This is a genomic window from Micrococcus lacusdianchii, from assembly GCF_023155805.1.
Classification (GTDB): Bacteria; Actinomycetota; Actinomycetes; order Actinomycetales; family Micrococcaceae; genus Micrococcus; species Micrococcus lacusdianchii.
The window spans coordinates 1-54550 of sequence record NZ_JAKNUW010000001.1 but is presented as its reverse complement, the minus strand read 5'-3'; the positions used below and the strand labels follow the sequence as shown (position 1 = coordinate 54550).

Genomic DNA, 54550 nt, shown 5'->3' with positions numbered 1-54550 from the left:
CGGGCGCTCGGCGAGGGCGCCACCGGCAGCGATGTCGCCGCGTTCCAGCGCATGCTCGCCGCCACGGGAGCGAAGGTGGAGGTCACCGGCACCTGGGACGAGGCCACCGCTGTCGCCTGGAACGGCTGGCTCACCGAGCGCGACTACCCGGCCGCGGACACCGTGGAGCTGGGCCAGCTCGTGGTGCTGGAATCACTCCCCGCCGCGCTCAGCGTGGACGCGAAGGCCACGGCCGTCGGCGGCGCGCTCGCGGGAGGCGAGACCATCGTCGCCCGCCCCGGCGACGAGCCCACGTTCGCCATCGAGGTCAACCAGGACCAGGCCGCCATGATCCCGGCCGGCACCGCGGTGACCGTGCCCCACGGTGGGCACACATGGCAGGCCGTGGCCGGCGAGTCCACCGCGGACGACCAAGGGCTGATCCGCATCCCCCTGACCGCCCCCGACGGCGGCGCGGTGTGCGGCGCGGACTGCGACTCCCTGCCCGCCGAGGCCTCCACCTCCCTGCTCTCGAAGGTCAACGTGGTCCCGCCCGTCACCGGGCCCGTGGTCCCCGTGTCCGCGCTGCGCACCCAGCCTGACGGCGCCGCGAGGGTCACCGTGGTTCGCGACGGCGTCCAGGAGGAGCGCACCGTCACCGTCCGCGGCTCCGCGGACGGACTGGCCGTGGTGGACGGCGTGGACGCCGGGGAGACCGTGCGCGTGCTGAACGGCGCCCCGTGAACGCGGAGCTCTCCGTGGCGGACCTGCGCTTCGCGTACACGCGCGGCGCGGAGGAGCTGTTCGACGGCCTGACCCACCGCTTCACCCCTGGCGCCGTCACCGCGCTCACCGGCCCGTCCGGGCGCGGCAAGTCCACGCTGCTGTACGTGCTGGGGCTCATGCTCACGCCCTCGGCGGGCGTGGTGCGCCTGGGCGACGTCGACGCCTCCGCCCTCCCGGACCGGCGCCGGGCGCGGCTGCGGGCCACGTCCGTGGGGTTCGTGTTCCAGGACGCCGAGCTGGACCCGTCCCGGCCCATCCTGGACTCGGTGGTGGAGCCCGGCCTCTACGCCGGCCTGCCCCGCCGCGAGCTCGAAGGCCGGGCCAGGATCCTGCTGGAGCGGTTCGGCCTCGGGCACCGGGCCGAGCACCGGCCGGGCCAGGTCTCCGGCGGGCAGGCCCAGCGCGTGGCGGTCTGCCGGGCACTCGTGAACACCCCTGCGGTGGTGCTGGCCGACGAGCCCACGGGCAACCTCGACCCGGACAACGCCTCCCTCGTGCTCGACGCGCTGGCCGAGGCCGCGGGGGAGGGGCGCACCGTGGTGGTGGCCACGCACGACCCGGCCGTCGTCGCCCGTGCGGACGAGGTGGTGCGACTGTGAACCCGGAGGCCCGCCCGTGAACCTGAGGACCCTGCTGCGCGAGGCCCTCACCGCCGCCCGCACCGCGCCCGTGCCCTCCGCCCTCGTGCTGTTGGTGGTGGCCGCCATGTGCTTCGCGGCCGTCGCCACGGTGGGCCGTCAGGCGGCCACGGAGGCCGCCGTCGCCGCGGAGCTCTCCGGGCCCGCGGCGCGCGTGCTCACCGTGACGGACTCGGGTGGCACCGGCTTCCTCACCGGCGCCACCGTCGCCACCCTCGCCGGTCTCGACTCCGCCGAGGCCGCCCTGGCCCGCGACATGCCCGTGGACACGGTGAACGCCGCGATCGGTGCGGGCGGGACTCGCGTGGCGGTGACCCACGTGGTGGGCACCGTCGACCGCGGCGTCGAACTCACGCGCGGCCGCCTGCCGGGCCCCGGGGAGGTGGTGGTGCCCGAGGCGAAGCTGGCCGAGCTGGGCCTGGCCCAGCCCTCCGGAGCGCTCGAGTCCGGAGACGGACGCCAGTGGGCCGTGGTGGGCGCGTTCGAGGCGCTCACCCCGTTCGAGGACCTCGCGGACTACGCGATTGCCGTGCCCGCCGCGCCGGCCTCCCTCGTGGTCCAGCAGGTCCGTGTCCTGGCCCCGGACACCGCCGGCACCCGCGCCATGCAGGACTCGGCCCTGGCCGTGATCGACCCCGACCCTCGCTCCTCGCAGGTGCAGACCGCGCGGGCGCTGGCCGCCGGGAACGCGACGATCACCGGGGAGCTGGCCGGACTCGGCCGGTCCCTGCTGCTGCTCATCCTCGGGGCGGGCGCCTTCTTCGTGGCGATCGTGGTGCTCGCCGACGTGCTCATCCGTCGCCGCGACCTCGGCCGCCGCCGCACCCTGGGCATCGGCCGCGCGGACCTCGTGCTGCTCGTGGCGGTCCGCACCGCCGCGCCGGCGGTGCTCGGGGCGGTGGTGGGCGCGGGGACGGGCTACGCCGTCGTCGTGGGGCAGGGCGGGGCGCTGGGGCTGGACTTCGTGGCGGGGGTGGCCGTGCTCGCCGCGCTGACCGCCGTGGTGGCGAGCCTGCTCCCGGCGGCCTTCGCGGCCTTCCGGGACCCGGTGCGGGTGATGCGCACCGCCTGACCCCTTCCGCCCGCCGGCCGCGTTCTCGCCCGCCTCGATTCCCGCGCGTCGCCCGCCGCGCGTCGCCCGCCGCGCGTCGGCCGCCGCAGTGCGCGTGCCGCCGGATCAGAAGGTGTAGGGCACGCGCTCCCAGGTCAGCAGCGGCTGATCGGCGTGGCGGCCCCGGCCGGCGTTGTTCGGGGCCACGGAGAAGCGGGTCCACTCGTTGGACGTCGCGGCGCCCTCCACGGTGATGCGCTCGAGGTTCTCCACGGGCGCCACGCCGTACACGTCGAGCCACGGGGAGCCGGCGGTCAGCGGGGCGTCCGCGGTGTACTCGTGGGAGTCGCCGTTGATCAGGTACACCGGGCCGTCGAAGTCGCGGGAGAGCTCCGCGATGAGCTGCACGGTCTCCGTGTAGGCCTGCTGCTGCGCGGCGGCCTCGTCCGAGATCTGCCCGTCCACCACGGCGCCCGGGTAGAACATGTCGGCCTGCATCATCATGACCACGCCGCGGGCGTGCCGGCGCTCGGCGTCGGCGAACAGGTCGCGGATGAGGGCGTGGTTGGCGGCGTCGCGGGCCTCGACCTCGACCAGCTGCTCGGAGGTCGGCGCGGTCAGGCCCAGGCCGGTCCACGGCAGGGTGGAGTTCTCGGAGCCCTGGACGTTCACCACACCGAACTCCACGCGGCGCTCGGTGAACCGGGCGTTCTCCGGCAGGCCGATCTCGTCCTGCGCGTCCACCTTCCTGGGCTCACCCAGGGTGCGGTCCGCCACGGGGTAGAACACCTCCCGGAACGCGTCGAGGCGCTCGAGCGGGTTGTACGTGCCGTTGTTGGTGCGGTGGCAGTCGGTCCAGTCGTTGTCCCCGGGGGTCAGCACGAGCGGGTGCGCCAGGCGGTCGAACTCCCCGCGGATCATGGCGAAGTACTCGTCGGAGCACACGGCGGAACCGGCCTTGATGTCCCCGACGTGGGCCACGAAGGAGAGCTCGTCCTGCGCGGAGAGCTCGTCGATCATCCCGGGGAACGCGGCCACCTGCGCGGCGCCGTAGGGCACGTCGCCGATCACGCCGAAGGTGAAGGACTCCGCCGTCGTCCCCTTGCCGACGGCGGCGGTCGCCTGCTCGTGCGCGGCGGCGTGGGCGGGCGGGGCGGCGACGGCGGGGGCGGCCGCGCCGAGGGAGACGGTCAGGGCCGCAGCGGCGGCGAGGGAGAGGCGGGCGAAGCGGGCCATGGGGCACTCCTGGGGGAGGGGCGTCGGGGACGGCCCGACGCTAGGCCCCGGGGATGACCGCCAGGGCGCGCCCCGGTGACGCGTGGGGCCGACCCGGGTGACGGCGTCGTGAACGGGCCCCGTCCGCTCCGCCCGACCACACCCGGCCACCCCCCGGCGCTTTCGAGCGTGAATCAGGCCCTATTCCACGCTCGAAAACGCCAATTCGCCCGAATCTACGCTCGAAAGTAGCGGCGGCGTGGGCGGGCGGCGCCGGGCGGCTCAGGCCGCCATGAACTCCCACTGGTGGCCGTCCGGGTCGATCACCTGGCGGGAGAACACGCCGGAAGCGGACATGTCCTCCTGCAGGTCCTCCGGCAGCTCGACCTCGGTCCCGCCGGCCTCCACCGCCGCCGCCACCAGGCGGTCCACGGCCTGCCGGTCCGGCGCGGTGAGCTGCAGCAGGGCCGAGTTCGTGGTGAGGCAGTCGGCGATCTCACGCTCGCCGATGAAGTCCGTGTAGAACCCGGGGCTCAGGTACATCGCGAAGGTGGAGTCGGTGAGCGCCACGCACACGGAGTTCTCATCCGAGAAGTCCTCGTCGATCCCCGCTCCGACGGCGGTCCAGAAGGAGCGGATGCGCTCGGTGTCCGTGGTGGGGAGGTTGATGTACACCGGCTGGGAGAACAGGGCCATGCCGAGCACCGTAATCCAGCCGGGGCTCGCCGGGCGAACCGCGGGAGACTGTCGTGATCGGTGTCTCTCCGCGCCCTCATCCCGCCCTGGCGTGTCCGGGCCCGTTGGTAGCGTGAGCGCATGAGCCTTCCCCCCTCCGCGCCCGCCGACGGCACCGTCCCCGGGGCCGTCCCCGCCGGCTGGCCGCCGTCCGGCTGGCCGGACCGCTCACCTCGCCGCCGGGCCGACCCCGCGCGCTGGGCCCCCGGCCCGTTCCACTGGGGGGACGCGCTCGTCGTCCTGGCCTACGGCGGGATCATGGTGCTCGGCCTGGGATTCTTCCTGGCCGCGGCGCTGGGCCTGGTCCCGGCGGATCCCGCCGCCCTGTCCGTGCTGGACGGGTTCACGGTGAACCTGCTCTGCTACGCCATCCTCGTGACCCTCGTCCTGCTGGTGGCCTGGCGGCCGCTGGTCACCTCGCTGCGGGTCTTCGCCACCGGGACGTGGTGGAAGGTCCTGCTGCTGCCGGCGCTGTGGTTCACCACCATCCTGGTCAACGCCGTGCTGCTCTCCCTGATCGGGGACGCGCAGACCAGCGCCAACCAGGCCGCGCTCGAGGAGATGACCACGCAGGCCCCGCCGGTGCTCATGATCCTCATGACCGTGGTGGGCGCCCCGCTCGTGGAGGAGTACCTGTTCCGGCATCTGCTGGTGGGCAAGCTCTCCCGCTGGATCAACGTGTGGGTGTGCGCCGCGGTGTCCGTGCTGGCGTTCTCCTTCCTGCACTTCCTGGGCACCGGCGGCGACTTCCGCCTCGTGGAGGTGGTCCCGTACCTCACGCTCGCGGTGACCATCACGGTGACGTACATCCTCATGGGCCGCTCCTTCGGGTACGCGGTGCTGCTGCACATGGTGAACAACGGCATCGCGATCGCCATGCTCTACCTCGTGGCCCCGCTGCTGCCGGAGCTGCCGCAGCCGGTCACCCCCACCACGGCCCTGGCGCCCCTCCTGGCGCTGCTCGGCTGACATGGGGGCGACGGCCGCCCCGCCCCCGGAGTCCGGGCGCGGGCTCTCGCGGCGCATCCTGGGGCTGGCGGTCCCCGCGTTCGGCGCCCTGATCGCCGAGCCGCTGTTCCTGCTGGCGGACACCGCGATCGTCGGGCATCTGGGCACCGCCCAGCTGGCCGGCGTCGGGGTGGGGGCCACGGTGCTGCACACGGCCACGGGCCTGATGATCTTCCTCGCGTACGCCACCACGCCCGCGGTGGCGCGGATGATCGGCGCAGGGAACCTGCCCGGCGCGATGGCCCGCGGCCGGGACGGGATCTGGCTGGGGCTGCTGCTGGGCACGGTGCTGGCGATCGTCGGCTGGGCCGCCGCCCCGGACCTCACGGCGGGGCTCGGCGCGGCGGGGGACACCCACGCCCACGCCACGGCCTACCTGCGGTGGTCCCTGCCGGGGCTGCCCGCGCTGCTGGCGGTGCTGGCCGCCACGGGCGTGCTGCGCGGCCTGCAGGACACCGTCACCCCGCTGGTGGTGGCCGGCGGCGGGTTCGCCGGGAACATCGCCCTCAACGCGCTGCTGGTCTACGGCGCGGGGCTGGGCGTGGCCGGCTCCGCGATCGGCACCTCCGCGGTGCAGTGGGCCATGCTGGCCGTGTACCTGGCGGCCCTGGCGCCCCGGTTCCGCCTCGCCGGGACCGGCCTGGCCCCGCGGGCGTCCGGGATGCGCGCCACCGCGCAGGTGGGCTCATGGCTGCTGCTGCGCACGGCGAGCCTGCGCGCGGCCATCCTCATCACCGTCATGGCCGCCGCGGGGCTGGGCGACGTCACGCTCGCCGCCCACCAGCTCGTCTTCACGCTCTACTCCACGCTCGCGTTCGCGCTCGACGCCCTCGCCATCGCCGCCCAGGCGCTGATCGGCGCCGAGCTCGGGGCGTCCCGGCCGCGGCAGGCACGGCGCCTGACGGAGGTGATGGTGCGCTGGGGGCTGGGCTTCGGCGTCGTGACGGGCGTGCTCCTGGCCGCGCTCGCCTGGGCGCTGCCCCCGCTGTTCACCCCGGACCCGGCCGTGCAGGCCGCCGCCACCGCCGGCCTGCTGGTGCTCGCCCTGTCCCAGCCTGTGGCCGGGTACGTGTTCGTCCTGGACGGCGTGCTGATCGGCGCCGGCGACGCGCGGTACCTGGCGCTGGCCGGCGTCGTGAACCTGGCGGTGTACGCCCCTGCGCTGTGGCTGCTCGCCCAGGCCGCCGCGGGCGGGCTCGGCCCGGTCCTCGCGTCCGACGGCGCCGCCCAGGTCGCGCTGCTGTGGTGCGGGTTCGCGGGGGTGTACCTCGGGGCGCGGGCGCTGACCCTCGGCCATCGCGCGCGGCGGGACGCCTGGATGACCCTCGGCTGAGCCCGGCTCGGCCCGCCTCCCTAGACTGGGGAGGTGACCACGCAGAAGACCCCCCTCGTCATCTCGTCCGAGGTGTTCAAGCCCATCCTGATCCGCGCCGGCGTGGCGCTGTTCTTCGGGCTCTCCACCGTGTTCGTCCAGAACCCGGGGCTGACCTGGATGAAGGTGGCGTTCGCGCTGTTCCTCGTCTTCTCCGGCTCCGCCCTGTGGGAGTACCTGCGCCGGGACTGCGTGCCGGAGGCCATGCGCTCCCCGCTCTCCCTCGCGGCGGCCGCATGGATGCTCGGCACCGTGCTGCTGTTCTTCTTCGGCACCCCCGGCGGTGTAGGCCTGACGGCGGCCGCCGCGCTGATCCTCGGCGGCGTGGCCGAGCTCGTGGCCTGGGCGCGCTTCCGCCGGGCCTTCATCCCCGCCCGGGACCAGCTCTGGACCGGACTCGTCGGCGTGGCCTCCGGCGCGGCGCTCGCGGTGGGGGCCGTGCAGGGGCTGAACCCGCACGGCCAGCTGGGGATCGTGGGCGGCGGGGCCATCATCATCGGTGTGCTGCTGCTGATCTCGGGGCTGGGCTTCCACCACGAGGTCCGCCGGGACCGCGGCACCGCCCAGGGCCTCTGACCCGGCCCGCGGCCGGGTGTGCCGCCCGCGGCGAACGGCCCGGCGTCCGGAGTGACCCCGGCGTAGACTGGCCGGGCCCGACGCGCCCGCATCCCGCGGGCGTCGCCGACGCCCCCGACGTCCACCCGTAGGAGACCCGCTGTGAGCGCACAGTCCCCCCGCCCGTCCGACGACCGCACCCGCCGCGGTGCCGGCCGACCGGCACGCGGCGGCCTGCGCACCACCGTGAAGGGCCCGCTGGTCTTCTCCGCCGTGCTCGGTCTGGTGGGCGGTTCGATCGCCGCGCTCACCGCCTCCGGCGGCACGGACAACCCGCTGCGCATCGACATCGGGCTGATCGCGTTCGGCGTGTTCTTCATGACCTCCCTCGTGGTGGTGGCCATGCTGCAGCTGGCCTCCCGCGAGAATCCCGAGCGCCTCTCCCAGGGCTCCGGTGTCAACCGCTCCTCGGAGGAGGCGTTCCAGCGCCGCGCCGCCGAACGCCGGGCTAAGGCCGCCCGGGAGCGTCGGGCCGACCAGGCCGGTCAGGGACCCGCCACCGACGGCGACGCCCCCCGCGCCTGAGCGCCGGGGTCCCGCCCCGCCGCCCCTCCGGGCTCCGCAGTCAGAACCCGAACTGCGCCGCCACCGTGCGCAGGGTCTCCGCCGAGGCCGCCAGGCGCGCCCGCTCGTCCTCGTCCAGCTCGACCGGCAGCACCCGCTCCACCCCGGCGCGGCCCACCACGGACGGCAGAGACAGGGCCACGTCCGCCAGCCCCATCACCCCGTCCATGACGGTGGAGACCGGCAGGATCGCGTGCTGGTCCCGCAGGATCGCCTCGAGCAGCCGCGTCGTGGCCACGCCGATCGCGTAGTTCGTGGCGCCCTTGCCCTGGATCACCTCGTACGCGGCGTGCGTGACCTCGTGGGCGATCCCGTCGAGCTGTTCCCGCGCGAAGGCGGGGGCGGTGTCGTCGGGCCAGGCGAGCAGCGGCGTCGGGCCGATCCGCGCGGAGCTCCACACGGGGAACTCGGTGTCCCCGTGCTCGCCCAGGATCACGGCGTGCACCGAGGAGGGGTGCACCTGCACTCGGGAGGCCAGCTGCCAGCGCAGCCGTGAGGTGTCCAGGAGGGTGCCGGAGCCGATCACGCGGCCGGCCGGCAGGCCCGTGATGCGCTGCGCCGCGAGCGTGAGCACGTCCACGGGGTTGGAGACCAGCACGATCAGCGCGTCCGGGGCCACGGACTGCACCGTGGGCAGCAGTGTCCGCAGGATCCCGATGTTCGCCTCCGACAGGTCCAGACGGGTCTGGCCGGGCTTCTGCTTGGCGCCGGCGGTGATCACCACCACCTCGGCGTCGGCCAGCACGGCGGGGTCGTCTCCGCCGATCATCTGCGTGATGGAGGTGAAGGCCGTGCCGTGCGCGAGGTCCAGCACCTCGGCGCGCACCTTGGGGCCGTCGATGTCGTACAGGGCCACCTCGCGGGCCACGCCGCGGATCAGCGTGGCGTAGCAGATCGCGGTGCCGACGGCGCCGGCGCCGATCACGCCGACCTTCCGGTGGCGCAGGGTGGAGGAGGCGGGGCGGGCGTCGTCGAGGGGCGTGGGCACGGCGGCGTCGGGGAGGCTCATGCGGCCAGGCTAGGCGTCACCCGCGGGGCGGGGGAGCGGTCAGTCGCCCTTCTTCTTGCCCTTCTTCTTGCCCTTCTTCTTGGACTTCGTGGATTTCTTGCCGTCCTTGTCCTTCTTCTTCGCCTTCTTCTTCGGCTGCTCCTCCGCGACGACGTCGGCCGCCGCGTCCGCGGGCTCGTCCCTGGCCGCGGTGGCCGGCTCGACGGCGGGGGCCGCCGTCTCCTCGTCGGCCTCGGCCTGACGGGCCCGGTAGCTGCGCACGTGCGTGCGGTTGGCGCAGTTGGCGGCGTTGCAGAAGCGCTTGGAGCGGTTGCGGGAGGCGTCCACCAGCGTGTTCTCGCAGTCCTCGCCCGCGCACGTGCGCAGGCGGTCCAGCTCGCCCTCGAGGGCGGCCTCGGCGAGGGCCAGGGCGGCCATCGCGGTGAGGCGCTCGACGGCGTCGGCGGGGGTGGCGGCGGGGGCCAGGTCCACGGCGCCGTCCGCGTCGGCCACCAGGCGCAGGGGGCCGGTCTCGGCGAGCAGGGCGTTCACGGCCTCCAGGGCTGCGGCCTGGTCCTCCGCGGCGAGGGCCCACAGCTCGGTGAGGCGGGCGCGCAGGGCGTGGGCGCGGTCCCGGGTGGCGGCGGCCACCCGCAGGCGCACGTCCCCCTCCTGCAGCTCGGGCACCAGCGTGGGGAGCTGCGTGCCGGTGGTCAGGCGCTCCTCGGCGGGCTGACCCCCGCGCATCCCGGGGGCGGTGTCCAGGAACACGGTGATCGAGGTCAGGCGGCGCAGCGTGGGGGCGGAGAGCATGGGCCCAGCCTACGGCGGGTGGCCACTCGGTGCCGGGGAGTCAGACTGTGGGATGACATCCACTTGTCCGATAGCGCGGTCTGCCTGATTCAATCCAGCACCATTGTGCGGACTCCACCGTCCAGAGGTACCTGCTTAAACAAGACCCTTGCGGATCGCGACCCCCCCCCGCATGATCATGGTGGCCGGACGGGGGCGTTCCCCGCGCAGGCTGTCACCCATGCGCAGCGTCTTCGACGCGTTCGCCAGGAGGAATCCTCATGTCCATCTCCAGAAAGCTTTTCGCCGGTGTCCTGATCGCCGGCGCTCTCGGTGCGGGCGCCGCTCCCGCCTCTGCTGCGCTCTTTGAATGCCCCTCGAACAAGATGTGCCTGTTCAAGGACTCGAACTTCAACGGACTTCTGGGGTATCGCTCCGGTGGTCAGAACACGACGAACATCTCCTACAACAACAACGACGAGATGAGCTCGTGGTCGAACAAGTCCGGATACTTGGGCGCGTGGTACGAGGACGCGAACGGCCGCGGCAACTGCTATGCCATGAATTCTTACACCAACAATTCCTACGTGGGCTACTGGTTCAATGACAAGGCGTCGTCGTGGCGTACGAACGGAGGTTGCTGACCCGCGCCTTCGCGCACCATTCATCTAGTTGATCCGACCCTAAGGACCGCCATGCCCTCCCCTGCCATCGACACCCGTGGTGTCAGTCTCCACTTCACCAGCGGCCCCGATTCGGTGACGGCGCTCGAGGGGGTGACGGTGCTCTTCCGGCACGGGGAGCTTGTCGCGATCATGGGGGCCTCCGGCTCCGGCAAGACGTCGCTGCTGAACGTCGTCGCCGGGTTGGAGGCCCCCGATGAGGGGCAGGTGCTCATCGGCAGCACTGATCTGGCATCCCTCAGTGAGAACGCGCGGGCCGATGTCCGGCTCCAGGAGATCGGCCTGGTCTTCCAGGACGACAATCTGCTGCCCATGCTCACTGCCCGAGAGAACGTCGCCCTGCCGTTGCGCGCGCGTGGATGGACTTCCACAGATGCGGTTGCCGAAGCGGATGTCTGGTTGGACCGGGTGGGCCTGGCCGGGATGGAGGAGCGGCGCCCGGCTGAGATGTCCGGGGGCCAGCGCCAGCGCGTCGGCATCGCCCGCGCGGTGGCCGGCGACCGGCGCATCCTGCTGGCCGACGAGCCGACCGGCGCACTGGACTCCGCCACCACTCGGGACGTGCTCGCGCTCCTGCGCGAGATGGCCGACGGCGGCGTGTGCGTCGTGGTGGTCAGCCATGACGATGTGGTCCGTGACTATGCCGACCGGGTGTGGACGATGAGGGACGGCGTCCTGACGGACTCCACCGCCGTGCGGCACCGCACCGGACGACACGCGGTGCAGGCATGAGGGAGAGCAAGCGTCAGGGCCGCCCGGATGCCGCCGGACTGGGTCCGCTTCTGCCGGTCTTCGCCCGGACCCGGGGCTCATGGTGGACGGGGGGTGCCGCAGGACTTGCGGCGCTCGTGATCGTCCTTCTCCACGCGCTCACGCAGGGCCTCACGCTCAGCGCCGCGCAGCAGACGCGGGGCTATTTCGGGGACTTCGAGGCGGCCCGCACGAGCGCCGCGCAGTACGGGCTCGGATCCGGTCCAGACCGAGAGGCCATCCGGGGCGCCCTCACCCGCGCCGGGGCCACGGACGCGGGCGTGCGGCTCTACGTGATCGACCTCGGCCGCGAGTCCGGAGCGGACCGCGGCGAGATGCGCTACGAGGAGCAGGACCTGGCCGCCACTCCCGCCGGAGCGGTGCGACTCGAATCAGGGCGCGTCCCCGTGAGTGCCGGCGAGGCGTGCCTGTCACCGGCGCTGGCGGAGCGTCTCGACTCGCCGACGTCGGTGTCGTTCTTCGATGACGCGCTGTCCCTGGCCATCACGTGCGTGGCCGTGGACGACCAGGCGCGTGACGCCTCCGCCGTCTACGCCGCTCCGGGCACCTGGGCGGCCGCGGGTGCGGGGCTGAGTCAGGACTCTCTCCGCCGGTGGGGCGTCGAGGCGACGGCGAACGTCTACTGGAGCGGAGGAGACCCCTCCAAGGTGTCCGCGGCCCTCGACGCCGTCGTCCCGCGCGCGGACGGCGGGGACCTCGACGCGGGCATCGGCAGCGCCGAGACCGCAGCGGACATGGCTGCGCGACCGCGGGGTGTGAACGCGGTCGGCAACGTCTGGGTGTTCCTCGTCCCGCTGTTTCTCGTTCCCCTGCTGACCACGGCGGTCGCCTCCTGGGGAGGTGCCCGGCTGATGGTGAGGTCCGCGGACACGCTGTTCGCCCTCGGCCTGCGGCGGCCGCTGACCCGGAGACTGACCGTCCTGCTCCCCGTGGCCCTGAGTCTTGCAGGCGCCGTCTCCGGGCTTGTCGTGGGAGCTGTCGGTGGTCTCGTGCTGCGCTGGCTGCTCGGCATGGTCCTGCCCAGGCCGGTCGGTCCGTGGGTCGACCTCCCCCTGGTGGCGCTCGCCGTGCTCGGCATGAGCGTTCTGGGCGTCCTCCTCGGAAGCGGCCTGGCGCTCCTCCGGCTCTCTCCGCGTGTCCGTGCCGACCTGGCCTGGGCGCGCCGGCGCCGGCTCCCGTGGCCGTCGACGCCTGTCCTGTTGGGCCTCATGGCCCTGTGCGGGATACTCGCCGTCCTGACCGCCGCTGACGCCACCAGCACGAGCCGCCGCGTGGCCGGCGTCGGGCTGATCGGTCTGGCGGTCGTTCTGGCGGTCCCACTGGTCGTCGGTCTGCGGGCCCGGCGCGGGGTGGAGCAGACGCCGTCCGGGCTGCTGCGCTCCCGGATGGTCGTCTCGGCGGGAGGTGCGTGGTTGATCATGCTGCTCTTCGGTGCTCAGGCGGTCCTGACCACGGGTACCGCGACGACGGTGACCAGCGCCGTCCAGACCTTCAACTCATCCCTCGTCTCCTCCGTGCCGGAGGACCAGGCGCGCCTCGACCTGCTGAATGCCGGCGATGCCGGCGTCGCGGAGGGGCTCGTGGTCGAGGTCCGCCAGGCGCTGCAGGCCGAGGGCGACTTTGCCTTCCGGTACCTCCAGACCTCGACCCGCGCCGCGGATGGCCCCGTGGCCGTGGTGGACACCCCCCGCCAGGCGGCGGATGTGCTGGGGCTGCCGACCGTGCCCCGGGAGATGGAGGCCGCACTCGGGGCCGGAGCAGCCGTGCGCGGCGGAGGCCGGTCCGTCGAGCGACTCGTCCTCGTGGACGACACCGAGGCTGACCCTGCGCTCCCCTCTGCGGAGATCGCGGCTCTGCCCGTGGTCACGGTGGAGGGCGCGAGAGGAATGCTCGCCACCGGGGGTGCCGTCGTGCTGTCCTCGACGGCGGCGACGCTGCCCGTGCCGGTGGACCGGGATGTCGCCCACGTGTTCCCCCGCCTCTCGCCGGAGCGACGCGCAACGGCGGCCGAGCTGCCGGAACGCCTCCACTTCAACCCGGACTGGATGGACCTGCCGAAGCCCCCGGACACCATGCCGATCCCGGAGTCGGTGACCTGGGGTGCGGCGGTCCTCTCAGCGATCAGCGTGGTCCTCGCACTGGTCCACGGCCTTCAAGCCGGGGCGGCCGGGCGGCGCGTGCTCGCGGGCGCCCGGGCGATGGGCCTGCGCCAGTCGTGGGTGCGCTCCGTGCTGGCCGGGCAGATCGCCTGGGTCGTGCTCGCGCCCACGGCGGCCGGCGTCGTCGGCAGCGCGCTGGGTGTGCTCGCCGTGACGACGCTGCAGGGCATGCCCATGGACCTCCACATCCCCTGGGCGATCGTGGGGACCATGGCCGCCGGAACTCTGCTCGCCTTCGTCGGGGCCGTCTGGCTCGCCCTGCGCAATCTGACGGTCCGCGAGCGCCTCGGCTGACCCGCCGTCACCGGCGGCACTTCACAGCCCGAGACACAGGTGTCCGGGCTCTGCCCGGTCCGTTACCCTCACTCAGAATCCCGGTGCCATCCATCACGGGGAGATCAGCCGATGGGGGCGCGGGTGCGTCCTCCACACCCAGCACACCAGGAGCCCTCCATGTCGCAGACCTCCGAGGCGGCCGACCGTCTCTCCGCCGGCCACGTGATCGTCAAGACCCTCGAGGCTCACGGGGTCAAGCGCATCTACTCCGTGCCGGGGGAGTCCTACCTGGACGTCCTGGACGGCCTGCACGATTCGCAGATCGAGAACGTGGTGTGCCGCCACGAGGGCGGGGCCACCTACATGGCCGAGGCGGACGGCAAGATGAACCCGGTGCCCGGCGTCGCCATGGTGACCCGTGGCCCCGGTGCGGCGAACGCGCATGTGGGACTGCACACCGCGTGGCAGGACTCCACGGCCATGGTGCTGTTCGTGGGCCTGATCCCGTTCGAGCATCGGGACCGTGAGGCCTTCCAGGAGTTCGACCCGCACGCCTGGTTCGACTCCGGCGCCAAGCGCGTCATGGTCCTGGACCACCCCGAGCGCGCGTCCGAGATCGTGGCCGAGGCCATGTTCGCCGCCGCGTCCGGGCGCCCGGGTCCCGTCGTCGTCGGTCTGCCGGAGGACGTCATCCGCGTGGAGGTGGAGGCCGAGCTGCACCCGCAGATCCCCGTGGCCCCCGGCGGCATGACCGTGGAGGACTGGAAGGCGCTGCACGCCGCGCTCAAGGAGTCCACGAAGCCGCTGTTCATCACCGGCGGCAACGACTGGACGGACGAGGGCGCACAGAACCTCACCTCCTGGCTGGAGGACCACAAGATCCCGGCCGCCGCCGAGTGGCGCACCGAGGGCACCGTGCCGTTCTCCTCCCCGTCCTATGTGGGCCCGATCGGCTACGGCCGACCCAAGCCCACCCACGACCTGCTCGAGGAGACGGACTTGATCGTCTTCGTGGGCACCGTGCCGGGCGACGTCGTCACGGACGGCTTCACCATCCGCCAGAACTGGGAGAAGAAGAACTTCCTCGTCACCATCGACCCCTCCCTGCGCGGCCGTTCCGGCCCCGTCTCCCACCAGATCGTGGCCAAGCCGGACGTGTTCGTCCGGGACCTCGTCCGCATGGACCTCGAGGTCAAGCCGGAGTGGGAGGAGTGGACCTCTCGCATGCGCGGCCAGCAGGAGGAGTTCGCGGCGCTGCCGGCGGCCGAGCCCTCCGAGGGCCAGGCGAGGATGTCCACCCTCATGGCGAACCTCGTGCCGAAGCTGCCGAAGGACTCGATGATCTCCCTCGGCGCCGGTGAGCACACCAACTGGGCACACCGCTACTTCCCCACCGAGGGCTACCGTGCCATGATCTCCGCCCGCAACGGCTCCATGGGCTACTCCGTGCCCGGCGCCGTGGCCGCGTCCCTGAACTTCCCGGACCGGGTGGTCGTCACCATCGCCGGCGACGGCGAGTTCCTGATGAACGGCCAGGAGATGGCCACCGCCGCGCAGTACGGGGCCACGCCCCTGATCGTGGTCATGGACAACCAGGAGTACGGCACCATCCGCACCCACCAGGAGAAGCAGTACCCCGAGCGCGTCTCCGGCACGCAGCTGAAGAACCCGGACTTCGCGAAGATGGCCGAGGCGTTCGGCGGCTTCGGGGTGCGCGTGGAGCGGGACGAGGACGTCCCGGCCGCCGTGGAGCGTGCGCTGAAGGCTGTACAGGAGGAGGGCACCTTCGCACTGCTCCACCTGATCGTGGAGCAGCGCGTCAAGGCGTACTGAGTCGCGAGGTCCCGGGGCCGCCCTCGTCGTCCTCTTCCTCGTCCTCCCCTCTTCTCCTCCGGGCCCCCATCCGGACGTTCGGACCGGAATGCGGGGCGAATTCCTGTCCGAAGGTCCGGATGGCGGCGCGCGTGGTGGAGGGGCGCCGGGTGAGCGGCCGGCAGGGCCCCGATAGGGTGTTCGGGTCCCGAGGAGCGGAGGTCACGGTGAGCAGCCCGGTGATGATGAAGATCGGCGAGGTCGCCGAGGCCACGGGCCTGTCCCTGCGGTCCATCCGCCACTACGACGACGTCGGCCTCGTGCCGCCCTCGGGCCGCAGCGAGGGCGGGTTCCGGCTCTACACCGAGGCCGACGTCCAACGCCTGCTGCGCATCATGCGCATCACCCCGCTCGGGTTCAGCCTCGACGAGACCGCCCGTCTGCTCGAGATCCTGGAGGGACCGGCGGACGAGGCCCCCGCGGACGACGTCGACGCGTTCCTCGAGCGTGCCCGGAAGGGGCGGTCCACGCTGGCCCGCAAGCTGCGCCAGGCGGACGAGCTGCTCGCCGAGCTCGAGGCGCTCGAGCCCTGACGGGCCCGGGGCGGACACGACCGGAACCCGCGCGACGCCGGCTTCCCCGCCGGGCTACGCGGTGATCTTCGCCACCCGGATCCGGCCGCTCGGCAACCCTACCCTCACGTGAGGTTAGGGTTGGGGCATGTCCTCCGCCGTACCCTCCTCCACGCCCGCCGCGGCGTCCCGGCCCGCCGCCGAGCCGACGCCCGAGCGGCTCCAGTCCGTCCGCCGGGCCCTGCGCTCGCCCGGCCGTCTCAAGACCGAGGTCCTCGCGGGCCTCGTGGTGGGGCTCGCCCTGATCCCCGAGGCCATCGCCTTCGCGCTGATCGCCGGCGTGGACCCGCAGGTGGGCCTGTTCGCCGCGGGCACCATGGCCATGACCATCGCGTTCGTGGGCGGCCGACCCGCCATGATCTCGGCGGCCACCGCCGCCACGGCCCTCGTCGTCGCGCCCCTGGTGGCCTCCCACGGGCTGGACCACCTCCTGGCGGCCGTGATCCTGGCCGGCCTGATCCAGGTGGTGCTGGGCCTGCTCGGTGTCGCCCGGCTGATGCGGTTCGTGCCGCGCTCCGTGATGGTGGGCTTCGTCAACGCCCTGGCCATCCTGATCTTCACGGCCCAGCTGCCGGACCTGATGGGCGTGCCGTGGCTCGTCTATCCGCTCACCGCGCTCGGCCTGGCCATCATCCTGCTGCTGCCCCGCCTCACCACGGCCGTCCCGGCCCCGCTCGTGGCCATCGTCGTCGTCACGGCGATCGTGCTGCTGGCCGGCGCGGACGTGCCCACCGTGGGGGACAAGGGCCGGCTGCCGGAGGCCCTGCCCGCGCTGCTGGTCCCGGACGTCCCGTTCACCCTCGAGACGCTGCAGGTGATCGCGCCCTACGCGCTGGCCATGGCCGTCGTCGGGCTGCTGGAGTCCCTCATGACCGCCAAGCTCGTGGACGACATCACGGACACCCGCTCCTCGAAGACCCGCGAGTCCTGGGGCCAGGGCGTGGCCAACGTGGTCAGCGGGTTCTTCGGGGGCATGGGCGGCTGCGCGATGATCGGCCAGACCATGATCAACGTGAAGGCCTCCGGGGCCCGCACCCGCATCTCGACCTTCATGGCGGGCGTGTTCGTGCTCCTGCTCTCCGTGACCCTGGGGGACGTGGTGGCGCTCGTGCCCATGGCCGCGCTCGTGGCCGTCATGGTCTTCGTGTCCCTCGCGACCTTCGACTGGCACTCGATCCAGCCGTCCACGCTGGCGTTCATGCCCAAGTCGGAGACGTTCGTGATGCTCGTGACCGTGGCGGCCACCGTGCTCACCCACAACCTCGCGATCGGTGTGGGCCTCGGCGTGCTCGCCGCCATGGTGATGTTCGCCCAGCGGGTCTCCCGCCTGGCCATGGTGACCCGCACCCTCGAGGGGGAGGGGGCCGACGCCGTCGCGCGCTACCGCGTGCAGGGCGAGCTGTTCTTCGCCTCCTCCAACGACCTCTACACCCAGTTCGACTACGCCGGGGATCCGGCGCGGGTGGAGATCGACTTCCGTGAGGCACACCTGTGGGACGCGTCCACGATCGCGGCGCTCGATGCGATCGAGGAGAAGTACCGCCGGCACGGGGCAACGGTGGAGATCACCGGGCTCAACGTGGCCAGCCGGGCGATGCGCGCCCGGATGTCCGGCCGCCTCGGCGGAGGGCACTGACGGGGGCGGGCCCCCGCCTCCCAGGCTGGCCCCGCGTGTCATCGCGCGTGTTCCTTGGGGGTCGACGTTCTTTCGCGGGGTCGCCCTGAACCGGGGCGACCCCGCGAAAGAACGTCGACCCGAGCGCTGGGCCGCGAGTGGGCACTCCCATCCGTGACTCAGATCACATTGGCGGTCTAGGGTGGGCCGCATGGACACCCCCGCCGGCACCGCCCTCGAAGCTCGCCCCGAGATCGCGGGGGAGGCCGTGTCCCGCGTGGCCATGACGGCCGAAGCGCTGGCGCTCGTCCAGCGACTGCGCGGAATCCACGGGGAGCTGATGTTCCACCAGTCCGGCGGCTGCTGCGACGGCTCCGCGCCCATGTGCTATCCCGCCGGCGACTTCACGACCGGCGCCGCCGACGTCCTGCTGGGCACCTTCGCGCTGCCGGCCGTGGGGGACCAGGCCGCCGGGGAGATCCCGTTCTGGATGTCCGCCGCCCAGTTCGAGTACTGGAAGCACACCCACCTCACCCTGGACGTGGTGGACGGGCGCGGCTCCGGCTTCTCCGTCGAGGCGCCCGAGGGCAAGCGGTTCCTGATCCGTTCGCGGTTGATGGCCGGCTCGGGATGAGCTCGACCCTCGCCACGGGCGCCTACCGACGCGCCGTGGACCGGGCCCACGAGGCCCTCGCCTCGGTCCGCCTGTCGCTCGCGCCGTCGTCGGCCACCGCTCCGACCGGCGCGGACCAGGGCCTGCGCGCCGCCCTCCAGGGGCTGCGGCGAGAGGTCCGCGAGTCCTGGCTGCGCTCCCTCGGCGCCCTCACCCCCGCGGTGCCCGGCCAGACCGACCCGGCCACCCTCGCCGCCGACGACCTCGCCGCCGCCCGCCGCGAGCAGCGCCTCGCCGTGGCCCTGCCGGTGGTCCGCCGCATGCTCATCCAGCCCGCGGCCGAGGCCGGGATGCTCGCCGCGATCGGCAACGCGCGCGGCCACCTGCTGTGGGTCGAGGGCGACCGGACCGCGGTGCGCCACGCCGAGGCCATGGGCTTCGTGGCCGGCGCCGACTGGTCCGAGGCGTCCATGGGCACCTCCGCCCCCGGCATCGTCCTCGCGACCGGCGCCCCCACGCAGGTCAGCCGCGGCGAGCACCTGAGCCCGCGCGTGCACCCGTGGAGCTGTTCGGCCGTCCCGCTCACGGACCCGGCCACCGGGCGGCTCGTCGGGGTCCTGGACCTCACGGGCGGCGAGGACGCCGTCAGCCACCTCGCCCTGCCGCTGCTCCAGGCCACCGTGGACGCCGTGCACGCCGCCTGGCGGGACCTGCCCGCCCCGCCCCGGGGCCGTCTCCGCGGCATCGTCCCGACGCCGGGCCCCTCGGTCCCGCCGTCCGCCTCGCCGGAGCCGGGCCCCGCCGCCGCGCCGCACCGCCACGACGCCGCCGCGGGCCTGCTGCGCGTCACCGGCCACCTGCCGCCAACGCTGGACGGGGTCGAGCTCACCGGCCGGCACGCCGAGATCCTCACCCTCCTCGCGTGGCACGGCCCGGGTCTGACCGGCGCCGAGCTCGAGGTCGCGCTGTATCCGGAGGAGACCGCCGGGCACCGGCCCGCGCCGGGCGACACCCCCGCCCGCGCCATCTCGCTGCGCGCCGAGGTGCATCGACTCCGCCGGGCGCTGCAGGACGTGGGGGCGCCGGTGGAGCTGCTGTCCCGGCCGTACCGGCTCGTGGGGGAGGTGCACGCGGACCTGCTGTGCGCGCGGGAGGCGCTGCGCGCCGGGGATCTGGACCGTGCGCTGCACGCGGCGGCCGGGCCGGTGCTGCCGCGGTCGGTGTCCCCCGGTGTTGCCTCGATCCGGGCGGAGCTGGGGGAGGCGCTGCGCGAGGCCGTCGCCCAGGACGCGGATGTCGAACAGCTCTGGGCCTACCTGGGCCGCCCCGAGGCCCGCGACGACGTCGAGCTCTGGGGCGCCGCCCTGCGACTGCTGCCGACGGACTCGCCGCGACGCGCGCTCGCCGTGGCCACGCTCGAGCGGATCGAGCGGGACCTGGCCTGACCCGGCCCGCCCCTCACCCGCGCCCGGCCGCAACCTTCGTGCAACCTCCTTGTGACTAGCGTCACAGCCACGGCAGGGCGCCACCCGGCGCCGAGGCAACCGCAGGCAAAGGAGCCAGCACCATGACCGTCTACGCATTCCCGGGCACCGAGGGAGCCAAGGTCGAGTTCAAGTCCCGCTACGAGCACTTCATCGGCGGAGAGTGGGCGCCCCCGGTCAAGGGCCAGTACTTCGAGAACGTCACGCCCGTGACGGGCAAGGTGTTCTGCGAGGTCGCCCGCGGCACGGCCGAGGACATCGATGCCGCTCTCGACGCCGCCTGGAAGGCCGCCCCGGCCTGGGGCGCCACCTCGGCGGCCGAGCGGGCGCTCGTGCTGCACCGCATCGCGGACCGCATGGAGGAGAACCTCGAGATGCTGGCGGTCGCGGAGACGTGGGACAACGGCAAGGCCGTCCGGGAGACCCTCAACGCGGACGTCCCGCTGGCCATCGACCACTTCCGGTACTTCGCCGGTGCGATCCGCGCGCAGGAGGGCGGCCTGTCCCAGGTGGACGAGGACACCGTCGCCTACCACTTCCACGAGCCGCTCGGCGTGGTCGGCCAGATCATCCCCTGGAACTTCCCGCTGCTGATGGGGGTGTGGAAGCTGGCACCCGCGCTGGCCGCGGGCAACGCCGTCGTGATCAAGCCCGCCGAGCAGACCCCGGCCTCGATCATGGTGTTCATCGAGCTGATCGCGGACCTGCTGCCGCCCGGCGTCGTCAACGTGGTCAACGGCTTCGGCCTCGAGGCCGGCAAGCCGCTTGCGCAGTCGCCGCGCATCCGCAAGATCGCGTTCACGGGCGAGACGACGACGGGCCGGCTGATCATGCAGTACGCCTCGGAGAACATCATCCCGGTGACCCTGGAGCTGGGCGGCAAGTCGCCCAACGTCTTCTTCGAGGACGTCATGGCGAACGACGACGCCTACTGGGACAAGGCACAGGAGGGCTTCACCCTGTTCGCGCTGAACCAGGGTGAGATCTGCACGTGCCCGTCGCGTGCGCTCGTGCAGGAGTCGATCGCGGAGAAGTTCCTCGACGCCGTCGTGGAGCGGACCTCGCGCATCGTCACCGGCAACCCCCTGGACACGGACGTGATGATGGGCGCCCAGGCCTCCAACGACCAGCTCGAGAAGATCACGTCCTATCTGGACATCGGCCGTCAGGAGGGCGCCGAGGTGCTGATCGGCGGCGCCCGCGCCGAGATGGAGGGCGAGCTGGCCGGCGGCTACTACGTGCAGCCCACGATCTTCCGCGGGGACAACTCGATGCGCATCTTCCAGGAGGAGATCTTCGGGCCGGTGGTCTCGACGACCACGTTCACCGACTTCGACGACGCCATGCGGATCGCCAACGACACGCTCTACGGGCTCGGCGCCGGCGTGTGGTCCCGGAACGGCAACACCGCCTACCGCGCGGGCCGGGCGATCCAGGCCGGCCGCGTGTGGGTGAACAACTACCACGCCTACCCGGCCCACGCCGCGTTCGGCGGGTACAAGTCCTCCGGCATCGGCCGCGAGAACCACCTGATGATGCTCGACCACTACCAGCAGACCAAGAACCTGCTCGTCTCCTACTCCGAGGACAAGCTCGGGTTCTTCTGAGCCGACGCCGGCACCGCACGACCCCCTCCCCATCCCACGAAAGGTGATCCCCCATGACCACGATGAAGGCAGCCGTCGTCACCCAGTTCGGCACAGAGGCCGACGTCCAGGAGGTCGAGCGCCCGACGCCCGGCCAGCACCAAGCGCTCGTGAAGCTCATCTCCTCGGGCGTCTGCCACACGGACCTGCACGCGATGGAGGGCGACTGGCCGGTGAAGCCGACCCCGCCGTTCATCCCGGGCCACGAGGGCGTGGGCATCGTCGAGGAGGTCGGACCCGACGTCGAGAACCTCAAGGTCGGGGACATGGTCGGCAACGCGTGGCTGTGGGGCGCGTGCGGCCACTGCCAGTACTGCCGCACCGGGTGGGAGACCCTGTGCGAGGAGCAGATCAACGGCGGCTATTCCATGAACGGATCCTTCGGCGAGTACATGCTCGTGGACGTCCGCTACGCGCCCCTGATCCCCGAGGGCGCGGACCCGATGGAGGTCGGCCCGATCCTGTGCGCCGGCGTCACGGTGTACAAGGGGCTGAAGCAGACCGAGGTGCGGCCCGGGCAGTGGGTCGTGATCTCCGGCATCGGCGGCCTGGGGCACATCGCGGTGCAGTACGCCGTGGCGATGGGCATGCGCGTGGTGGCCGTGGACGTCGCGGACGACAAGCTGGCGCTCGCCTCCCGGCACGGCGCGGAGCTGACCGTGAACGCGAACGTCGCGGACCCCTCCGTGGAGATCCAGGAGAAGATCGGCGGCGCCCACGGCGTGCTCGTCACGGCCGTGCACCCGCAGGCGTTCGGCCAGGCCATCGCGATGACCCGCCGCGGCGGCACCATCGTGTTCAACGGCCTGCCCCCGGGCGACTTCCCCGCGCCGATCTTCGACATCGTCCTCAAGGGCCTGACCATCCGCGGCTCGATCGTGGGCACCCGGCAGGACATGGTCGAGGCGCTCGAGTTCTATGCGGCCGGGAAGATCCACCCGACGTTCCACACCCGCCCGCTCACCGAGATCAACGACGTGTTCGACGAGATGCGCCACGGCAAGATCGAGGGCCGCGTCGTCATCGACTACGCGATGCAGGACTGACGTGTCGCCTGGGCGTCGGCTGGGCGCGGGGTAGTGATCGACACATCACGCGCACCAGTGCGACGGCGGTCGTCCCGCCCGGAGATCCGGGTCGGGGCGGCCGCCGTCGTCGTCGTGGGGACGGGGCGGGCCGCATCGCGTCCGGGGCGCGAGCCTCAGCGGGCCGCGGCCGGGGCGACGCCGTCGCGCAGCCACTCCAGCGTGGCCGGCCAGAAGGTCGACGCGAACCGCGCGTGGAACAGCCCGAAGTGCCCGATCTGCCCGACACCGAGCTCCTCCGGCCGCACCCGCCAGCGCACCGTCCGCCGGCCCGGCGAGTAGGCGTCCGCGCGGTCGAGGGCGGCGTCGGTGCCGAAGTCGTCGTCGACGGGCGCCACGATCAGCGCGTCCGCCGTGAACGCGGCCAGACGACGGCGCAGCTCGTCCCGGCCGGCGGCGGCGCGGGCGCTCGCGGTGAAGTCGCGCCGACTGCGCGCCCAGTCCAGGGCGACCCCGCGCGGCAGGTTCTCGAGCCAGCCGAGCCGCCGCCCCGGGAAGTGACCGCGGGCCAGCGTGACCACCGGCATCGCCGCGTGCCACCGCGCCCACATCCGCGCCCGCCCCGGCCGCGCCCGGTAGTCCCGCCAGTACGCGTGCTGCCCGCCCACGGCCATGTGCCGGGCCACGTGACGCGCCTCGTCCGCGAGCCCGACGCCGAACCCGCCGAAGCTGTGGCCCACCGTCAGCAGGGGGCCGGGCAGGCGCGTCCGGGCCCAGCCGAGCACGGCGTCCGCGTCGAGGGCGCCCCAGTCCGCCCACCGCGCCCGCCGCGCCACGGCGAACGGCTCACGTGACTCCCCGACGCCCCGGTAGTCGAACGTGACCGCGTGGAACCCGTGGCTGGCCAGGAACTCGGCGTAGCGCCGGTAGTACGTGGCCTTCACCCCGGTCGCCGAGGCGATCACCACGGTGCCGGCAGGCGAGGCCGGGGGCGTCGTCGTCGTGGGGGCGAAGTGGCGGGCCGCGAGCACGAAGCCGTCGCGGGCGCGGAGGCGCACGGGGGTGGAGGTGGTCTGCGTCACGCCGCCACCCTAGGTGCGGGGCGGAGCGGCCTGCGACACAATGGGCCCATGACTGAGACCCTCCAGAGCTCGTCCGGCCAGAGCCGGGACGAGATCCTCGCCCGCCTCGAGGAGATCTACGCGAACGACCCCGCGGTGCGCGAGCACGGCGTCACCCTCGGCGAGGTGGCCGAGGGGCGCGTGGTGCTGCACCGCGACGTCACCGCGGACATGGTGAACTCCCACGAGATCTGCCACGGCGGCTTCCTGTTCCACCTCGCGGACTCGGCGCTGGCGTACTGCGTGGCGACCTTCGGCGCCGCGCCCGTCACCCGGCGCGCCGAGATCACCTACGTGGCGCCCGCCAGGCTCGGCACGCACCTCGTGGCGACCGCCCGCCAGTCGGTGGAGTTCGGCCGAGACCGCATGATCGAGGTCGGCATCGAGGCGGACGGCCAGCTCGTCGCCTGGTTCACCGGCCACTCCACGAGCCCGCGGGTGCACGCGTGAGCGCCGGGGAGGACGCGACGACGGCCGGGCCGGTCGTCGAGTCGGTGGAGCTGCACGTGGCCGCGGGGGCGGAGGCGGCGTTCGAGGCCGCCATCGCCGAGGCCGAGCCGCTGTTCCGGGACGGGGGCGCGACGTCCTTCGCGCTGTCCCGTCAGGTGGAGGACCCGGCGCACTACCGGCTGCTGATCGGCTGGCGCACGCTCGAGGACCACACCGTGGCCTTCCGCGAGTCCGACTCGTTCCTCGCGTGGCGGGCGCTCGTCACCCCGCACCTGGCGCAGCTGCCGGCCGCGACCCACTGGTCCGCCGTCTGACCCCCGCGCCCCCCGCTTTCGTTCGGGAAACGGCGCGAGGGCTGACCGTTACCCGCACGAAAGTGCGCCGACACGCCGCCGTTTCCCGAACGAAAGTGCCGACGGAGGCGCGGTCTGCTCAGAGGTGGCGGCCCGCCAGTCGCGTGAGGCTCGACTGGATGCCCCGCCCGTTGTCCGCCGGCACCCGCAGCAGCTCGTACGCGCGGCGCACGGCCGGCCGGGCCCACGAGTAGTCGAAGGTCTCGGTCACCTCGGTGACGCCCTCGCCGGCGTCGAGGAACTCCCAGCGCCAGCGGTGCCCGGCCGGGTGGCGCCACTCGATCACGCGGCTCGCCTCAGCCTCGGTCACCGTGTTCGTCATCCGGTACGGGACGCCGAACTTCCGCATCGCCACCGTGAACCGGTCGCCCGCGGCCAGCCGGTGGGGACCGACCACCGTCGCCTGCACCGTCCCGGAGCCGTCCACCTCGTGGTGGCGGTGCGGATCGGCCAGCATCGCCCAGAGCTCCTCGGCGGGCGCGGCCACCGTGTGCCGGTAGGCCACGCGGTGCGGACCGGCGTCCACGCGCTCCGGCCAGCCGGCCTGGACGGCGGCGGACGGGCGGACGGCGGCGGGGTCGGAGGGGTGGCGGGCGTCGTCGACGGGGGAGGCGGAGGAGGGGATGTCCATGGGCTCACCCTAGGACTAGCCTCGGCGGTGCGGCACCCCGACGGTGCGCCCGCCCGCGTCCTCCCCGACCGTCTCCTCCTCCAGCCCCTCCCCGCGAAGGAGCTCCATGGCCGCGACACTTTCCGACCGGTCCGCCTCCCGCCCCGCCGATGCCGACGCCGGCCTCCGCTGCGCAGCGGACGCGCCCCGCCGGTCCTGGCAGCTGTCCCTGGACCGCTACGTCCTCACGCCGCCGTCGGTCGTGTGGGACGTCCTCACGGACCTCGAGGGCACCACGGCGCACCTGCCGGGCGTGGTCGCCGCCGAGCGCCGCGCCGCCGTCGGCTGACCGCACCCGATCGGTCCCGCCTCCGCTGGTGCGCCCTGCCGTGGGGCGGGTCTAGGGTGAGGCCATGAGCGCATGGGGAATCCACGTCTTCGAGAACGACGACGCTCAGGACCTGGTGGACCAGATCCTGGATGGGACCTTCCGGCTGGAGGAGCGCCGCGGCACGTTCCGCTCCGAGGAGGACGGCTACATCGACGCGGCCTCGGGCGCGGAGCTGATCGCCCTCGGCGCCGTGGTGCGCGTGGCGCAGGACGCCGCCTCCCCGGCCGCCCCGGCTCTCCACGAGATCGCCGGCACGGACGAGCTGGACCTGGAGGACTTCCTGGCGCAGTTCACGGACGAGGATTTGCAGGCCCTGCGGGAGCTGATCGGGGTGACCGTGCACGACCCGGCCGCCTCCGAGCTCTACGGCCTGTGGAACGAGGCCGGCGAGCGCGAGGAGTGGGCCCGGGTCTCCCAGGAGGAGGGCCTGCCGGGCTGACCGCGCAGGCCGCGGGCGCTCCTCAGCGCGCGTAGCGCGTGAGCCGCAGCGAGTTCAGCACCACGAGCACGGAGGAGGCGGCCATGGCGCCGCCGGCGATCATCGGGTTGAGCAGGCCGGCGGCCGCCACCGGGATGCCGAGCGTGTTGTACGCGAACGCCCAGAACAGGTTCGTGCGGATGATGTGCAGGGTCCGCCGGGACAGGTCGAGCGCCTGCACCACCTGGTCCAGGTCCGAGCCCAGCACGGTGATCTGCGCGGCCTCCCGGGCCACGTCCGTGCCCGAGCCCATCGCGATCCCCACGTCGGCCGCGGCCAGCGCGGGGGCGTCGTTGACGCCGTCGCCCACCATGGCGACGACGGCGCCCTCGCCCTGGAGCCGGCGCACCACGTCCACCTTGTCCTCGGGGCGCACACCGGCGATCACGTCCTCGGGGGCGATCCCGACGGCGGCGCCCACCTGGGCGGCCACCGCGGCGTTGTCCCCGGTCACCAGCAGCGGGCGCAGCCCGAGCTCGCGCAGCCGGGCGATCGCCGCCGCGGAGGAGGGCTTCACGGTGTCCTGCACCGCCAAGATCCCGGCCGGGCGGCCGTCGACGGCCACCCACACGGCGGTGGCGCCGGCGGCCTCGGCGTCCGCGAGGGCGGCGCGGTGGGCGGCCGTCAGGGCGTCGGCGCCGAGCTCGGCCTCCAGGAAGGAGGTCCGCCCGACGGCCACGCGGTGGGCGGCCGGGCCGTCGGTCAGCGCCACCGTGCCGCGCACGCCGCCGCCGGCCGTGGAGGAGAAGGCCTGCACCGCGGGAACGTCGAGCTCGCGCTCGCGGGCGGCGTCCACGACGGCCCTGCCGATCGGGTGCTCCGAGCCCGACTCCACCGCCGCGGCGAGCGCGAGGAGGGCGTCCTCGGGAAGGTGCGGGGCGTCGTCGTCGGCGGAGACCGGGGCGGGCGCCGTCTCCCGCGTGGAAGCGTCCGACGCGCCGGCCGTTCCCCGAACGAAAGCGAGGGGGGTGGCGGCGGCGAGGCGCATCCGGCCCTCGGTGACGGTGCCGGTCTTGTCCAGCACGATCGTGTCCACGGTGCGGGAGTCCTCGAGCACCTCGGGGCCGCGGATGAGGATGCCCAGCTGAGAGGCCCGCCCGGTCCCGGCCAGCAGCCCGACCGGCGTCGCCAGGCCCAGCGCGCACGGGCACGCGATCACCAGGACGGCGACGCCGGCGCGCAGCGCCGTGGGCAAGTCCCCGCCGGTGGCCAGCAGCCACCCGGCGAAGGTGAGCACCGCGATGACGAGGACGATCGGCACGAACACCGCGGAGATTCGGTCCGCGAGGCGGGCCACCCGGGCCTTGCCGGTCTGGGCGTCGGCCACGAGGCGGCCCATCTGCGCGAGCGTGGTGTCCGAGCCCACCCGGGTCGCCCGCGCGATCAGCCGCCCCGAGGTGTTCAGCGTCGCCCCAGTCAGCGCGTCCCCGGGCCCCACGTCCTCCGGGACGGACTCGCCCGTGAGCAGGGAGACGTCCACGGCGGAGCGGCCCTCGAGGACCTCGGCGTCCGTGGGGACCTTCTCGCCGGGGCGGATCACGACGACGTCGCCCACCTGCAACGACGCGGCGGGCACCGTCCGCTCGGCGCGGGTGGCGGGGTCGTGGAGGGTGGCCTGCGCGGCGCCGAGGTCCAGCAGGGCGCGCAGCGCGGCGCCCGCCTCCCGCTTGGCGCGGGCCTCCAGGAAGCGGCCGAGCAGCAGGAACGTGGTGATCACCGCGGCCGTCTCGAAGTACAGGCTGTGCTGCGCCATGCCGGCCATGCCGGCCATGCCGTCGCCCACGTGGGCGGTCATGCCGGGGTCCAGCACCAGCTCGACGGCCGAGTACAGGTACGCCACCAGCACGCCCACGGACACGAGCGTGTCCATCGTGGAGGAGCCGTGCCGGGCCGCCCGGAACGCGGCCGTGTGGAACGGCCATGCCGCCCAGAGCACCACGGGGGTCGCCAGGGCGAACGCCACCCACCCCCAGTGCGGGAACTGCAGGGCCGGGACCATGGAGATCAGCACGAGCGGGACGGTGAGCAGCGCCGCGCCGATCAGGCGGGGCTTCAGCACGTCCTCCTGGGGCCCGTGGGACAGGTGGTCGTGGCCCTCGGCGGGGCCCGCGCCGTGGTGGTCCAGGTCGTGCGCCTCGGGGGCGGCGTCGCCGTCGTGCCCGGGACGCGGGGCGTGTGCGTCGTCGTCGTGGCGGGCCGGGGCGGCGGCCGGGCGGCGCACCGTGGCGCCGTACCCGGCCTTCTCGACGGCGGCCACCAGGTCCTCGTCCGTCACGCCCGCGGGCACGGTGACGGCGGCCTGCTCGAGCGGCAGGTTCACTGAGGCGCTGACGCCCTCGATCCTGCCGAGCTTGCGCTCCACGCGCCCCACGCAGGACGCGCAGGTCATGCCGGTGATGTCGAGGTCCACGCGGCGGGTGGCGTCCGGGGCCACGGGGCCGGCGGACGCCTCGCGTGCGGTGCGGGGGGCGGGCTCGGCCACGGGTCAGCCCTCCACCGTGCGGTAGCCGGCCTCCTCGACGGCGGCGCGCAGCTGCGCGGGGTCGAGCTCGGCCTCGGAGGTGACGGTGGCGGTGGAGACGCCGCCCGCGGTCAGGTCCACGTCCACGGCGGTGACGCCCTCGAGCTCGCCGATCTCCTCCTGCACGGAGGAGACGCAGTGGCCGCAGGTCATGCCGTCGATCTTCAGGGTGGTGGTGGTCATGGTGCCGGTCCTCTCAAATCAAAGGGGCGACGGGGTGCGCGGGCGCGCGCCCCGGGCGGAGCGTCTCAGCGCAGCAGCCGGGCGATCGCGGCGGTGGCCTCGGCCACCTTGGCGTCGACGATCTCCTGGCGGTCCTCCTGGTCGGCCTGCACGGCGGCGTCCGCCACGCAGTGCCGCAGGTGGTCCTCCACGAGGCCGAGGCTCACGGCCTGCAGGGCCTTGGTGGCCGCGGCCACCTGGGTGAGGACGTCGATGCAGTAGACGTCCTCCTCCACCATGCGGTGGATCCCGCGGACCTGACCCTCGACGCGCTTGAGGCGCTTGAGGTAGGCCTCGCGCTGCGGCGCGTAGCCGTGGCCGGCGTGCTGATCGTGCTCCATGCCCCCGATCATATACCCCCAGGGGGTACCCTGTCACCGGGTGTCAGGCGGCGCCCGGCTCCTGCTCCTGCAGCTCGGCGATCAGGCCGCGCACCTGCAGGTCGAGGGCGTCCCGCACGCCCCGCACCTGCTCGATGCCCATGCCGCGGATCGACGGCACGGACCAGCGCTGCACCTCCACGTGCTCGGGGACGTCGAACGGCTCCGCGCCGTCGAGGAGCACCACGGTCTGGGCCGCCCGCAGGATGTCCGGATCCACGGGCTTGGGGACGGCGTGGTGCAGGGGCAGGCCGATCTCGCTCATGGCGTCCAGGGCCAGCGGCAGCACGGAGCCGGCCGGCGAGGTGCCGGCCGAGCGGGCCTTCACCGCTCCGCCGGAGCGGTTCTCCAGCAGGGCGGCCGCCATCTGGGAGCGGCCCGCGTTGCCGTGGCACACGAACAGCACCCGCGGGTTCCGCGACTCGAGCGTGCCCGCGACGATCGCCTTCGCGCGTAGGCGCGCGGCGGCGTCGTTCGCGGCGGTGGACGCCAGCAGCTCCGGGTGACGGCTGGTCCGCGCGAGCCGCGCGTACGAGTCCAGCAGCAGGGCGTGGACGGAGGCGAGGTCGCCGAGCTCCGGGTAGCGGGCGTGCAGGCGCTCCGCCTCGCGCTCCAGGACGTGCGCCGGCATCCCCTCCGGCGCCGCCCGCACCACGGGGATGGCCCCGGTCGGATCGAGGGGGACGTCCCCGGTGGACGAGAGGTCAGCGGGAAGGGGCGCCATGCGGGTCCTTCGGGTCGAGGGCGCGTCGGATCCGCGCCGAGGACCACCACGGTAGCCGCCCCGGTGGGACGGTGGGAGACAATGGGGGCCATGCCCACCCCCTCCCCGAGTGCCGCCGCGCTCGCCGCCCTCGCCGCGGACCGACCCGACGGCACCGCCCCCGCCGTCGCCCGCGCCCTGGTCTGGGCCCGCGAGGGGCACATGCGGGTGGGGGTCGGCGGCTGGACGGTCCTGTTGACGGGGCCGCGCCGCTTGGCACGGCTCTCCGCGATGTGGCGGGCCGCAGTGGCCGCGCGGCCGGACCCGTCCGCGCCCGCGCTGGCCTGGGTGTCCTCGGTGTTCGACGACGCCTCGCCCGCTCCCTCCGTGCTCCGCGTCCCGGCGCGGGTCCTCGAGGCCGATCCGGACGGCGGCGAGCCCGTCGAGGTGCCCGTGGGGATGACGGAGGAGGCCCTGCACGCCGCGGTCTCCCGTGACGCGGACGCCCGCCTGATGCCCGACGACGACGTCCCCCTGACGCCCGAGGACCCCGCCGCCGCCTGGGACGACGCCGGCTACGCCGCCGGCGTGCGCGAGGTCCTGGACCGCATGGCGGCCTCGGGCGGGGCGCTCGGCAAGGTCGTGGTCAGCCGCACGGACACCGTCCCCGCGGACGAGCAGGCCCTGTGGGGCGCCCTCGAGGCCCTGCGCGCGCAGTACCCGCAGACGTGGGTGTTCGCCGTCGGGGGGCTGATCGGCGCCACCCCGGAGATGCTGGCCACGCGCCGGCGCGGCGAGGTGACCTCGCGCGTGCTGGCCGGTTCCGCGCCACGGAGCGCGGACGCGGCCGAGGACGCCCGCCACCGGGAGCACCTGGCCGCCGACCCGCGGCTGGCCGAGGAGCACCGCTGGGCGGCCCGCTCCGTGGTGGAGGCGCTGGCGCCCGTCGTCGAGCTGGAGGACGACGACCCCGCACCCGAGGTCCTCACCCTGCCCAACGTCCACCACCTCTCCACGTCCGTGCGCGGCCGCCTGCGGTCGAGTGAGGGCGCCGTTCTGGACGTGGTGGCGCCCCTGCACCCCACCGCGGCGGTCGGCGGCACGCCGAGGGACGCGGCGCTCGCGGTGATCCGGGACGTGGAGCCCGTGGACCGCGGCCGGTACGCCGGGCCGGTGGGATGGCTGGACGAGACCGGCGACGGAGAGATCGCCCTGGCCCTGCGCTGCGGTCAGCAGGTGCCCGGCGGGGTCCGCCTGCAGGCCGGCGGGGGCATCGTGCCCGGCGCGGTGCCGGCGGAGGAGGTCGCCGAGGTGACGGCGAAGCTCCTGCCCATGCGCCGCGCCCTCGGGCTCGCCTGAGCGGGCGAGCCCGAGGGCGCGGCGGGGAGTGCGGACGGTCAGGCGGCGGAGAGCTGCGTGGCGGGGACCGCCGTGCGGGCCGGAGCCGCGGCGAGGGCCTCGAGGCGGCGGGTGGCCTCGTGCTCGGTCAGGGCCGGCAGGTAGGTGGTGATGCGGGCGTCCGCCTTGAGGTCGGCGAAGGCCTGCTCCACGGTGGCGCGCACCTCGGCCGGGGCCACGGTGCCGTCGAAGCGGCGGACGAGCGTGTCCGTGACGCGGGCCAGCACGTGGCGCTGCATGAGGGGGCTGGGAGTGGTGGGCATGTGGTGGTCGGTCAGGGGGGTGGTCACCGTGATCACCGTGTCCTTCCGAGGCCGGGGCCTCTGTGGTGCTGAGGCGGGCGGGGCCCGCGAGGTCTGTGGGGTCCCCCCTCCGCCCGTTGAGTGAACGGAAGGTGAACAACTTGTTAACCACCATACTCGCTCCGCGGAGAAGTGCAAGAGACGGGCCCCGGGAGGAGCGCGTGACGCGGAGGGAAGGTGAACGAGGGATGAACCGCCGTAGCCCCGTCACGCGGCCGGTAGGGTCCCGGCAGGAGGTCCTGCCATGTCACCCGTCCCCGCCCGCGGTCCCGCCCGCGCCGCCGAGATGGCCCGCGAGGCCGCGATCCTGGCCGGGGCGGGCGCCGCGATCCTGCTCCAGGTGGCGGACCGGCGCGTCGGCGCCGGCGTGGCCGCCCACTCCCGCTTCACCGAGGACCCGCTGCGGCGGCTGCGGCACACCCTCGGGTACATCTGCGCGGTGACCCTCCCCGAGGCCGCGCCTGCGCGCGCGGCCGTCGTGGGGATGGTCGAGGCGCAGCACGCGCGCGTGCGCGGTGTGGACGGCGGCGGGCGGCCCTACCGCGCGGACGACCCCGACGCGCAGCTCTGGGTGGCCGCCACCCTGTACTGGGCCGGGGAGCAGGTGCGCCACCGCCTCTGGGGTGTCCTCGATCCGGCGGACGCCGAGCGCCTCCTGCGGGAGTACGCCGTGCTCGCCACCGCGCTGGGCGTGCCCGCGGGGGCCTGGCCCGCGGACCGGGCCGCGTTCCAGCGGTACTGGGACGCCGCCGTCGCGCGCCTGGAGGTCACGGACGACGCGCGGGCGATCGCCGTCGACCTGTTCTCCGGCCAGGGCCTGCCCGCGCCGCTGCGGGCGGCGCTGCCCCTCGCGCGATTCGTCACCGCCGGGATGCTGCCCCCGCGGGTGCGCGCCGGGTTCGGCTGGTCCTGGACCGGGCGGGACTCCCGCCGCGAGGCCCGCCTCTGGGCGCTCGTGCGCGCGGTCTACCCGCGGCTGCCCCGCCGAGTGCGCGGCGCGGTGGCGGCGTGGACGGTGCGGCGGCTGCCGGCGTCGTCCTGACCGCGCGCCGCGCCGGGGCAGGGCACACGGGTGGGAGAATGGTGTCGATGTCTGACTATCAGCCCCGCCGCCCCGGATCGAAGCCCACCCCGAACCGCCAGAAGGACCGCGCCGGCAAGCCGGCCCTCGGCCGCCCCGAGCGCGGCCTGATCGACGAGTCCGAGGCGCGCCAGCTCGCTGAGGACCGAGAGCGCATGCGCCGCGTCGGCGTCGGCCACCAGCTCTCCGCGCCCAAGCGCCGCGAGGCCGCCACCGCCGAGCGCCCCCAGGTGATGCCGAAGACCGAGGGCTGGACCCAGCCGATGGGCCCGGACGGCCGACCGCAGCTGCAGTTCAAGCAGCCGCGCGTGTCCCAGCCGCCCACGCACCTCGCGGACCTCACGCTGACCGAGCGGCAGGAGAAGGCCAAGGAGATCGGCCTGCCCGCGTTCCGTGCCAAGCAGCTCTCCGTGCACTACTTCGAGCACCACACCACGGACCCCGAGCAGATGACGGACCTGCCCAAGGGGAAGCGGGAGGAGATCGCGGAGGCGTTCTTCCCGCCGCTGCTCACCGAGGTCCGCCGTCTCACCACGGACCGCGGGGACACAGTGAAGTTCCTGTGGCGGCTGTTCGACGGCGCCCTCGTGGAGTCCGTGCTCATGCGCTATCCCGGCCGGGTGACCCTGTGCGTGTCCAGCCAGGCCGGCTGCGGCATGAACTGCCCGTTCTGCGCCACCGGCCAGAACGGCCTGACCCGCAACATGTCCGCCGCGGAGATCGTGGAGCAGGTGGTCCGCGCCAACCAGGCGATCGCCGCCGGCGAGCTCGGCGGCACGCGGAAGGACGGCGGGCACGACGCCGAGCGCGTCACCAACGTGGTGTTCATGGGCATGGGTGAGCCGCTGGCCAACTACAAGCGCGTCATGGCCTCGGTGCACCGCATGGTGGACCCGGCCCCGGAGGGCCTGGGCATGAGCGCCCGCAACATCACGCTCTCCACGGTGGGCCTGGTGCCGGCCATCCGCAAGCTCGCCCAGGAGGGCGTGCCGCTGACCTTCGCGCTGTCCCTGCACGCCCCGGACGATGAGCTCCGCGACGAGCTGATCCCGGTGAACTCGCGGTGGAAGGCGGACGAGGCCATCGACGCCGCCTACGACTACTTCGCCGCCACCGGCCGCCGCGTGTCCATCGAGTACGCGCTCATCAAGGACATGAACGACCACGCCTGGCGCGCGGACCTGCTGGCCAAGAAGCTCAATGCCCGCGGCAAGGGCTGGGTGCACGTCAACCCCATCCCGCTCAACCCGACGCCCGGCTCCATCTGGACCTCCTCCGAGCCGGACGTCACCCGCGAGTTCGTGGACAGGCTCAACGCGGCCGGCATCCCCGCGACCCTCCGCGACACCCGCGGCAAGGAGATCGACGGGGCATGCGGTCAGCTCGCGGCCGAGGACGAGGATCAGGCGTGAGCCCCGACCCGGCCCTTTCGCCGCCCGCCCTCGGCCTCGGAACCTACAGGCTGACCGGCGCCGCGGGACAGGCCGCCATCGAGCACGCCCTCGCCCTCGGCTACCGTCACCTGGACACCGCCCAGGCCTACGGCAACGAGGCCGAGGTGGGGGCCGCGCTGCGGGCCTCCGGCCTGCCGCGGGACGAGGTGTTCGTGACCACCAAGCTCACCGCGGACGCCTTCGGCGGCGTGGATCGGGTGCGCGCCGCCGTCGGGACCTCACTCGAGCGGCTCGGCCTGGACGCCGTGGACCTCGTGCTCCTCCATTGGCCGAACCCGTGGCGCACCCCCGAGGAGGGCACCTACCGGGACGCCGCCGCGTCCTTGGCTGCGCTCGCGGGGGCGGCGGGCTCGCTGCGGGGCTGGGGCGTGTCCAACTTCCTGCCCGAGCACCTGGACGCGCTCGCTGCCGACGGCCTGACCGCCGCCGTCAACCAGATCCAGGTGGACCCGCTCATCCAGCAGCGGGCCGTGCAGGAGGCCACCCGCCGGCACGGGGCCGCCGTGGTGGCGTACACGCCGCTCGGCCGCGGCGGTGACGTCTTCGCTCATCCGGCCGTGCGCGCCGTGGCCCAGGAGGCCGGGGTGAGCCCTGCGCAGGCGGTGCTCGCGTGGCACCGGGCGAGCGGACGCGTGGCCATCCCGCGCTCCGGCTCGCCCGCGCACCTGGCGGAGAACCTCGCCGCGCGGAGCGTGGAGCTCACTGCCGCGCAGGTCGCCGCCCTGGACGCCGCGGACACCGGCGCCCCCGCCCGGCAGGACCCCCTCACCTTCGGCCTCTGACCGGACGCGCCCCGCACGCACGACGACGGCGACGCACCCTGCGTGGGTGCGTCGCCGTCGTCGCGGGTCGGGCGGGTGCTCAGAACTCCACGGTGTCGTGGTCGCCCGGGCGGGCCTCGCCGCCGGTGACCTTGGCCTTCACGAGCTCCACCACGGTGGAGGCGGCGCCGGAGTCCCAGTACTCGGCGGACTCAGCCTGCACGCGCACGAGCACGATCTCCGGGTCCTCGGGCTGGGCGCCCTCGCCGAAGAACGCCTCGGTGGCGGAGTTCCAGTACTCGCGCTTGCGCTCGTCGTCGCGGACGATCGCGCCGTGCCCGGCCACGGAGGCCCAGAAGCCCTTGTCCTGCACGGCCACGTTCACGGGGCGGCCCTCGGCGTCCTGGGCGGCGTCGCCGGAGGCGCGGGTGATGAACCACAGCACGCCCGGCTCCGTCTCCACCTCCTGCACCGCCATGGGGCGGGACTCCAGGGTGCCGTCCGGGTGCGCGGTGGTCAGCATGGCGATGCCGGCCTCCTCGACCTTCTCGAGCAGCTCGATGCGGGGATCCTTGTCAACCATCTCGGTCTCCTTCGTCGGGGACGTCGTGCGGTCCGCGGGCTGTCCGCGGACATCGTGATGCCGACGCTAGGGTCAGGGGGCGATCCCGCGCGAGGCCTGGCGGGCCGGCTCAGGCCCGCACGCGGCGGGCCAGCCACTCCACGGCCAGGGCGTACCCGTCCACGCCCGCGCCCACGATCACCGCATCCGCCACGGCGGACACGTACGAGTGGTGCCGGAACGCCTCGCGGCGGTGGACGTTGCTGATGTGCACCTCCACGATCGGCACCTCCACCGCGGCGAGCGCGTCCCGGATGGCCACGGAGGTGTGGCTGTACGCACCCGGGTTGATCAGGACGCCGCAGTGCCCCGTGCGGGCCTCGTGGATCCAGTCGATCAGCTGGCCCTCGTGGTTGGACTGCCGGACGTCCACCGTGAGGCCGTGCTGGGCCGCGCGCTCCTCGGCGAGGGCGCGGACGTCGTCGAGGGTCTGCGTGCCGTACACCTCCGGCTCGCGCAGGCCCAGCAGGTTGAGGTTGGGCCCGTTGAGGACCAGCAGGGGCAGGGGGGTGCTCATGCCCGCCACCCTACGCACGCCCGGGGGTCGCCGGGGAGGGGCCACGGAATAGCATCTCCAGCGGCGTCGTTGGCCCGGGGGAACGACGCCGCCCCGCGTCCGCGGGGCACGGCGCACCCGATCCCGAAGGAGCCGCCCCATGGCCACCACCGACCTCACGCTCGAGCAGTTCGGCACCACTGTCGCCGAGAACGACACCGTCCTCGTGGACTTCTGGGCCTCCTGGTGCGGTCCGTGCCGGCAGTTCGCCCCCGTGTTCGAGGCCGCCTCGGACAAGCACGAGGACGTGGTCTTCGCGAAGGTGGACACCGAGGACCAGCAGCAGCTGGCCGCGATGGCCGGCATCACGTCGATCCCCACGCTGATGGCGTTCCGTGGTGGCGTCCTGGTGTTCTCCCAGGCCGGCGCGCTGCCGGGCCAGGCGCTGGACCAGCTCCTGGAGCAGGTCAAGGACCTGGACATCGCCGAGGTCCGCCGCGTGGCCGAGGAGCAGGCCGGCGGCGAGGAGCAGGCCGGCGAGGCGCCCGCGCAGGGCGACGCCGGCCGCTGAGCCGCACCCGCCCCCGAGTCCCGACGGGGCCGCCGCAGCGTGCGACGGCCCCGTCGTCGTCTCCGGGAGGGGGCGTCAGGCGGGGTCGAAGGCCCCCTGCTCCCACTGCTGCACGAGCCACGGGCTGAACGCGCGCGGCACAGCCTCCAGGGCCGCGGCCAGGTCGGCGGGCGTCACCCAGCACCACTCGGCCACCTCATCCGCCACCGGGTCCGGGTCTGCGTCCGCCACCGCGCGGAACACCGGGCACACCTCGTTCTCCTCCACGCCGCCGGCGTCCGCGGCGCGGTAGCGGAAGTCCGGCAGGAGCGGGGTCACGTCCCGCACCGCGATGCCCAGCTCCTGCGGGGCCCGGCGCACGACGGCGGCGGCCGGGTCCTCGCCCGGGCCGGGGTGGCCGCAGAACCCGTTGGTCCACACCCCGGCGAACGCCTTCTTGCCCAGGGCGCGGCGGGTGAGCAGGAACCGGCCGTCCGGGGTGTACACGTGGCAGGAGAATGCGAAGTGCAGGGGCGTGCCGCCCTCGGCGGTGCTCCGATGCACCGTGGACTTCGGCGCGGTGCCGGAGGGCTCGCCGTCGGGTCCCAGCAGGACCACGAGCTCGGTGGGCGCGGTCGGGTCGGCGGGCGCGGGGGGCGGTCGGTCCACGGGGGCCTCTCGGATCTGCGTCGTCCGGGCGCGGGTGTCCGCGACGGATGGCGATGTTCGGTTCGACGGCCATACTATTAGACAGTCGAGAGACACAGCAGGGTCGGAGGAGGGGTGCATGGCGGAGATGCCGTCGACGATCACCGGGGTGACCGAGCACGCGCGCGCACTGCGCCGGATCGTCCATCTCCACGGCGAGGTGCGCGCCCAGATGCGCCGCCTCATGGATCTGAACGAGACGGACTACGCCGCGCTTGCGCTGCTGATGCGCGGACCGATGGGGCCCACCGAGCTGGCCCGCGCCCTGCACCTGAGCACCGCCTCCGCCACCGCCGTGGTGGGCCGCCTCGTGGCCACCGGCCACGCCGTCCGCGAGCCCCACCCGGAGGACCGCCGCCGCACCGTGGTGCGTGCCGTCGAGTCCTCGCGGGAGCGGGCCATGGCGGAGGTCCAGCGCATGGTGGGCCTCGTCGGCGAGGTCCTCGCGGACACCTCCGAGGAGGATGCCGCCGCGGTGCTGCGGTTCCTCGAGCGTACCGCCGGCCACATGGAGGCCTGGCGGGACGACCTCGCCGCCCGCGCCGACCGGGAGAAGACCGCCGCATGAGCCCCCGCCACGACGCCGCAGCCGCCGTGCGCGCCGAGCTCGCCGGCGTCTTCGCCCGCCGCCCGCTGGGGGAGGACGCCCCGGCCTCCTTCCACGTGCTGTGGGACCGGCTGAGCGAGCAGACCGAGGGCGGCAAGCTGATCCGCCCGCGCCTCGTGGACCTCGGCTACCGCACCGCCGCCGACCCGGACGCCCCGCGCCCGCGCTCGGTGGCCCGCCTCGGCGCCGCCTTCGAGCTGCTGCACGCCGCGCTGATCGTCCACGACGACGTGATCGACCGGGACAGGGTCCGCCGCGGCCGGCCCACCGTCGCGGAGCTCTACCGCCGGGAGGCGGCGGAGGCGGGGGCGCCGGCGGGGGAGGACGCCCACCTGGGCCGCTCGGCGGGGGTGATCGCCGGGGACGTCCTGCTGACCGAGGCGTTCCGCCTGGCCGTCACGTGCGCCGAGGACCCGGCCCGCGGCGCGGCGGCGTCGTCCGCGGTGTTCCGGGCCGCGACGGCCGCCGCCGCCGGCGAGCTGGAGGACGTGCTCTTCACGCTGCACCGCCACGCCGGGGAGCACCCGCCCACCGAGCGCATCCTCACCATGGAGCGGCTCAAGACCGCCGGCTACACCTTCGAGGAGCCCCTGCGTGCGGGGGCGCTGCTGGCCGGCGCCGCGCCCGCGCACGCGGACGCCCTCGCCGAGGCCGGGGCGCTGCTGGGCATCGCCTACCAGGTGATCGACGACGTCCTCGGCACCACCGGCGACCCCGAGCGCACCGGCAAGGCGGACGACGCCGACCTGCGCGAGGGCAAGGCCACGCTCATCACCGCCCACGGCCGGCGGGACCCTCGGGTGCGGGCGGCCCTGGAGCGCGTGACGCGCGCCGAGCGCGGGGGCGCGGACCTGGCGGAGCTGGCCAAGGCGGTGCACGAGGCCCGTGAGGCGCTCGTGGCGGCCGGCTCGGTGGCCCATGCCACCGACGTCGCCGCGGACCTCGTGGACCGCGCCCGCGCCCTGCTGGACGGGCTCCCGCTGGGGCCCGCCGAGCGCGCCGAGTTCGTGGCCACGTGCCACCACATCCTGCACCGGGAGGCCTGAGCCGTGATCCCCACGCCCCGACCGGACGCCGGCGCGCGTCCCGACGCCCCCGCCGCGGACGGCCAGCTCCCGCCCGGCCGGACCGCCGCCCGGGACACGGACCTGGGGCTGTACACCGCCGCGGCCCTGGACGCCGCGTCCCGCGTGATCGGCCGCTACTCCACGTCCTTCTCCTGGGCCTGCCGGACGCTACCGCCGGCCCAGCGCCGGGACATCGCCGCGATCTACGCGATGGTCCGCGTGGCGGACGAGATCGTGGACGGCACTGCGGGCGAGGCCGGCGTCCCCGCCGAGCGCGTGGCCGCCACGCTGGACGCGTACGAGGCCGCATGCGAGGAGGCCATGGCCACCGGGTTCTCCACGGACCTGGTGCTGCACGCGTTCGCGGACGTGGCCCGCCGCCACGGCATCACCCCCGACCTCACCCGGCCCTTCTTCGCGTCCATGCGCGCGGACCTCACGGTGGCCGAGCACGGCGCCCGCTCCCTCGAGGAGTACATCCACGGCTCGGCGGAGGTGGTGGGGCTGATGTGCCTGCAGGTGTTCCTGTCCCTGCCGGGCACCCGCGCCCGCACCGACGCCGAGCGGGACCGGCTGCGCGCGTGCGCCTCCCGGCTCGGGGCGGCCTTCCAGAAGGTCAACTTCCTGCGCGACATCGCCGCGGACCACGACGCGCTGGGCCGCACCTACTTCGAGGGCGCCACCCCCGAGGCCCTCACCGAGGAGCGCAAGGCCGCGCTGCTGGCGGACCTGGACGCGGACCTCGACGCCGCCCTGCCGGGCATCCTCGCGCTCGACCCGCGCGTGGGCCGGGCCGTCCTGCTGGCCCACGGGCTGTTCGCGGAGCTGGCCCGCCGGATCGAGGCCACCCCCGCCGCCGAGCTCGCCCGCCGTCGCGTGCGGGTGCCCGACCCCGTCAAGGCCGCGATCGCCGCCCGCGTGCTCGCCGCCTCCCCCGTGGGGCTCGGCCGACGCGGCCGACCCCTGCCGCCCGAGACCCCCAGGAGCGTCCCCGCATGAGCACCTCCCCCCGCCCGGACGCGCCCGGACCCACCCCGGGGGCGCGCCGCGTCGTCGTGATCGGCGGCGGCTTCGCCGGCCTGGCCACCGCCGGGCTGCTGGCCCGCGACGGCCACCGCGTCACCCTCCTGGAGCGCAACGCGCAGCTCGGCGGCCGCTCCGGGCGCTGGTCCGCGGAGGGCTTCACGTTCGACACGGGCCCGTCCTGGTACCTCATGCCCGAGGTGATCGACCGCTGGTTCCGCCTCATGGGCTCCTCCGCCGCCGAGGCGCTGGACCTGCGCCGCCTCGAGCCGGGCTACCGCGTGTACTTCGAGGGCCACCTGGACGAGGACCCGGTGGACGTGGTCTCCGACCGCGCGTCCGCCGTGGCCCTGGCCGAGCGCCTCGAGCCCGGCGCCGGCGTCCGCCTGCGCACCTACCTCGACTCGGCGCAGGACGTGTACGCCCTGGCCAAGCGCCGGTTCCTCTACACCGACTTCCGGGACCTCACCGAGCTGGTCCGCCCGGACGTGCTCCGCGCGCTGCCGGCCCTGGTGCCCGGCCTGCTGGGGAACCTGCGGGACCACGTGGCCGCCCGCTTCGAGGACGTGCGCCTGCGCCAGGTGCTGGGCTACCCGGCCGTGTTCCTGGGCACCGCCCCGGGCCGTGCCCCCTCGATGTACCACCTCATGTCCCACCTGGACCTCGAGGACGGCGTCCAGTACCCGATGGGCGGGTTCGCGGCCCTCGTGGACACCATGGCTGACCTCGCCCGGGACGCCGGTGTGGAGATCGTCACCGAGGCCGAGGTGACCGCCGTCGAGGTGCAGGACGCCCCCGCCCCCCGCGGGCGGGTGGCCCGCGCCCTCGAGCGCCTGCCCCGGCCGTGGGAGCCGCGCACCCCGCGCGGCGCCCGCCGCCGCGCCGGGGCCGTGCGCGCCGTCGCCTGGACGGACGGGACCGGGGCGCGCCGGCGCAGCGAGGCGGACGTCGTCGTCGCCGCCGCGGACCTGCACCACGTGCAGACCGCCCTGCTGCCGCATCACCAGCGCGTCACCGAGACGGCGTGGGAGTCCCGCGACCCCGGCCCCTCCGCCGTGCTGGTGTGCGTGGGCGTGCGCGGCAGGCTGCCGCAGCTGCTGCACCACACGCTGCTGTTCACGGAGGACTGGGACGAGAACTTCCGGCGGATCGAGGAGGGGGAGGACCTCGCCGAGGAGACCTCGGTCTACGTCTCCATGACCTCCGCCACGGACCCCTCCACCGCCCCCGAGGGGGACGAGGCCCTGTTCCTGCTGATCCCCGCCCCCGCCGAGACCGACTGGGGCCGCGGCGGCGTCCGCGCCCCCGGCGTGGACGAGCCTGGCGACCCGCAGGTGGAGGCCGTGGCGGACCGCGCGCTCGCCCAGCTGGCCCGCTGGACCGGCGTGGAGGACCTCGCCGAGCGGATCGTGGTGCGCCGCACGTGGGGTCCGGCGGACTTCGCCGCGGACGTCCACGCGTGGCGCGGCTCCCTGCTGGGCCCGGGGCACACCCTGCGGCAGTCGGCGATGTTCCGCCCGCCGGTGCGCGACTCCCGCGTGGCGGGGCTGGTCTACGCCGGGTCCTCGGTGCGCCCGGGCATCGGGGTGCCGATGTGCCTGATCTCCGCGGAGATCGCCCGCGAGCAGGTCTCCGGGGTGCCCGCCGGCTCCGAGACGGCGCTGCACGCGGGCGCCCGGCCGGCCGCCGGGGCCTGATGTACCTCGCCGCGCTGCTCCTGGTCAGCGGCTGCTTCCTCCTCATCGACGTCCGCTGGCGCCTGGTCCTGTTCTCCGGCGCCCCGCGCCGGGCCGCCGCGGTCCTGGCCGCGGGGGTGGCGTTCTTCCTGGCGTGGGACCTGGTGGGGATCGCCGCGGACGTGTTCCGGCACGGCGCCAACGACGTCTCCGTGGGCGTCTTCCTGGCACCGGAGCTGCCGGTGGAGGAGGTCGTCTTCCTGTGGCTGCTCTGCCACCAGACGCTCGTCTACGTGGAGGCCGCCCCCCGGGTGCTGGCACGGGCGAGGCGCCCGCGGGACGGAGTAGGGTCGTGACATACCTGCTGATCAGCCTGCCGTTCCTGGCGGTGGCCGGCCTCGTGCTGGCCGCCGCGGGACGCCGCGGCCGCCTGACCCCGCGGGTGCGCCTCGGTGTCCTGACGGCCCTGGCCCTCCTGACGGTGCTCACGGGCGTCTTCGACTCCGTCATCATCGGGCTGGGGATCGTGGACTACACCGGGGCGAACATCGCCGGCGCCCGCATCGGGCTCGCCCCGGTGGAGGACTTCCTCTACCCGATCGCCGGCACGGCCCTGCTGACCGGGCTCTGGACCCTCGTCCGAGACCCGCGGGCACATGACGACGAGACCGGTCGGGGGGCGCCGGAGGAGCTGGAGGACATCGCGTGATCCGCACCCTGTTCTGGGCGTCCCGCCCGCTGAGCTGGGTCAACACGGCCTACCCGTTCGCGGCCGCCGTGCTGCTGACCGGCAGCCTGCCATGGTGGCTCGTGGCGCTCGGCACGGTGTTCTTCCTGGTGCCGTACAACCTGGCCATGTACGGGATCAACGACGTCTTCGACTTCGCCTCCGACCTGCGCAACCCCCGCAAGGGCGGCGTGGAGGGGTCGGTCCTGGCGGACCCCGCGGTGCGCCGTCGGGTGCTGCTGTGGTCCTGCCTGGTCCCGCTGCCGTTCGTGGCGGTGCTGGTCGGCTGGTCGGTGCTGCGGGACGAGTGGGCGGCCGTCGGGGTGCTGGCGGTCTCCCTCTTCGCGGTGGCCGCGTACTCGTGGGCGGGGCTGCGGTTCAAGGAGCGGCCGTTCCTCGACGCCGTCACCTCGGCCACGCACTTCGTCTCGCCCGCCGTGTACGGGCTGGTGCTGGCCGGCGCCGGGTTCACGGGCGCGCTGTGGGCGCTGCTGGCCGGCTTCTTCCTGTGGGGGATGGCCTCGCAGATGTTCGGTGCGGTGCAGGACGTAGTCCCGGACCGCGAGGGCGGGCTGGCCTCCGTGGCCACCGTGCTCGGCGCCCGGCCCACCGTGTGGACGGCCGCCGCCCTCTACGCCGGGGCGGGTCTGCTGATGCTGGGCACGCAGTGGCCCGGCCCGCTGGCCGCCCTGCTCGCGGTGCCGTACCTCGCCAACACGCTGCGCTTCGCCGGCGTCACGGACGCCACGTCCGGGCACGCGAACCGCGGCTGGCGCACCTTCCTCTGGCTCAACTACCTGACGGGGTTCCTGGTGACCATGCTGCTGATCTGGTGGGCGTTCGAGCGAGGGGTCCTCGGATGACGTACCTGCTCGTGCTGGTGGCCGTGATCGGCTGCATGGCCCTCATGGACGCCCGCTGGCGGCTGTTCCTGTGGCGCCGTCCCCTGGCCGGGGCCGTGGTCCTGGCCACGGGCCTGGCCTACTTCCTCTGGTGGGATGTGTGGGCGATCGCCGAGGGCATCTTCCTGCACCGCGACTCCCCGCTGATGACCGGGATCATGCTGGCCCACCAGCTGCCGCTCGAGGAGGCGTTCTTCCTCCTGTTCCTCAGCTACCTGACCATGGTGCTGTTCACCGGCGCCGTGCGGGTGCTCGAGCACCGCGCCGAGAGGAGGGGCCCGTGACCTTCTGGGAGCTCAACGCCGTGTTCCTCGGCCTCGGGCTGGGGGTGCTGCTCGCGGCGGCCCTGGCCGGGCGGATGCGTGCCCGCCACATGGCCGCGATCCTCCTGGCCACCGCGGCCCTCTGGGTGCTCACCGCCGTGTTCGACAACGTCATGATCGCCTCCGGGCTGTTCGACTATGGCGGCCACGCCCTCGCCGGGGTGCGCATCGGCCTGGCGCCGATCGAGGACTTCGCGTACCCGCTCGGCTCCGCCCTGCTGCTGCCCGCGCTGTGGCTGCTGCTGACGGGGAGTCGGCGGCGTCGTCGTGAGGGGGACCGGGAGCGCGAGCCCGCGGGCCCCGCCCCTGCGCGCTCGAGTGGGACGAAGCGGGCGGAATGAGCCCCGCACACGCGCCCCATTCCACCCGGAAGGGCACACTCGGCGGGAGGGTCCTCTCCGGACTCCTCCCCGCGGACGTGCTGCGCCTGGTCGGGCTCGCGCTGGTGCCCGCGGCCGGGGCCGTGGCCGGCTGGCCGAGTGCCGCCGCCATGTTCCTGGTGTTCGGCGGCCAATGGCTGCTGCGCTGGCTGGCCGGCGGGCGCCTGCTGGACTGGTGCGGGCAGGCCGTGCTGCTCGCCGCGGGGTGGGCCAGCGTGATCGGCCTCTACCACCGTGCCGAGGGCCTGGACCTGGCCATGCACGCCGCGGCCACCGCCGTGGTCACGGGGCTGGTCGCCGTCGTCGTGCGATCCGCTCTGCGCCGGCGCGGACGGGCCGGCGGCCCGGTGAACCCGGCCGAGGCGGTGCGGATGCTGGGCCCCGTGGTCTCCGCGCTCGCGCTGACCTCCGCGGGCGTGGCGCTCGGCGTGGTGTGGGAGGTCGCCGAGTGGTGGGGCCACCACGAGGTCACGGAGGAGATCGGCGTCGGCTACGACGACACCCTCGGCGACCTCACCGCCGACCTCCTTGGCGCATCCATCGCCGCCCTGATCGCGGTGCGCGCGGTGCGCCGGGGGGATGGGTGAGCGGCCGGGACCCGGGGGCGGCCGGCGGGGCGGCGCCGGTGACGGTCTCCGTGGTGGTGCCCGTCCTCGACGACGCCGCCCACCTGCGCGCGTGCCTCGCCCTCCTGGCCCGGCAGACCCGCCGCCCGGACGAGGTGGTCGTGGTCGACAACGGCAGCACGGACGACTCCGCCGTCGTGGCCCGCGCCGCCGGGGCCCGGGTGGTCCACGAGCCCGTCCGCGGCATCCCCTCCGCCGCGGCCGCCGGCTACGACGCCGCCCGCGGGGACCTCATCCTGCGCTGCGACGCGGACTCGCGCGTGCCCGAGGACTGGGTCGAGCGGATCGTCGCGCGCTTCGCCGCCCAGCCGGAGATGCTGGGGCTCACCGGCCCCGGGGTCTTCTACGACCAGCCCCGGCTCCTGAGCCGGGTGCGCTCGGACGCGTACACCGCGGCCTACCGGTGGGTCGGCGGCGCGGCCGTGGCCGGCACCCCGCTGTGGGGCTCCAACTGCGCCCTGCGGGCTGAGGCGTGGCGTGACGTGCGGGACCGCGTCCACCGTCACCGCGCGGACGTCCACGACGACTTCGACCTCAGCTTTCAGCTGCTGCTCCACGCCCCGGGCTGCACCCGGTTCGACGCCGGCCTCCGCGTGGGTGCGGCCGGGCGGCTCTTCTCCTCCCTCGACGCGCGGGTCCGCCAGGGCCGCATGGGCGTCACCACGATCCGCCTCAACTGGGCGGAGCTGTCCCCGGGCCTGCGCTGGGTGCGTCGGGCGCAGGCCGCCGCCCGCCCCTGAGGGCCGGGGACGGGCGGCGGGGTCCCGCGGCGGGGTACGGCCGTGCCGCCGAGCGGCGGCCGCCGGGCTCAGGCGTTCCGGGCGGCCCCCCGCGCCTCCTCCTGGGACGGGCGCACCGGGTTCCGCCGCAGGGGCAGGCGGTCCAGCAGGCCGGCCAGGCCGGGGCGGCGCGAGGGCGTGTCCGAGCCGGTGTGCCGGCGCTCGGCCTCGGCCAGGATGTTCGCGGCCATCTCGGGGAACACGAGGGCGTGGAACGGCAGGATGGCCGTCCAGTACGCACGGCCCAGGGCGCCGTCCGGCATGAAGATCGCCCGCTGGCGGTAGCGCGATCCGGTGTCCGTGGCCTCGGTGCTCAGCTGCAGCCAGGCCCGGCCGCCGGCCTTCATCTCCGCACGCAACGTCAGACGATGCCCCGGTTCGACCTCCTCCACCCGCCACCAGTCCACGTAGTCGCCCGCGCGCAGGTGGTCGGCGTCCCGGCGTCCGCGGGCCAGGCCCGGACCGCCCACGAGCTTGTCCATCAGGCCGCGGATCTTCCACAGCGTCGGCGTCGAGTAGTACCCGTTGTGGCCGCCGATCGACTCGATCACGGGCCACACCGCCTCGGGCGGCAGGGCGGACTCACGCTGGCGGTCGTCCGTGTAGACGGTCTTGCCGGCCCACTCCGGGTCCGAGGGCAGCGGGGCCGCCGGGTCGTTCGAGGCGTAGATGTCCGCGTTGAAGGTGACCTCCAGGGGGCCCCGCTCCTCGTGCTTGAGGGCGCGGCGCACGGCGTCCTTGTACGAGGTGAGGCCGCCCGGCGGGTCCGGGATGATCTGCGCGACGTCGTGGTTCTCGGTGACCGCGTCCTCGGCGAGCGAGGCCGCCAGGGGCATGGCGACCCCCATGGGGATGGGCGTCACGAGGCCGATCCAGAGGCCGGAGAGGCGCTGGGCCGGGATGGGCAGGGTGAGGACGCGGCGCCGGGCGAGTCCGGCCGCCTCGGCGTAGTCGGTGAGCATCTCCTTGAACGGCTGGGCGCGGCCACAGCCGATCTGCGCGCGGGCCTGCACGGGCTCCGCCAGGGCCGAGGCGTGGACCAGGTAGTAGAGGACGTCGCGGATGGCGATCGGCTCCACCTCGTTCTTCAGCCAGCTCGGGCCGGGCATCACGACGAGGCGGTCCGCCAGGTGGCGGATCATCTCGAAGGACGTGGAGCCGGAGCCGATCACGATGCCGGCCTCGAAGGTGAGCGCCGGCGTCGCGGCGGCCTCGAGGCGCTCGGCCACCAGGGCGCGCGAGCGCATGTGGTCCGAGAGCTCCTCCACGGGCTTGTCGTCCGGGTGGAGTCCGGAGAGGTACACGAGCTGGGTGATCCCGGCCTCGTCCGCGGCGGTGGCCACGATGTCCGCGATCTTCTGCTCGCGCTCCACGAAGTCGCCGCCGCCGCCCATCGAGTGCACGAGGTAGAGGGCGGTGTGCACGCCCTCCATGGCGTCCCGCACCTGATCCGGCTCGGACAGGTCGCACTGCACGGCCTCGACCTCGTCGGACCAGGCCCGGCCCGCGAGGTCGCGGGGGTCGCGGGCGGCGGCGCGCACCTGGAAGCCGGCGGCGAGCAGCTCGGGGATGAGGCGCCCGCCCACGTAGCCGGTGGCTCCGGTGACGAGCACCCGGCGGCCGCGGCCCTCGGGGAGGGAGAGTCCGAGCGGGGAGTCGTGGTCCTCGTGGGCGGCGGAAGCCGACGGGTCGTGGGGTGCGGTCGGGTGGGTGCGGTCGAGGGTGTCGGGGGCGGCCGAGGAGCTGCCGTCCTGGGGTGCGTGGCCCGTCTCGTTCTGCGTCATGCCTCCCAGCGTAGGGAGCGGCGCCGCGGAGCGGCATGCCTGGGCGGCGGAGGGGCGCCGGTCCGTGAAAGACTGACCGTTATGGCATCTGGCGTTCCCGGCGACCCGCTCCCGCACCTGCGGACGGAGGCCGTCCGCGCCCTCGTGGGCCCCACCAGCGCGGACCGGGGCTTCGAGATCGCGGCCGCCGGTCAGGTGCTCCGCGTGACCTACGACGCCGCCCGCCTGCGCCTGACCTCCTCCGTGCGCGGCACCGCGCCGCAGCCCTACCGCCAGGCCGTGCGCCTCCAGGAGTCCGGCGAGACCGCCGAGGACGGCACGCCCCTGCTCGAGCCCACCGCCGGCCGCTGCCAGTGCCCCGTGGGCGAGGACTGCAAGCACGTGGCCGCCGCCCTGTACGAGATCAGCCGGCGCCACGCGGACACGGCCCGCGAGGCCGCCCGCCACCAGCTCGCCCGGATGGTCACCACGGCGGACCGGATCGTCGCGCCCGCCGCCCCCGGCGCGCCCGAGGCCGGTGCCGCCGTCGTTGCCGACCCCGCCCGTCCCGAGGGCGGCGCCCTGCCGTGGCGCGGCGTCCTCGAGCCCCTCGCCGGGCTCGACGGCGGCCCGCGCCGGCTGGCCCCGCCGCCGGACCTGGCGATCGGGGTCGAGCTGGTGGCCGAGTCCTCCCACAACGCGTTCCAGCAGTGGGGACCGGCCCCGGCGGGCGAGGAGCACCTGCGGGAGGACCGTCCGCTGTACGTGATCCTGCGCCCGCTCAAGCGCGGCGCGAAGGGCACGTGGATCAAGGGCGGCCTGACGTGGAAGGCCTTCCAGTTCCCGCGCGCGGAGTACGCCCCGGCGCAGGAGCGCGCCCTGCGCCTGGTGTGGCGCCAGCTGCAGGCGGAGGACTCCTACCCCACGGACGCCTGGTTCGGCCTGCACGCGTTCGACTCCGGCCGCATCTGGCAGCTGCTCGCCGAGGCGCAGGAGGCGGGCGTGCCGCTCGTGGCACAGGGCATCCTGGAGGACGTGGTCCTGGACCCGCCCGTGGAGGTCGGTCTGGACGTCACCGCCGCCCCCGAGGGCGGGCTCGAGGTCACGCCCTCTCTGGTCCCGGCCCGCCGTCCCGCCGCGGACGACGACGACACCCCACCCCGCCCGGAGCCGCTGCGGGGGGTGCGCGTGATCGGCTCGATCGGCTTCTACCGCCCCGTCGAGGAGGCGGACGGCACCTGGACGCTGCACCTGATCCCCGCGCGCCGGCCCGTGCCGGAGCCCGTGCAGCGCATGGTCTTGGACGGCCGGCCCGTGCAGGTGCCCGCCGCGGACCGTGAGGAGTTCCTCGAGCGGATCTATCCCCGCCTGCGCGGGTCCCTGGACGTGGACAGTCACGACTCGTCCGTGGCCCTGCCCGAGTTCGAGCCGCCCGTGCTGCGGCTGCAGGCTGACTTCCGTCCCGACCATCGGCTCGTCCTCCGCTGGTCCTGGCTGTACTTCGACCCGCCGCGGGAGCTGGACCTCGGCGCCGAGGGTCTGCGGGACCCCCGCCACGAGGAGTCCGTGGTGCGGGACGCCGTCGAGGTGTGGCCGCGCGCCGCCCGGACGCAGGAGCAGGAGCTCGAGGGCGTGGGCGCGGCCCGCTTCTCCGAGACCGTGCTGCCGCGGCTGCAGCGGCTGGAGCACGTGCGCGTGGACGTCACCGGGGAGCGCCCCGACTACCGCGAGCTGACCGCGGCGCCGCGCATCGAGGTCTCCACGAGGGCCGCGCGGCACGACTGGTTCGACCTCGGCGTGCAGGTGTCCGTGGACGGGCACGTGCTGCCGTTCGTGGAGCTGTTCACTGCGCTCGTGCAGGGCAAGACCACGCTCATGCTGCCGGACGGGACCTGGCTGGGTCTGGACCACCCCGCGTTCGACCGGCTGCGCGCCCTGCTCTCCGAGGCCGCCACGCTGCAGGAGTGGACGCCGGAGAGCACCGCCGTGTCCCGTCACCAGGTGGGCTTCTGGGAGGACCTCAAGGAGGCCGCGGACGAGGTGCACGAGGACCCGGAGTGGACCGCCGCCGTCGGGCGTCTGGCCTCCGTGGACCGCCTCCCCGAGGCACCCGAGGTGCCGGGGCTGGAGGCGGACCTCCGCCCCTACCAGGAGGACGGGCTGCGCTGGCTGCGCTTCCTGCACGACCAGGACCTCGGCGGGATCCTGGCGGATGACATGGGCCTGGGCAAGACCGTCCAGACCCTCGCGCTGATGGCCTACGCCCGAGCCACGCACACGGACCGGCCGCCGTTCCTGGTGGTGGCGCCGTCGTCGGTGGTGTCCGTGTGGGCGTCGGAGGCCGCGAAGTTCACCCCGGGCCTCGACGTGCGCGTGCTGGACACCACCACCCGCCGCCGCGGCACGGACGTGGCGGCGGAGGCGGACGGCGCCGACGTCGTGGTCACCTCCTACACGCTGCTGCGGATCGACGCCGCCGCGTACAGCGGCGTCAGCTGGGGCGGCGTGGTGCTGGACGAGGCGCAGTTCCTCAAGAACAAGGCGTCCAAGGTGCACCAGGTGGCCCGCGACCTGGACGCGCCGTTCCGGCTGGCGATCACCGGCACACCCATGGAGAACTCCCTCACGGACCTCTGGGCGCTGCTGGAGGTGGTGGTCCCGGGCCTGTTCCCCAGCCACCGCCGGTTCCGCGAGGCCTACGTGACGCCGATCGAGTCCGGCGAGCACCCCGAGCGCATGGCCGCGCTGCGCCGCCGGGTGCGGCCGTTCATGCTGCGGCGCTCCAAGGAGCTCGTGGCCAAGGATCTCCCGCCCAAGCAGGAGCAGGTGCTCTCCGTGGAGCTCGAGGCCGCGCACCGCAAGGTGTACGACCGTGTCCTGGCGCGCGAGCGGCGCAAGGTCCTCGGCCTGCTCGGGGACATGGACGGCAACCGGTTCACGATCTTCAAGTCGCTCACGCTGCTGCGCATGCTGGCGCTGGCCCCGCAGATCGTGGACGACGAGTACACGGCCGTGCCCTCCTCCAAGCTCGAGCGGTTCCTCATGGACCTCGAGGAGGTGCTGGCCGAGGGGCACCGGGTGATCGTGTTCAGCCAGTTCACGTCCTTCCTGCGCGTGGTGGCGGAGGAGCTGGACGCGATGGGCGTGGAGCACGCGTACCTGGACGGCTCCACGCGGCACCGCGCGGACGTGATCCAGGGGTTCCGCGAGGGCGAGGCGCCCGTGTTCCTCATCTCGCTGAAGGCCGGCGGCTTCGGGCTCACCCTCACCGAGGCGGACTACGTGTTCCTCATGGACCCGTGGTGGAACCCGGCCGCGGAGAACCAGGCCGTGGACCGCGCGCACCGGATCGGCCAGGAGCGCACCGTGATGGTCTACCGCATGGTCTCCGAGGGGACGATCGAGGAGAAGGTGCTCGAGCTGCAGCAGCGCAAGGCCGAGCTGTTCGGGGCGCTGATGGACGAGTCCGACGACTCCGGCTCCGGCGCCTTCACCGAGTCCCTCACCGCGGACGACATCCGGGAGCTCCTCTCCGCCGACGCCTGACGCCCTCGCGCTTTCGTGCGAGAAACGGCACGTCCTGGTGCGCTGTCGTTCGAGCGGCGGCAGGGGATTCCGGAGCCTGGCCCCTGCACGAGAGGGGTTCTGGGCCGAGCCGCTGATGCCACTGGCACCGGAGTGCCGTCACCGGCGGGACCTCCTCCTGTCGGCTCATGTCGGGTGGGCGGCACCCTGTGGAAGGCTGGCCGCTCCGCGGTGCGGGGCACCTGGCATCATGAGCAATCAGGGACTGAACCGGGAACGAGGAGCTGCGGATGAAGTGGGGAGCCGTGACCCTGCCGGCGTGGGGCGTCCTCCTGCTGGTGATCGCCTCCGGCGCGGCGGGGGCAGTCGTCGGGCGGATGTTCCCTCCGTTCATCCTGGACGACGGGTTCTGGAGGCAGTTCCTGACCTCTGCGGGTTTCGGCGGGACGGCGGCCGTTGTCGCCGCTGTCATCGCCTACCGGGCGGCTCGCCGCTCTGCCCGGGAAGCGGCCCACCAGGCGACGAAGGACCGAGAGGAGCGCCGTGCCGCGAATCGCAAGGAGCAGTGGTGGGCTAGAGCCGAGTGGGCCCTGAACCAGGTGGCGACCGGCGACCCTCGCTTGGGGTTCGACGTCCTGGCCGCGCTGGCGGAAAGCGAATGGGCGGAGGAGCACGAAGCGGATGTCATCGCCGCCGCCGCGGGGGATGCCGTCCATGCGGACGCGGTGGAGGACCTCGACAGTCGGCCTGGCCCCGGCCACAATGATCACCAGAGAACGGAGGACCCGTCATGAGTGTGCATCGGCCGCAGGCGTCGGCGGAGGGACGGAAGGCATCGTCCGTCTCGTCCAAGGGGAAGATCACGTATCGGTCGGCGGCGACAGGCCGGTACTACTCCGAAGAAGCGCGCAGTGCGGCGGCGCGAGCTCTCGTGGCGGCGGATAAGAAGCGCGGTAGAGCAACGGAGCCGTCGATCGTCAGGCTGGCCGAGCGCGGCGGCAGGGCGGCCTGATTCCGGCGCCGAAGACTGACGCCCTAGCGCTTTCGTGCGAGAAACGGCGCGTCCTGGTGCGCTGTCGTTCGAGCGACGGCGCACATCCCACAATGGAGCCCATGATCCGCGTTGAGCAGGCCCCCGCCGCCCACGAGCGCGACTGGCGCTGGCTCGACGAGCCGGCCCCCGCCGTCGTCAGCGGCCTGGCGCTCGCCGCGCTGCACGTGACCAGCGGCGCCGGCGGCGGGCTCCTGACCGCGGTGCCCGGGGCGACGACGGCGGCCGGGCTCCTCGCACTGCTGGCGGTGGTCCTGGTGGTCGAGTCGGCGGGGCGGGCGCGTCCGTCTGGGCCCACGCTGCCCCGGCGGTCCCTGCTGTGGCTCGCCGCGGTGCCGGGGGTGGCGTTCGTGGGCGGGCTGCTGGCGCCGAACCCCTCCCTGACCCCGCTGCTGGCGTTGCCGGCCGCGGCGGTGGGGGCCGGCGTCGCGGACCGGCTGGACACTCGCTGGCCGCTGGTGCTGTCCGCCCTGGCCGGCGCCGCCGCCCAGCCCACGCTCCTGCGGGCGGTGGACCCCGTGCCCGCCGGCGTCCTGGTGCTCAACGGCCTGATCATGTCGGTGCTGGTGCTGATCCTGCTGACGGTGCTGACGTGGCTGCGCGCGCGCTCGCCCGGGGGTCGGCTGCACCGGCGGGGGGAGTTCGAAGACGACCACGACGACGACGGCGGCCCCGGCCGGGCGTGAGGGTCGAGGCTCAGTCCGCGTCGTCGTGGAGGTGCTCCGAGCCGATGGCGTCCCCCAGGAGGTCGAGGTCGATCGGCTCCCCGGCGCGGATCACGCTGAGGCGACCGCTGGCCTCGAGGATGACCGCCTCGAGCACGGCGAGCGTGGTCAGCCCCACGACGCCCGCGGCCAGCGTGGGCGGGTGGCCCAGGATGACGCGGCCCGCCACGGCGCCGAACATCAGGGCCACCACCGTGTCGAACACCGAGAGCCCCGTGATCAGCCGCGCGCCGAACACCCGGAGCAGCAGGAGCGCCGTCAGGTAGATCCCGAGTGCGCTGATCACCACCACCGGGACCCGCCACAGCTCCATCCCCAGGTGCTCCGTCAGCGCGGCGGGCCACCCCTGCGGCGGTGTCCAGCCCAGCACGGGGGCGACGGCGGAGGCAGGGTGGGCGGCGAGCATGCGCCCCTTCTCCCAGGGGATGTCGTAGGGGCGCGGTCGGGGGCGCTGGGGAGCGGGCGCCCGCCGCGCCGCCTCCACTGTCACCGCCACCCTCGCGGCCGCCACCCTCGCAGCCGCCGCCGTCGCGCTCACCGCGTGCTCGGGCGGCACCGGGTCCGCCAGCCCGACGCCGTTCCTCGCCCCCGCTCCCGGATCCGGCGAGGTGGTGACGGAGCAGGCCCTCTCCGGGTTCAAGCGCCTGGCCAACGCCGGCAACGGCAAGGACGTCATGGTCGTCACTGGCCACGGCTGGGAGGTGTTCAACGCCGGCATCCAGGCGAAGGCCCACGGCGACCACGTCCACAACTACGCATCCGAGCCGGGCATGACCGGCGTGACCTTCCCCGGCGGCCACGCCGGCCACGTGGTGACCCACCACGGCCAGACCACGCTCTTCGCGGACGGCACCGGCAGGATCCAGACCTTCGAGTCCGCCCACCTGGACAAGGCCACGCGGGACCTCATGCCCGTGATGGAGGAGAGCACGACGACGGCCCCGCACCACGGCGTGGCGCTCGAGCTGGCCGACGGGTCGCTGCTGACGACGCAGGGCACCGAGGAGTCCCGGGACACCGTGCAGGTGATCGACCGCGTGTCCGGCGAGGTCATGGCCGAGACCGACGACTGCCCCGGGGTCCACGGGGAGGCCGCCGCACAGCCGACGGAGGCGGGCGACGTCGTCGTGCTCGGCTGCGAGGACGGCCCGGTGATCTACCGGGACGGCGCGTTCCACAAGGTGCTGGCCGAGGGGTACGTGCGCAACGGCAACCTCGCCGGGCTGGAGTCCTCACCCGTGGTGCTGGCCGACCGGAAGGTCGAGGGCACGAAGGCCGAGGGCGACGAGACCGAGCGACCCACCGCCGTCGACCTGATCGACGCCCACACCGGTCGGGTGACCACCCTGGAGCTCGGCTCCTCCTACTGGTTCCGGTCTCTGGGCCGCGCCGAGGACGGCTCCGGTGTCGTGCTCACCTACGACGGCGAGCTCACCGTGATCGACGGGGAGACCGGCGAGATCACCGCCGAACACCCCGTGATCGCACCCTGGAAGGAGAAGGACGAGTGGCAGCAGCCCGGCCCGATCCTCAAGGTTGCCGGGCACACCGCCTACGTCACCGACGCCGAGAACCGGGAGCTCGTGGCCGTGGACCTGGGGACCGGCGAGACGGTCCTCGAGGAGGATCTGGAGTTCGCGCCCGTCGAGATGGCCGTGGTCACCGGCGAGCCCGAGTCCGTGACGCCCGAGGAGGGCGCCGACCACGAGGGTCACGAGGGCGAGGCGCACGACGACGCCGACCACGAGGGCGAGTCCTCGGACGAGCACGAGGGCCACGACCACTGATCGTGCGATGAGACTCCGGCCGTCCCGTGCTCGTGGGGAGCGCAGGACGGCCGGTGCCGGGGATGTCGTGGGGACGTCCCGGGCGGGCGCCGAGGGTGCCGCAGGCGGGGGCCGTGTCGTGGGGACGCGGCCCCCGCCGTCGTGCGTGCGGGGACTAGGGCGTGTTGCTCAAGGGTGGTGGCGGGCCAGTGCAGTGTCGCGGCGAGGCTGAGCCCGGCGTGGTAGTTCCGGGCGTACTTGTCCGAGCGCATCGCGATCCCTCGCCACTGCTTGAGCCGGTTGAAGCACCGCTCCACGACATTGCGTCCCCGGTAGCGCTGGCGCTGGTCTTCACCGACGTCGATCGGTCTTCCTGGGCGGCGGCGCCGGTGCGCGATCTGATCCGCTCGCTCCGGGATCGTTGCCGCGATGCCATGCCGACGCAGCCAGGCCCGGTTCGCCCTCGAGGGATAGCCCTTGTCCGCGATCAGCCGCGCCGGCCGCGTCCGCCGTCGGCCGCGGGCCCCGGCCACGCTGATCTGCTCCAGCG

The 54550-nt window shown here is 74.2% G+C and carries 57 protein-coding genes and 1 pseudogene (1 of these 58 cut by a window edge); 41 read left to right on the top strand and 17 right to left on the bottom strand.

What is annotated here, in order from left to right:
- The 3 genes in view from MA879_RS00290 to MA879_RS00280 are tightly spaced (at most 16 nt apart) and all read left to right on the top strand, a layout consistent with a single transcriptional unit that may run on beyond the window.
- Positions 1-723, top strand: partial view of a hypothetical protein gene (locus tag MA879_RS00290; RefSeq protein ID WP_248122231.1) — the 3' portion only. The gene continues 333 nt to the left of window position 1, outside the view; only the last 723 of its 1056 coding nucleotides appear in the window; its start codon lies beyond the left edge, outside the window; the stop codon is at positions 721-723.
- Positions 720-1364, top strand: a complete 645-nt coding sequence (locus MA879_RS00285) for an ABC transporter ATP-binding protein (RefSeq protein WP_248122229.1) — start codon at positions 720-722, stop codon at positions 1362-1364. The genes MA879_RS00290 and MA879_RS00285 overlap by 4 nt, the downstream gene beginning before the upstream one ends.
- A 16-nt stretch (positions 1365-1380) precedes the next feature.
- Entirely contained in the window at positions 1381-2475 is a 1095-nt protein-coding gene (locus MA879_RS00280) for a permease (protein WP_010079957.1), read from the top strand.
- Positions 2476-2580: 105 nt separating this feature from the next.
- On the opposite strand, the gene MA879_RS00275 is transcribed toward MA879_RS00280, so the two are convergent.
- Together MA879_RS00275 and MA879_RS00270 are read right to left on the bottom strand one after the other, a co-directional pair.
- Positions 2581-3690 carry a hypothetical protein gene (locus tag MA879_RS00275; protein WP_248122227.1) on the bottom strand — a complete coding sequence of 370 codons (1110 nt, stop codon included), beginning with the start codon at positions 3688-3690 and terminating at the stop codon, positions 2581-2583.
- 261 nt (positions 3691-3951) lie between these two features.
- Positions 3952-4365 carry a VOC family protein gene (locus MA879_RS00270; protein WP_135030874.1) on the bottom strand — a complete coding sequence of 138 codons (414 nt, stop codon included), beginning with the start codon at positions 4363-4365 and terminating at the stop codon, positions 3952-3954.
- A 120-nt stretch (positions 4366-4485) separates the two neighbouring features.
- Here MA879_RS00270 and MA879_RS00265 point away from each other — a divergent pair, with 120 nt between their 5' ends.
- The 4 genes from MA879_RS00265 to MA879_RS00250 all read left to right on the top strand — a co-directional run bounded on the left by MA879_RS00265 (position 4486) and on the right by MA879_RS00250 (position 7924).
- Positions 4486-5373 carry a CPBP family intramembrane glutamic endopeptidase gene (locus MA879_RS00265; protein ID WP_248122225.1) on the top strand — a complete coding sequence of 296 codons (888 nt, stop codon included), beginning with the start codon at positions 4486-4488 and terminating at the stop codon, positions 5371-5373.
- Between the two features lies 1 nt (position 5374).
- Positions 5375-6745 carry an MATE family efflux transporter gene (locus MA879_RS00260; protein WP_248122223.1) on the top strand — a complete coding sequence of 457 codons (1371 nt, stop codon included), beginning with the start codon at positions 5375-5377 and terminating at the stop codon, positions 6743-6745.
- Between the two features lie 33 nt (positions 6746-6778).
- Positions 6779-7360, top strand: coding sequence for a hypothetical protein (locus MA879_RS00255; RefSeq protein WP_248122668.1), 582 nt, complete (start codon positions 6779-6781; stop codon positions 7358-7360).
- Positions 7361-7501: 141 nt separating this feature from the next.
- Positions 7502-7924 carry a hypothetical protein gene (locus MA879_RS00250; RefSeq protein ID WP_248122221.1) on the top strand — a complete coding sequence of 141 codons (423 nt, stop codon included), beginning with the start codon at positions 7502-7504 and terminating at the stop codon, positions 7922-7924.
- A gap of 40 nt (positions 7925-7964) precedes the next feature.
- Here MA879_RS00250 and MA879_RS00245 read toward each other — a convergent pair whose 3' ends face one another.
- Both MA879_RS00245 and MA879_RS00240 read right to left on the bottom strand, forming a co-directional pair.
- The gene (locus tag MA879_RS00245; RefSeq protein WP_248122219.1) at positions 7965-8972 is read right to left on the bottom strand and encodes an L-lactate dehydrogenase; all 1008 of its coding nucleotides are present in this window, start codon (positions 8970-8972) and stop codon (positions 7965-7967) included.
- A 39-nt stretch (positions 8973-9011) separates the two neighbouring features.
- The gene (locus MA879_RS00240) at positions 9012-9764 is read right to left on the bottom strand and encodes a CGNR zinc finger domain-containing protein (RefSeq protein ID WP_248122217.1); all 753 of its coding nucleotides are present in this window, start codon (positions 9762-9764) and stop codon (positions 9012-9014) included.
- A 260-nt stretch (positions 9765-10024) separates the two neighbouring features.
- Here MA879_RS00240 and MA879_RS00235 point away from each other — a divergent pair, with 260 nt between their 5' ends.
- The 10 genes from MA879_RS00235 to adhP all read left to right on the top strand — a co-directional run bounded on the left by MA879_RS00235 (position 10025) and on the right by adhP (position 22480).
- On the top strand, positions 10025-10387 hold the full coding sequence (locus MA879_RS00235; protein ID WP_248122215.1) for a peptidase inhibitor family I36 protein: 363 nt from the start codon (positions 10025-10027) through the stop codon (positions 10385-10387).
- Positions 10388-10438: 51 nt separating this feature from the next.
- On the top strand, positions 10439-11158 hold the full coding sequence (locus MA879_RS00230; protein WP_248122213.1) for an ABC transporter ATP-binding protein: 720 nt from the start codon (positions 10439-10441) through the stop codon (positions 11156-11158).
- Positions 11159-11274: 116 nt separating this feature from the next.
- On the top strand, positions 11275-13650 hold the full coding sequence (locus tag MA879_RS00225) for a hypothetical protein (RefSeq protein WP_248122211.1): 2376 nt from the start codon (positions 11275-11277) through the stop codon (positions 13648-13650).
- A 159-nt stretch (positions 13651-13809) separates the two neighbouring features.
- A complete protein-coding gene (locus MA879_RS00220; RefSeq protein WP_248122209.1) occupies positions 13810-15465 on the top strand; it encodes a thiamine pyrophosphate-dependent enzyme in 1656 nt (551 codons plus the stop codon).
- 206 nt (positions 15466-15671) lie between these two features.
- The gene (locus MA879_RS00215) at positions 15672-16037 is read left to right on the top strand and encodes a MerR family transcriptional regulator (protein ID WP_418001199.1); all 366 of its coding nucleotides are present in this window, start codon (positions 15672-15674) and stop codon (positions 16035-16037) included.
- A 127-nt stretch (positions 16038-16164) separates the two neighbouring features.
- On the top strand, positions 16165-17712 hold the full coding sequence (locus MA879_RS00210; RefSeq protein WP_248122208.1) for a SulP family inorganic anion transporter: 1548 nt from the start codon (positions 16165-16167) through the stop codon (positions 17710-17712).
- A 190-nt stretch (positions 17713-17902) separates the two neighbouring features.
- Complete coding sequence (locus MA879_RS00205; protein WP_248122206.1) at positions 17903-18325, top strand: DUF779 domain-containing protein; 423 nt, start codon at positions 17903-17905, stop codon at positions 18323-18325.
- Positions 18322-19749 carry a helix-turn-helix domain-containing protein gene (locus tag MA879_RS00200; protein WP_248122204.1) on the top strand — a complete coding sequence of 476 codons (1428 nt, stop codon included), beginning with the start codon at positions 18322-18324 and terminating at the stop codon, positions 19747-19749. Before MA879_RS00205 ends, MA879_RS00200 begins: the two co-directional genes overlap by 4 nt.
- 122 nt (positions 19750-19871) lie before the next feature.
- Entirely contained in the window at positions 19872-21395 is a 1524-nt protein-coding gene (gene exaC / locus MA879_RS00195) for an acetaldehyde dehydrogenase ExaC (protein WP_248122202.1), read from the top strand.
- Between the two features lie 53 nt (positions 21396-21448).
- Complete coding sequence (adhP, locus tag MA879_RS00190; protein WP_248122200.1) at positions 21449-22480, top strand: alcohol dehydrogenase AdhP; 1032 nt, start codon at positions 21449-21451, stop codon at positions 22478-22480.
- A 155-nt stretch (positions 22481-22635) separates the two neighbouring features.
- Here the strand turns inward: adhP and MA879_RS00185 are convergent, their stop codons facing one another.
- A complete protein-coding gene (locus tag MA879_RS00185) occupies positions 22636-23541 on the bottom strand; it encodes an alpha/beta hydrolase family protein (protein WP_248122198.1) in 906 nt (301 codons plus the stop codon).
- A gap of 48 nt (positions 23542-23589) precedes the next feature.
- Between MA879_RS00185 and MA879_RS00180 the strand changes: the two genes are divergently transcribed.
- Both MA879_RS00180 and MA879_RS00175 read left to right on the top strand, forming a co-directional pair.
- Complete coding sequence (locus MA879_RS00180; RefSeq protein ID WP_248122197.1) at positions 23590-24030, top strand: hotdog fold thioesterase; 441 nt, start codon at positions 23590-23592, stop codon at positions 24028-24030.
- Positions 24027-24344, top strand: a complete 318-nt coding sequence (locus MA879_RS00175) for an antibiotic biosynthesis monooxygenase (RefSeq protein WP_248122195.1) — start codon at positions 24027-24029, stop codon at positions 24342-24344. Before MA879_RS00180 ends, MA879_RS00175 begins: the two co-directional genes overlap by 4 nt.
- 118 nt (positions 24345-24462) lie before the next feature.
- Here MA879_RS00175 and MA879_RS00170 read toward each other — a convergent pair whose 3' ends face one another.
- Positions 24463-25014, bottom strand: coding sequence for an SRPBCC family protein (locus MA879_RS00170; protein ID WP_248122193.1), 552 nt, complete (start codon positions 25012-25014; stop codon positions 24463-24465).
- Positions 25015-25120: 106 nt separating this feature from the next.
- On the opposite strand from MA879_RS00170, the gene MA879_RS00165 reads away from it, so the two are divergent.
- On the top strand, positions 25121-25342 hold the full coding sequence (locus MA879_RS00165; protein WP_248122191.1) for a hypothetical protein: 222 nt from the start codon (positions 25121-25123) through the stop codon (positions 25340-25342).
- Positions 25343-25406: 64 nt separating this feature from the next.
- Complete coding sequence (locus MA879_RS00160) at positions 25407-25823, top strand: DUF4259 domain-containing protein (protein ID WP_248122189.1); 417 nt, start codon at positions 25407-25409, stop codon at positions 25821-25823.
- 22 nt (positions 25824-25845) lie between these two features.
- Here MA879_RS00160 and MA879_RS00155 read toward each other — a convergent pair whose 3' ends face one another.
- The 4 genes from MA879_RS00155 to MA879_RS00140 all read right to left on the bottom strand — a co-directional run bounded on the left by MA879_RS00155 (position 25846) and on the right by MA879_RS00140 (position 29709).
- Positions 25846-28344, bottom strand: a complete 2499-nt coding sequence (locus MA879_RS00155) for a heavy metal translocating P-type ATPase (protein WP_418001198.1) — start codon at positions 28342-28344, stop codon at positions 25846-25848.
- Between the two features lie 3 nt (positions 28345-28347).
- Positions 28348-28566, bottom strand: coding sequence for a heavy-metal-associated domain-containing protein (locus MA879_RS00150; RefSeq protein WP_135030430.1), 219 nt, complete (start codon positions 28564-28566; stop codon positions 28348-28350).
- 65 nt (positions 28567-28631) lie between these two features.
- On the bottom strand, positions 28632-28946 hold the full coding sequence (locus tag MA879_RS00145) for a metal-sensitive transcriptional regulator (RefSeq protein WP_248122187.1): 315 nt from the start codon (positions 28944-28946) through the stop codon (positions 28632-28634).
- Positions 28947-28989: 43 nt separating this feature from the next.
- The gene (locus MA879_RS00140; protein WP_248122185.1) at positions 28990-29709 is read right to left on the bottom strand and encodes an arsenate-mycothiol transferase ArsC; all 720 of its coding nucleotides are present in this window, start codon (positions 29707-29709) and stop codon (positions 28990-28992) included.
- Between the two features lie 90 nt (positions 29710-29799).
- Between MA879_RS00140 and MA879_RS00135 the strand changes: the two genes are divergently transcribed.
- Positions 29800-31047: an isochorismate synthase gene (locus MA879_RS00135; RefSeq protein WP_248122177.1), complete on the top strand. Its 1248-nt coding sequence runs from the start codon at positions 29800-29802 to the stop codon at positions 31045-31047.
- 38 nt (positions 31048-31085) lie between these two features.
- Here the strand turns inward: MA879_RS00135 and MA879_RS00130 are convergent, their stop codons facing one another.
- Complete coding sequence (locus tag MA879_RS00130; RefSeq protein WP_248122175.1) at positions 31086-31376, bottom strand: three-helix bundle dimerization domain-containing protein; 291 nt, start codon at positions 31374-31376, stop codon at positions 31086-31088.
- 256 nt (positions 31377-31632) lie between these two features.
- Between MA879_RS00130 and MA879_RS00125 the strand changes: the two genes are divergently transcribed.
- The 3 genes from MA879_RS00125 (at position 31633) to MA879_RS00115 (ending at position 34705) form a co-directional block, all read left to right on the top strand.
- Positions 31633-32430, top strand: coding sequence for an oxygenase MpaB family protein (locus MA879_RS00125; RefSeq protein WP_248122173.1), 798 nt, complete (start codon positions 31633-31635; stop codon positions 32428-32430).
- Positions 32431-32702: 272 nt separating this feature from the next.
- Positions 32703-33881: a dual-specificity RNA methyltransferase RlmN gene (gene rlmN / locus MA879_RS00120; RefSeq protein ID WP_470365342.1), complete on the top strand. Its 1179-nt coding sequence runs from the start codon at positions 32703-32705 to the stop codon at positions 33879-33881.
- Complete coding sequence (locus MA879_RS00115) at positions 33878-34705, top strand: aldo/keto reductase (protein ID WP_248122169.1); 828 nt, start codon at positions 33878-33880, stop codon at positions 34703-34705. Before rlmN ends, MA879_RS00115 begins: the two co-directional genes overlap by 4 nt.
- Before the next feature lie 79 nt (positions 34706-34784).
- Here MA879_RS00115 and MA879_RS00110 read toward each other — a convergent pair whose 3' ends face one another.
- The gene (locus MA879_RS00110; protein ID WP_248122167.1) at positions 34785-35267 is read right to left on the bottom strand and encodes a pyridoxamine 5'-phosphate oxidase family protein; all 483 of its coding nucleotides are present in this window, start codon (positions 35265-35267) and stop codon (positions 34785-34787) included.
- Between the two features lie 109 nt (positions 35268-35376).
- Positions 35377-35823, bottom strand: coding sequence for a type II 3-dehydroquinate dehydratase (gene aroQ / locus MA879_RS00105; protein WP_248122166.1), 447 nt, complete (start codon positions 35821-35823; stop codon positions 35377-35379).
- Positions 35824-35962: 139 nt separating this feature from the next.
- Here aroQ and trxA point away from each other — a divergent pair, with 139 nt between their 5' ends.
- Positions 35963-36373, top strand: coding sequence for a thioredoxin (gene trxA, locus MA879_RS00100; protein ID WP_248122164.1), 411 nt, complete (start codon positions 35963-35965; stop codon positions 36371-36373).
- Positions 36374-36448: 75 nt separating this feature from the next.
- Here trxA and idi read toward each other — a convergent pair whose 3' ends face one another.
- On the bottom strand, positions 36449-37021 hold the full coding sequence (gene idi, locus MA879_RS00095) for an isopentenyl-diphosphate Delta-isomerase (protein ID WP_248122156.1): 573 nt from the start codon (positions 37019-37021) through the stop codon (positions 36449-36451).
- Positions 37022-37139: 118 nt separating this feature from the next.
- Here idi and MA879_RS00090 point away from each other — a divergent pair, with 118 nt between their 5' ends.
- The 11 genes from MA879_RS00090 (at position 37140) to MA879_RS00040 (ending at position 45131) form a co-directional block, all read left to right on the top strand.
- Positions 37140-37628: a MarR family winged helix-turn-helix transcriptional regulator gene (locus tag MA879_RS00090; RefSeq protein WP_248122154.1), complete on the top strand. Its 489-nt coding sequence runs from the start codon at positions 37140-37142 to the stop codon at positions 37626-37628.
- Positions 37625-38713, top strand: a complete 1089-nt coding sequence (locus tag MA879_RS00085) for a polyprenyl synthetase family protein (protein ID WP_248122152.1) — start codon at positions 37625-37627, stop codon at positions 38711-38713. Before MA879_RS00090 ends, MA879_RS00085 begins: the two co-directional genes overlap by 4 nt.
- Before the next feature lie 102 nt (positions 38714-38815).
- Positions 38816-39733, top strand: coding sequence for a phytoene/squalene synthase family protein (locus tag MA879_RS00080; protein ID WP_248122636.1), 918 nt, complete (start codon positions 38816-38818; stop codon positions 39731-39733).
- Positions 39730-41454, top strand: a complete 1725-nt coding sequence (crtI, locus tag MA879_RS00075) for a phytoene desaturase family protein (protein WP_248122150.1) — start codon at positions 39730-39732, stop codon at positions 41452-41454. The genes MA879_RS00080 and crtI overlap by 4 nt, the downstream gene beginning before the upstream one ends.
- On the top strand, positions 41454-41789 hold the full coding sequence (locus MA879_RS00070) for a lycopene cyclase domain-containing protein (RefSeq protein WP_248122148.1): 336 nt from the start codon (positions 41454-41456) through the stop codon (positions 41787-41789). The genes crtI and MA879_RS00070 overlap by 1 nt, the downstream gene beginning before the upstream one ends.
- Positions 41786-42142, top strand: coding sequence for a lycopene cyclase domain-containing protein (locus MA879_RS00065; protein WP_248122146.1), 357 nt, complete (start codon positions 41786-41788; stop codon positions 42140-42142). The genes MA879_RS00070 and MA879_RS00065 overlap by 4 nt, the downstream gene beginning before the upstream one ends.
- Positions 42139-43023, top strand: a complete 885-nt coding sequence (locus MA879_RS00060) for a prenyltransferase (protein WP_248122144.1) — start codon at positions 42139-42141, stop codon at positions 43021-43023. Before MA879_RS00065 ends, MA879_RS00060 begins: the two co-directional genes overlap by 4 nt.
- A complete protein-coding gene (locus MA879_RS00055) occupies positions 43020-43346 on the top strand; it encodes a lycopene cyclase domain-containing protein (RefSeq protein ID WP_248122142.1) in 327 nt (108 codons plus the stop codon). The genes MA879_RS00060 and MA879_RS00055 overlap by 4 nt, the downstream gene beginning before the upstream one ends.
- Positions 43343-43726 carry a lycopene cyclase domain-containing protein gene (locus tag MA879_RS00050; protein ID WP_248122140.1) on the top strand — a complete coding sequence of 128 codons (384 nt, stop codon included), beginning with the start codon at positions 43343-43345 and terminating at the stop codon, positions 43724-43726. Before MA879_RS00055 ends, MA879_RS00050 begins: the two co-directional genes overlap by 4 nt.
- Positions 43723-44352: a DUF2238 domain-containing protein gene (locus MA879_RS00045; RefSeq protein WP_248122138.1), complete on the top strand. Its 630-nt coding sequence runs from the start codon at positions 43723-43725 to the stop codon at positions 44350-44352. Before MA879_RS00050 ends, MA879_RS00045 begins: the two co-directional genes overlap by 4 nt.
- A complete protein-coding gene (locus MA879_RS00040) occupies positions 44349-45131 on the top strand; it encodes a glycosyltransferase family 2 protein (RefSeq protein WP_248122136.1) in 783 nt (260 codons plus the stop codon). The genes MA879_RS00045 and MA879_RS00040 overlap by 4 nt, the downstream gene beginning before the upstream one ends.
- Before the next feature lie 68 nt (positions 45132-45199).
- On the opposite strand, the gene MA879_RS00035 is transcribed toward MA879_RS00040, so the two are convergent.
- On the bottom strand, positions 45200-46954 hold the full coding sequence (locus tag MA879_RS00035) for an SDR family oxidoreductase (protein WP_248122134.1): 1755 nt from the start codon (positions 46952-46954) through the stop codon (positions 45200-45202).
- Positions 46955-47035: 81 nt separating this feature from the next.
- On the opposite strand from MA879_RS00035, the gene MA879_RS00030 reads away from it, so the two are divergent.
- The 3 genes from MA879_RS00030 (at position 47036) to MA879_RS00020 (ending at position 52195) form a co-directional block, all read left to right on the top strand.
- A complete protein-coding gene (locus MA879_RS00030; RefSeq protein ID WP_248122132.1) occupies positions 47036-50479 on the top strand; it encodes a DEAD/DEAH box helicase in 3444 nt (1147 codons plus the stop codon).
- A gap of 269 nt (positions 50480-50748) precedes the next feature.
- Positions 50749-51252 (top strand): hypothetical protein, encoded by a 504-nt coding sequence (locus tag MA879_RS00025; protein ID WP_248122131.1) that lies wholly within the window; start codon positions 50749-50751, stop codon positions 51250-51252.
- A 319-nt stretch (positions 51253-51571) separates the two neighbouring features.
- A complete protein-coding gene (locus tag MA879_RS00020) occupies positions 51572-52195 on the top strand; it encodes a hypothetical protein (protein WP_248122129.1) in 624 nt (207 codons plus the stop codon).
- Between the two features lie 10 nt (positions 52196-52205).
- Here the strand turns inward: MA879_RS00020 and MA879_RS00015 are convergent, their stop codons facing one another.
- Positions 52206-52640: a DUF421 domain-containing protein gene (locus MA879_RS00015; protein ID WP_248122127.1), complete on the bottom strand. Its 435-nt coding sequence runs from the start codon at positions 52638-52640 to the stop codon at positions 52206-52208.
- Positions 52641-52845: 205 nt separating this feature from the next.
- On the opposite strand from MA879_RS00015, the gene MA879_RS00010 reads away from it, so the two are divergent.
- Complete coding sequence (locus tag MA879_RS00010) at positions 52846-54021, top strand: hypothetical protein (protein WP_335342020.1); 1176 nt, start codon at positions 52846-52848, stop codon at positions 54019-54021.
- 185 nt (positions 54022-54206) lie between these two features.
- Here the strand turns inward: MA879_RS00010 and MA879_RS00005 are convergent.
- A pseudogene (locus tag MA879_RS00005) lies at positions 54207-54533 on the bottom strand (transposase); the annotation flags it as partial.
- Positions 54534-54550 lie beyond the last annotated feature (17 nt).

Excerpts from the sequence above, each read along its gene's own strand:
- MA879_RS00275 (WP_248122227.1), bottom strand. The coding sequence starts at position 3,690 with ATGGCCCGCTTCGCCCGCCTCTCCCTCGCCGCCGCTGCGGCCCTGACC.
- MA879_RS00270 (WP_135030874.1), bottom strand. The coding sequence starts at position 4,365 with ATGGCCCTGTTCTCCCAGCCGGTGTACATCAACCTCCCCACCACGGAC.
- MA879_RS00265 (WP_248122225.1), top strand. The coding sequence starts at position 4,486 with ATGAGCCTTCCCCCCTCCGCGCCCGCCGACGGCACCGTCCCCGGGGCC.
- MA879_RS00260 (WP_248122223.1), top strand. The coding sequence starts at position 5,375 with ATGGGGGCGACGGCCGCCCCGCCCCCGGAGTCCGGGCGCGGGCTCTCG.
- MA879_RS00245 (WP_248122219.1), bottom strand. The coding sequence starts at position 8,972 with ATGAGCCTCCCCGACGCCGCCGTGCCCACGCCCCTCGACGACGCCCGC.
- MA879_RS00240 (WP_248122217.1), bottom strand. The coding sequence starts at position 9,764 with ATGCTCTCCGCCCCCACGCTGCGCCGCCTGACCTCGATCACCGTGTTC.
- MA879_RS00235 (WP_248122215.1), top strand. The coding sequence starts at position 10,025 with ATGTCCATCTCCAGAAAGCTTTTCGCCGGTGTCCTGATCGCCGGCGCT.
- MA879_RS00230 (WP_248122213.1), top strand. The coding sequence starts at position 10,439 with ATGCCCTCCCCTGCCATCGACACCCGTGGTGTCAGTCTCCACTTCACC.
- MA879_RS00220 (WP_248122209.1), top strand. The coding sequence starts at position 13,810 with ATGTCGCAGACCTCCGAGGCGGCCGACCGTCTCTCCGCCGGCCACGTG.
- MA879_RS00210 (WP_248122208.1), top strand. The coding sequence starts at position 16,165 with ATGTCCTCCGCCGTACCCTCCTCCACGCCCGCCGCGGCGTCCCGGCCC.
- MA879_RS00205 (WP_248122206.1), top strand. The coding sequence starts at position 17,903 with ATGGACACCCCCGCCGGCACCGCCCTCGAAGCTCGCCCCGAGATCGCG.
- MA879_RS00200 (WP_248122204.1), top strand. The coding sequence starts at position 18,322 with ATGAGCTCGACCCTCGCCACGGGCGCCTACCGACGCGCCGTGGACCGG.
- exaC (WP_248122202.1), top strand. The coding sequence starts at position 19,872 with ATGACCGTCTACGCATTCCCGGGCACCGAGGGAGCCAAGGTCGAGTTC.
- adhP (WP_248122200.1), top strand. The coding sequence starts at position 21,449 with ATGACCACGATGAAGGCAGCCGTCGTCACCCAGTTCGGCACAGAGGCC.
- MA879_RS00180 (WP_248122197.1), top strand. The coding sequence starts at position 23,590 with ATGACTGAGACCCTCCAGAGCTCGTCCGGCCAGAGCCGGGACGAGATC.
- MA879_RS00170 (WP_248122193.1), bottom strand. The coding sequence starts at position 25,014 with ATGGACATCCCCTCCTCCGCCTCCCCCGTCGACGACGCCCGCCACCCC.
- MA879_RS00165 (WP_248122191.1), top strand. The coding sequence starts at position 25,121 with ATGGCCGCGACACTTTCCGACCGGTCCGCCTCCCGCCCCGCCGATGCC.
- MA879_RS00160 (WP_248122189.1), top strand. The coding sequence starts at position 25,407 with ATGAGCGCATGGGGAATCCACGTCTTCGAGAACGACGACGCTCAGGAC.
- MA879_RS00150 (WP_135030430.1), bottom strand. The coding sequence starts at position 28,566 with ATGACCACCACCACCCTGAAGATCGACGGCATGACCTGCGGCCACTGC.
- MA879_RS00145 (WP_248122187.1), bottom strand. The coding sequence starts at position 28,946 with ATGGAGCACGATCAGCACGCCGGCCACGGCTACGCGCCGCAGCGCGAG.
- MA879_RS00140 (WP_248122185.1), bottom strand. The coding sequence starts at position 29,709 with ATGGCGCCCCTTCCCGCTGACCTCTCGTCCACCGGGGACGTCCCCCTC.
- MA879_RS00135 (WP_248122177.1), top strand. The coding sequence starts at position 29,800 with ATGCCCACCCCCTCCCCGAGTGCCGCCGCGCTCGCCGCCCTCGCCGCG.
- MA879_RS00125 (WP_248122173.1), top strand. The coding sequence starts at position 31,633 with ATGTCACCCGTCCCCGCCCGCGGTCCCGCCCGCGCCGCCGAGATGGCC.
- rlmN (WP_470365342.1), top strand. The coding sequence starts at position 32,703 with ATGCCGAAGACCGAGGGCTGGACCCAGCCGATGGGCCCGGACGGCCGA.
- MA879_RS00110 (WP_248122167.1), bottom strand. The coding sequence starts at position 35,267 with ATGGTTGACAAGGATCCCCGCATCGAGCTGCTCGAGAAGGTCGAGGAG.
- aroQ (WP_248122166.1), bottom strand. The coding sequence starts at position 35,823 with ATGAGCACCCCCCTGCCCCTGCTGGTCCTCAACGGGCCCAACCTCAAC.
- trxA (WP_248122164.1), top strand. The coding sequence starts at position 35,963 with ATGGCCACCACCGACCTCACGCTCGAGCAGTTCGGCACCACTGTCGCC.
- MA879_RS00090 (WP_248122154.1), top strand. The coding sequence starts at position 37,140 with ATGGCGGAGATGCCGTCGACGATCACCGGGGTGACCGAGCACGCGCGC.
- MA879_RS00085 (WP_248122152.1), top strand. The coding sequence starts at position 37,625 with ATGAGCCCCCGCCACGACGCCGCAGCCGCCGTGCGCGCCGAGCTCGCC.
- crtI (WP_248122150.1), top strand. The coding sequence starts at position 39,730 with ATGAGCACCTCCCCCCGCCCGGACGCGCCCGGACCCACCCCGGGGGCG.
- MA879_RS00070 (WP_248122148.1), top strand. The coding sequence starts at position 41,454 with ATGTACCTCGCCGCGCTGCTCCTGGTCAGCGGCTGCTTCCTCCTCATC.
- MA879_RS00055 (WP_248122142.1), top strand. The coding sequence starts at position 43,020 with ATGACGTACCTGCTCGTGCTGGTGGCCGTGATCGGCTGCATGGCCCTC.
- MA879_RS00045 (WP_248122138.1), top strand. The coding sequence starts at position 43,723 with ATGAGCCCCGCACACGCGCCCCATTCCACCCGGAAGGGCACACTCGGC.
- MA879_RS00035 (WP_248122134.1), bottom strand. The coding sequence starts at position 46,954 with ATGACGCAGAACGAGACGGGCCACGCACCCCAGGACGGCAGCTCCTCG.
- MA879_RS00030 (WP_248122132.1), top strand. The coding sequence starts at position 47,036 with ATGGCATCTGGCGTTCCCGGCGACCCGCTCCCGCACCTGCGGACGGAG.
- MA879_RS00025 (WP_248122131.1), top strand. The coding sequence starts at position 50,749 with ATGAAGTGGGGAGCCGTGACCCTGCCGGCGTGGGGCGTCCTCCTGCTG.
- MA879_RS00020 (WP_248122129.1), top strand. The coding sequence starts at position 51,572 with ATGATCCGCGTTGAGCAGGCCCCCGCCGCCCACGAGCGCGACTGGCGC.
- MA879_RS00015 (WP_248122127.1), bottom strand. The coding sequence starts at position 52,640 with ATGCTCGCCGCCCACCCTGCCTCCGCCGTCGCCCCCGTGCTGGGCTGG.